This window comes from Acinetobacter sp. WC-141 (assembly GCF_000313935.1).
Taxonomy (GTDB): Bacteria; Pseudomonadota; Gammaproteobacteria; order Pseudomonadales; family Moraxellaceae; genus Acinetobacter.
Genome location: NZ_AMSS01000016.1, coordinates 57,672 through 110,938, shown reverse-complemented (window position 1 = coordinate 110,938; position 53,267 = coordinate 57,672). Strand labels below are relative to the sequence as shown.

Sequence of the window (53,267 nt, the reverse complement as noted above, 5' to 3'; positions counted from 1 at the left end):
TTATTTAATACGTACGGTGTGAATAACTCGGGTACGATTACATCAGCAATTTTTGTCTCAGCCATTAGGCTTTACTCCTTAAAGTTTAATACCGTGTTTTGCCGCTAGCTCTTTAGCTAGTTGCGGATTTTCATTTCGTAATTGCGCCAATTTGGTCATATTCACCGTGCCATCTGCTTTTAAGATGTCAGGTTGACCTTTTGAGTTGTTACTACCTGGTGCACCCATACCATTAGGTTTAGGCCAGAAGTACGGCTTTTGCTCGCGCAGGGATTCAACCCACTCTTTTGGTGATAACGGCGTCTTGCCATCTTTACCAATGATTACTTCGCCGTTTTCGTCAACAGCTACCGCTTTGCCGTCCTCGTCTAAAGCAAATTTAGACTGGGCAAGAAATGCGATATCTGCAGTCGCTTCTGGTAAAGCTTCAAGTTCAACAGCAGCCTGAACGATCTGGCCCTGCACGACCGATTGCTTAAACTTATTCGCATAAGCTTCAGCATTGTTAGCTCGCGTAGTTTCGGCATTGAGCAAACGGGCATGCTCTTCACGCATCTTATCGGTACGTTTCTGAATGACTTCTTCAATCTTGCCTTCTGCAATAAGTTTGGATTCTTCATCCTGATTTGATTTATCAAGCAGGACCTTGATTGCATCCAGATCTAAACCCTCAACCTTTGATTTCAATGAACCTAGTTCATCTTTCAACTCTTTTTTATCTTTGATAAGTTCAGCGTTCTTATCTTTAAGACCTTTAACAGCTTCATCAACGGCGGCTTGAATAGCTGCTTTAATTTCAGGATTTTCCAAATCAACTTTGATTTCGTCTGGCATTTAAAAATCTCCTAGAGATACCGCTTAGCGGGTTTAATTGTTGAACCCTCTGCTTAGCTTCAGGCATTAAAAAAGCGCCCATTAGGACGCTGTATTTCGATTAATAAAGTTAAGCGATGTTAAAACCTTCAACACCACGCTTCTGACGATTTCGGGTACGTTGCTCTAGCCACATTTGACCTTGCTCAATATTGGTAATAGCAAGTGAATTTTCGCGGCAAGGAAACTTTTCATTCAGAACACGTAAACGATGTAAAACTATCGCAAGTAATGCTTCATTCGTGATGCCATTTACTCCAACTTCCTTAACTGGACCAAGTTGAAATTGAATTGGAGTAAGTGAATCTCCAGTTACGATGTCATAGAAATGACCGGTTTCAAGAGACTGTTCACCATCACGGGTTTTAACAGTTTCGTTATGGGTAACTGTTACTCCATTATCATCTTTATGAATTTCACGGCCCATTACACAATTTTGAAAACCATCTAGTTGATATGAATGCTCAAAAACATCTTTTGGCGACCAAGAAATATAACCTTCATGATCTGGATGATTAGCCTTGCCACCATCTTTGTATTCGATTAAATAACCAGGATCACTTGGGTCTTCATTTTCAGGGATTTGCCACCCTTGGTATTCATTGTATTCACCACGCGTCATGGGCGTTGCTAAAACTGACCTAGTACCAATGTATGCAACCATAGATGCTGTTAATAGTTTCTTGCTCATTTTAATACTCACAAAAAAAGCACCCGAAGGTGCTAAGGTTAAAAATTAAGTTCTAATTGATGAGTGCGATTGCTTTTAATCTTTCAAAAGTAAAACCATAAATTGCCATGGCTCTTGAAATCTTAATTCGAAGAAAAGGCACCAGAATTAATTTTGTGCTCAGAATATATTGAGCATCTGACATATTGATTTGCTTTTCAGACATTTGTAGTACCTTTAGCTACGTTTCCTTTGCACCCCAAACCCTTTGTCTAGGTTCGTCACCAACCAAGCGGATTCCTTGAGGACCACCTACATCAAATGTTGCTGTAATAGTCGCTGGACCCTCAAAAACACCACAATTCATCTTTACAGAGGTTAATCCAGCTAATGGAATACCTATTTCCTCGTCACAAAGGGCGAGATGAGAAGATCTATCTGAAACTCTTTTAAGTACTAAATGTCTAACTTTTGACTCACTCATAAACCCAACTCCTTAAAGGTTTGCTCATCCAACTTTCGAAGTTGGTCTAATGTGTACAATCGCCCTTCAGGATCGAAGAACTTATCAAAATCAAATTTCCCTTCCTTATAGAGCTTGTAACGCTTCGGCCCTAGCCACTCTTTTTGGAAGAAGTCATCTGTCTTTTTGAAGAACTCTTTAAATGTAGTGTTGGCATCTAGCTGCCCTATTAATTGGCTTCGCTCATCTTTTGGAATGTCTTTAACTCGACGTTCGTCCATTACAAATGGCCGTTCGCCAACAAGCAGACCATCTTTTTCGACTGGTACCAAAATGCTCCGGCAGTTAGGATGTAACGGCGGTACCCGTTTTGCTGGATCGTTAATCTCCCAAACCGCACCATCAAGTGAAGCACACAGTTTAGATGTTCTTCCGTCTAATGTAGCTACCAGTCTTACGTATTCAAAACCAATCTGGTTAAAGCTATTTAGATATGCTTGATTGGCTACATGACTACGAACTGTTCTCACGGTACGGTCAATATCAGACTTTGAGCCACTTAATAGCCCATCTTCAAAATTAAGGCGCTTTGTACCACGAATCCGCTGGACTATTTCCTGATTAGTTTTGCCTGAGCTAATCCCATCACGGATAGCATATTCGACCTTTTGACGTGCACTTTCAGCAATCTTACTTAGAAGATCATCTACAAGAGCTCCACCAACTAAAGGGACTTTCTTAGCGGCAGTAAACAGCTTTTCACCGTTAGGTTTCTTAATCTTGCCGCCGTATAACTTAGCTGTGTAATTAGCCTCATATACAGCCATTGCAGTTGCTGAAACTGCAAATGCTTCAGGCAATGAAGAATTTAGACTTGTATGCCAACCGGATATTAAATCTCGTATCTCCTTGAGGTTGGCCGTTGTGTAAAGACCCGCTGCAAGGGCTGCTTTCTCAGAATCATTTAACTCATCCAACAAATCCCGAAGCTTTGCCAGCATTAAAGCTGACTCATCTTTAAAGATTGTTAGTAATTCATTAACTGATTGAGACGATGCCCGGAACAAATATGCTTGATGTTGAGTTAATACCTCGAGCAGTGATTTATCTTCTGAGGCCATTTATTACTCCTAAAGCGGCAAACTATCTCGCTCACTTTCAACACGCTTCAACTCTTCCTGAAAATCATGAGCTGGCAACTTACCAGTAGCGATATATTCCCAATAGGTCTGGAACGAATTCTTTCCAGCTATGGCGCCTTCATATAGTTGCTTAGCAAGATTGATATCGTATTGCTGAACAATAAATTCAGGATCGACCGTAAAAGAGTATTTAGATGGATCTAGCTTTAACCATTGGGCAGCATATTTGATAGCCTGCTCAATAGCCGCAGCAGCACAAGTGACAATGCTATGTAGGCTTGCTTGTTGGTCATCCTGACGCGCACGTCGTGCTTCACCTGATTCTTGTGAGTTGGTATCAATCACCTTTGCTCCAGCTTCTAGAGCGGCATTCTTTTGCGCATCCATTTCATGCTTAGTGAGTTCAATACCATTACCTGAAATTTCCAAATAACCACATTGCGAATCTTTGGGCAGGCTCCAGACAGCCATTACACCTGTAACGCTAAGATCGGGATCTTCATCATCAATACCGTTAATCCATGGTTGCGGGTGCGCTGTATGGTGAAGTGACTGAAAATAGTCCGCACTAAGCTGGTAATACTTGAGTGCTGCCTTGGCCATAGTAAGCAATGGTACCGTTCCAACTTGTGGAGAATTATCGGTCGTACCACAGAAAACAAACGGCGTGAAAGATAGCTGATTACCGCCGAGATCTGGCGTTTTATCTTCTTCAACAGAGCCATCAAATAATCGAACTGATAAAGCGCCGTCTGTCATAGATAAAACACGATGAACTGTCTTTGTGTTATGGCCAAATTCATCTTCACTATTATCAAATTGCTCCTCAAGCACTAATAGTTTTAGATCTTTGCGGCCACCAATACTGTTTTCTTTCCAGTTAATAATGGATAAAGCATCGTAAAGCGCGAAGTAAGGCACGCCATTAGCATCGACATCAACCAGCAATCCACAGCGACCATATTCCAATAACTCTAAGCAAATTCGGATAAAGAGCTGTTTAAGACCAAATCCGTCATTGGTTGCATTCGTGATAAGCCCTTGCAGCAAAGTGCTTTCAATCACAATATTTGGATCTAACTTTGAAACCAAACCAATCATCGTGCGAAGAGAATCTTGAACCCATAACGGATACTGAGCACGGCTTAAATAAGCTTTGTAAATCTCTCCAGCTGTATCTCCCTGCTTTTCAGCTTCAATCATGCCAGCCGATTTAGCCAAGTACTTTGTTTGTGCCTGTTTGATCTGCTCTTCACCGGCAACGGCGTCACGCATAATCAACCAGCTTTTTTGTGCAGCAATATACTGCGGATGTTTATCAGTAACTGCCATAAAAACACCAATAAAAAAGCACCATTAAAGGTGCGTTGTTTAAGACATTCCGCGAATCCTTCGAACTCCAACAGATTTCTTGTCGATCGGGAATAAATAAGCGATTGGATATGTACCTGCATCATTCATATGGTCAAAACCGGCACTCTTATCCGGCTGTCCATAATCATCATAGATTTGTCGCTCTAGGCATTTGGCAAAGTGAGGACATTTATCTACATTTACGAATAATCTACGCTCAGACAAAGTATTGCAGAGCATACCGTTCATTGAGTTAATACGATCTTTAACTGCTGGGTTTCTACTGTTCACATGGACTTTAAAACCAGCCTTTCTTAATAAAGCCAGATCCGTTTCACTAGCATTGCTCGACTTCCGGTTCTCACCTGAAGCATCGGGATAAATCGCAACCTCATGATCTGGATAACGCTCTTGGATAGCCTCGATCATTGCTGGAGTATCGAATAGATTTACGAACTCATCGACCGCATGCATATGCTCACCACGTCGAACATACACCACAGCAGCCATCTTGGTTACGTTAAAGTCCATCCCAATATGAAGTACATCATTTACCTTAACTGTTTCAGTTGATGCATTTAGCAACCGATTAAAACAATAGTAGATAACACCCTGATAGCTCTCAAAGCTTGCTTCATATTCCTGACTAAAGGTCTTAGGGTCCATTTTGCGCTTTGCAACAATGATTTCAGACTCAGGAATATTTCCCCCCTGAAGGGATGTATAAGAAAAGCTTTTACAATCTGGTTCATGACCGGGCTGACCATCCATGAATGTGTCATAACAATGATTAAAGCCTTTAGGCGTACCAATACGTAAAACATGACCCCCTACTCGCTGCTCTCCATTCACCACATATTTACAAGTAGAAAGCATCGGGCGAAGTACTTCTTCCCATGCAGCCCATTTACAATCTGCCCATTCATCAATAATTAAGAAAAATAAACCAGATCCACGAAGGTCATCATAGTTATCTAGACCTACAACTCGGATGATATGGCCACTTCTTAAAGTAATTGAGCATTCAGTTTCATTCGGCTTTCCAGCTCGCCAAGATGCCGGAATTGCTTGTTTTAATCGCTTCCAGAAAACCCGTTTTGCTTGCTTAAATGTAGGCGCTGCATACCAAATTTCATCTTCAACAGAAACATTCCATTTTGCGGCAAGTCTAGCTGCTCTTCGCATTTCCGCTTTGGCCAAGAAAGTCTTACCAAAACGTCGACCACAAACAGCATCACGGAATCGGGCTTCTTTTTGCCAACCCCATAAATAGATGTTTGCTTGTTTAGGTGTTAATTGAACTGAACCTTCTGGAGGATTAAAGAATTGGCTCATTTGGTATCTCCTCATCAGGATTCAGCACAAGCTTGTAATCCTCTTCAGGTGGACGATACTCAGGGGGATTCACTTCACGCTGTAACTTCTGAAGTTCGAGCTTTTTAATCTCAAGCTCTACTTCAGCTTTGGTTTGGTTTGCGTCAGGATTACCTTTATTAGCTTGTTCCCCCTTCTTGTCATAAAACCCTTTCATAATCTTTTGTATTTGGTCCACGATCTTAATAGTCATGGTCACATTGTTTTTTTTAGTCCAAAGCAAATCACTTAAAATCTTCAACTGAACAATGTCATTTGCTCCACTAATTTTATTCAGTGGCTGACTCAAATACTCTTCTCGAGTTTTTTCAAAAAATTCCTTGAGCTCTTTACTTAAATCTCTACCAGCAAACTTTGTAGGGTCGTATGACTCTACCTGCTGTCTCGAAACATCAATGTCAAATTCTTCCTTGACGAGACTTACTGTTTCTTGAGGGGTATTAAACGCAGCAAGCGATTGTACAATAAAGAGTTTCTGCTTTTTGTTTAAGGTCGCCATTTCTCTCTATCCGTCAAGGTACGTCAAGGAAACATGGCAAAAAAATGAGCCCGAAGGCTCAACTTATTAAACATGTCCCACAGCACTTTGAAATATTCACATCTGATACAAACGGCGCTTGATTCGCCACTTCAATTAGTCGCTTTACGCTTTCGTCCGCTCCCCATCTTTTAACTACGCCAACAAATTCTTCAACGTCATGGCCCGCTAAATAGTGTTTAGGCAAACCAGTCATTTCACTAATTAACGGATCACCATCTTCATCACGTTCAACTCCTATGTGGTAAAGCTCATGCTCTATCAATGCACAGAAATCACGATCAGTCGCCTGATCGCAATGACTTGCATCAATTGTGATGAGGTACACAGGCACATACCCAAACCAATCGCGCATTTGCTGCTCTTGACGAGCTTTTTTCCACCCGCCCTGATTAAACATAACTTTTTCACATTGGCCTAAAACCATGCGCTTTTTAGCCATACAAGCCGATGATGCCCAAGCAAAAGCCATGAACTCCTCATTGTCATGTATTAGTTCAGCAATATGGTCATGGTCAGGGTTATGCAAAGGACCACCAATAGTTAAAAAATTTGCAATTACCCAATTCATTAAATCAGGGGCTGGCGCCAATCGAATTGCTTCTTCTTCATCTGCCTGATCCATAAAATCAGTTGGAGGAAATGGTCTGATCTGATCCATTAAATATGTGCCTCTTTAAATTTTTAAGCCACTGACTAGCGTATTCAGTCCTTAACTGCAAAGGTCCTGACTCATCAATGCGGCATCTTGAAGCCGTCTCTATGCGAACTACTGTGTAGCCCATCTCTTCAGCCACATCATAACGATCAAGACTCCAAGCTTTGTTTTTAAGCTTACCTTTACGTCCACCCGACCAAGGGCCGCCAGCAATTTCAACTAAAATACGATGTTCAATTAAAAGAAAATCAAAACGCCAATGCTTTGTAGATTTAAACTGGAATTTCTTTTCGTATTTAATTTCCAGATTATCTAAAGCTTGAGTAAATTCTTCTTCAGCCTCTAAGTACTTTTGAGTAGCTTTAGGTAGTGGTCTAGATTTGGACTTAGTTTTAGGTTCTTTTTTTCGTGTAAGCCAAAAGTATTCTGTAGAATCCATTATTCTCACCCATAAAAAAACCGCCCTAAGGCGGTGGCAAAAAATAGAGACAACTAACTATTATTTCTTAAAAGTTGCCTTATAAAGCTTTGAATTAAAGTAATCCGTAATTTCTTTACCTTCGGTTTGAATTTTTTCCTCATTTAAAGGTAAAAAATCTAATTCAGATTTCAAGCTCTTATACTCTGGAATAAATTTCTTTATAGGCGGAGGTGGTTTAGGTCCACCTTCTGTAATTTTTTCGATAAATCCAGCTAACCATAAAATATACTCACCTTCTGAATTATGAGGAGGAATCAAACTCACATCTATTTTTACTTTACATTCATCTAATGGTCTACTGAACAATTCAACAAAATCAATAAAATTAAATTTTAATTTAAATTCTGTTCCCTCAATTTCTCTGCGTATACATGTCATAAGTAAGTTCATATTTTCAATACAGTCATGTGAAAACAATTCCTCATCTTTAATTTTGTTATAAATATTTTCCGCAAACATGAGACACTGTGGCATTTCAGCAGCTCCTCATTTTTATAAAGTATTTTTCTTAAGGTAGTCCTATTATAACAATGTTGCAACAAGAAATTTTCCATTTTTAGTTTAAGGAAATTTTAAAAATTATAAAAACGATTATATTCAATAAATTAGTACGAATAAAAGCTATGGAAGTTTGATTTTTCTATTGAGCTTTAAAATGGATTATTGTGTTTAAATCATCAATTTAAAAAGCTTGCCTAGTAGGCAAGCTCCCCCTTTTTGATATTTGCGCTGATCAACAAGGTTTAGTGTTACCTACAGCAACACACTGATAATACAGAAATATTTAAAAATAAAAAAGCCCACTTCCTATTTTTATTCAGAAATGGGCTTAGCGAAAAAAAACGCTTAGACCTGAAATAGGAAATATCTATTCGGAAATATCTCCAACTTCATATTGGCATAATATTTAAGCACTAGCAATAGGGATTGAATTAAAAATATCAAATATTCATATTTAAATAGATAAAGATTTCTTTTTTTAAATGGTTTTATTTTTAGCCTACATAATTTTTTTACTTATCAAGACTTATAAAGAATATGTGCCCATCAATAGGTAATACTTAATAAGGTCTTATGTGTAGTAACCATTAGGCTCTAGAGAGTAAGAAATCACACTGACTAAAAATAAAAAATAATTAATTTTCAATATCAATGATCATATACTGCAAAGTTAAGTATATTCCAACTTCTCCATTGTTGAGTGCCTCATATAAGTCTTCATCAACGAAATCTCCAGATTCATCATATAGCCATTTATGAATTTGAATAATTTGTATATTCCCTTTTTTGTCTATTCTTGCTATTGGGTCTATTACGGACCGAACTATCACCTTCTTCTTCGTCTCAACATCAAGCAATGTGATAATTGTCATTTTAAAATCCTTATAAATATCCTGTATAACAACTACGCTCAATCAATAAAGATTTTTATATTTAAATTACTCAAATAGCAATCTTTTCAATCTAAAAAATAAATAAAAAACACTCTAATAGTATGTGCCTATTAGAAAAGATACCTTAAATATTCTACTAGCAATAAAAAAACCGCTTTAAGGGCTGTTCATCTAAAATTCACAGGTACTTAATGAAGATTTTTTTTCTGTCTTTGCATCTTTCTGGGCTCACAAATTTTTCCAATAAAGTTAGTTAACCACAAAATACTTTCTTCACGATCTTCAAAATGAGGTATAAGACTTAAATCTACTTTTATCTTGCGATCAGCTAAAGGCAAACTTAAACAATGTTCAAAGTCTAGTGAGCTGTACTTCAATTTGAGTCTTTTTTCTGCAGCTTGATTCTTTATCTCAGCCATAATGCGATTTAGATTAACGATCAAATTATTTGAAATTTTATTATTTTCATATACCCGTTCGTAAACTGTCTCAGCTACATCAATGTAATTTATTAGCTCTACATTCTTATTCACGACATTTGTACTCCGTTTTTTATAATTATCCGTCTAAAATAATGTTTATTTGATTTACTAAATCCTTCGCCTAGGTAAAGATTGTTTAAATTCTGTCACCCTGATTTTAAGTAAATATTTGAATTTATTATGCAATTACTGAGTTTTATAATATTTATATACATCTTTGTTCTTAACGCCCCTTTTTTTCTATCACTTGCCCATTGAGTTCACCATCAACACAAATAAACATTGTACTAATCCATAAAATTATGGAGATCAGCTTAACACAAAAAGAAAAAGCCCCCACTAATCAATAGTGAGGCTTTGCCGTATTTCCCGGCTAGCACATTTAAAAATCGATAGCTAAAAAAAAGCCAACTTGTTAGAGTCAGCTTAATTCAATCGTTTGAGAATCATGCTTGCATAGTTATTGTCCGTTGCAATCTTCTATCATTTTTATTTTTATAAATATAATTTAAACCAGCCATGTGACATTTTGATTAAATTTCACTCAACACTTTTTTTGTTAAATAAGTCACATTTAATCTTATTAATGCACTAACCATTACAACCTATAAACACAATGTGTATCAATTACTTCTGCTTGATTTTGTAAATTACAGTATCCTTAGTTTACCTAACTGCCAAAATCAATAACACAATGGAACACCAAACACTTTTAGACGAATTAAATTCGCAGATTGAATATTACTCAAAAAGAACTGACTGCCCACCAACTAGAATTCGTATTGGGTATAAAACCTATTACGAATTAATGCAGAATCCTAAATTTGCCGATGAAGTATCAAACTCCGCTTTAGATCCAAACAAACGCAAATACAAAAAATTAAAAATAAAAGTTACTAAGGATGACAATCAACTTGAACTTGAATGATTTCTCATAAAAAAAGCCTACTCTTTCAAGTAGGCTTTCCCCTTATGACTTTTGCGCTGATCATTAAGGTTTATTGTTGTTTAAAGCAACTCTCAGATCTTACAGAAATACTTAACAATAAAATAGCCCCGCCAATAATCGATATTTAGCAGAGCTTCTTAAAGCTTATACAGTTTATCGTGGAAGATATCTTTTTGAACCTGTGCTATTAAGGCAGTAATGTCCACCTCTAGGCCCAACACAATAAGTTCCAGATGTGCAGTAACAAGAGTTATTAGTCGTTTTACTATAACTTCTTGGAGTCCGTGTAGTAGTAGAACTTCTAGTTCTAGTATTATTATAGCCTTTTGATTCTCTTTGAGGAGTTGAGTAAACAGGCTGTCTGTTATCAAAACTCCCTTTTGAATATCTATAGGTGACTGGTGGAGTATAACAACCAGCAAAACTGCACAAATATTTAGTATCAATCCATTGTTGTCTATCCATATTTGGATTTAATAACGCCCATTCATCTTGGTACCAGAATACATAAACTTCACTTCCCCCTTTCAACTTAAAGATTTCTTTGCCATTTGGCATATCCTTGACTGGAGCGGTATCAACACTAATCCAATTTTTAACTGGATTAAACCTTTCAACTTTTTGCTGCAAAAAGTCTATGGACGGTATAGATACACATCCACTAATACCCAAAGTAATAACTAACCCTATTAAATAATTTTTCATTTTATTAACTTCTTAGAAAGAATAATTTTAATGCGAAGTAAACAATAAGCTACCTAATAAAAGCAACATATACTTTCATCTAATTTAAATACATAAAGAAAAATTAAAAAACCCGCTTCTAAAAAGAAACGGGTCAAAAAACAAAAAACTTTCAGCGCAGTATTTGTGACATATCATACAAGTTAGAAGATGTATTTACAATATACTTTAAGCTTAATTTTTTGATACTCTCAAAATATCCAAAACTCGCTTTGACATTTCATGCAAGTTGGACCCTATTGGTAGCCAAAAATGATAATTAATGTTGTCACGGTTAAAAACTTGCTTGTAGTACTCAGTTTTGAATGATGGATCAATGTCAGAAGCCTTAAGTAATCTGCCTTCTTTTTCGATCACTTGCCCATCTAATTCACCACCAACACAGATATTCATTTTTACCAGCCTGGACTATATAGCAAAAAATAAAAAAAATCCGTACCTTGGGGAAAGTACGGACTAAGCTTTTAAACTGAAAAACACTATAATGGAAATAGACATCTTATAGTAAGTTTAATATACGATAAATTTCATGTTTTCTCAAATCCTAATTAAAAGCCCACGATCAAGTGAGCTTTGATGTGTTGGTCTTCGGAAATCCGTAATACGACCAGTATAGGAATACTATATATCCATCAGGGAAATATTCCTAGAATTATTTTACATTTCTTTGTAAGTGCTTTTCTTGTACTTTTCTACTGCCTTTGAGGCACCATCAATTGCTGACTCAATAGCAAGACACATTAACTTTTCATACTGCTTCCATGTGCCATCATAAGCTTTCAAAGTCATCTCTGATTCTTTAATGCCTGCTGCTAATTGCAATCTACCTTTAGCTGTAAAGTTATCTTCCATACCCGGCTTGAGTGCAAACATAGTTACCATCCAAGCAACCTTTCTTGCTAGATCCTCTAACTTGATGTTTTTAGGTTTAGAGCGCTTATCATCATGCGCCCCAACAATCATAATGCTTGCAAGATGCTTCAATATATAATCAAAGTCACCCTTGCTTTTTTCGCCAAAGATTATTACTGACGCAACTGCTTTTTCGAGTTGGGTATCCATTGAAGCAATAGCACCCAAGCGGTCTTGATAGTTCAATGGTTTCTCTCCTGTTCCGCGGACCACTGGCTCAATACTTGGTGAACTCGCAGTTAAACCATGAGTCAACCATTCAAAACGTTCAAACTTCTCAACTGCTACTGCATTCATACCGTCACCCTTAATCGTCTAATTCTGCTTTGTTTATAAGTATTGAGTACATGTCTTTTGAATAGTTTGATATTGGGAACTTCTTGCCGATCAGTTCCGCAAATTCATCATCAAGCTTGCGTACCAGATCCATATATTGAATCTGCTTTTCATCCGTCTCACCTGTAGGCCATTCAGGTGTCTTAGCTTGGTATTCCTCTGCCCATGCTTTGACTTGCTCAGCCTTATCTTCAAACTGTGTGCGAAAGAAAGCATGAAATCCTTCTTCGTGTTGTTCGTATGTCCCAACTTCGTAAAAGACCATCACGCCACCTTCTTCCCGTTCATACCCCAGATCAACATGCCTGCGTCACGCTGCTCTTGATTCGTTCGACCTTGCCAACCAGTAATCTTGTTAAACTGCTCTGCATTGAGCTTTGATTTCGTTGGCTTCACCAGTAAAACCGCTAGACCCAATGCTTGTGCTATTTCTGCTAATAAGATGCCAGTCGCATGATTCATCCCAACACGTCTAGCAATTTGCTCGTTCACTTGTCTTGAGTGATGCCCACCTATTCGGAAATTCGCTTTCTTGTTCTCCCAACCTGCTTCAATCACTACCTTCTTGATGCTGTCCTGTTCATTTCTGAATAGTTCAACAGTTTCAGGAAAAGTCAGATTTTTGAGTTGAAGATCACTACCAAGAATGGCAACTCCCGACTTTTCTAAGTCAGGATCGATGCCGATGATGATTTGAGCCTCTTTGAATGTGGTCATTGGTCACCTCTCACCCAAAGCTCAAAATCTTCAATGGTCATCTCATTCTTTTGAATTTTTGAATAAACTATTTCAATGTCATCTGGCATTTTCTTCTTGGCGAAATATCGCTTTAATTCTTCTGTGACGTTATAAACATCGTTCTCTCTCTTAAACACCAAGTACAGTTGCTTTCTACCTTCAACACTCGCGTAATTCTCAAAATAGCGCTGTAGTTCAAATTCTTTATTGCCTAGCTTAACTACGCCATAGAAGTAAAAGTCTTCATCTAGAGTTAGTGTTTTCGATACATGCTTATGAAGCCACTGAGCAATATCAAACTTTATGTAGCCATTAGTTGATGTGTATTCAACCTCCGTAAATTCATAGTGACAGTCCCTTGTAAGATCACTACTACAAAAGACCCAGTCTTTCTCTTCTGATGTTAAGTACTCAAATTCTTTAGTTTTTGGATTGAAGAAATTAACTGTCCAACTCTTATCATTTGGCTCAATAACAAGATGCTTTTCGGAATTCCCGTACACCTCTGTACCATCTGGCAATTGATACAGCACATATGGATGGGTTGACATAAGTAAAGTCTGATTTACCTGCATCCATTTATGTGGTTTTTCATTCTTAATCTTATTGATAAAATACTCTGGAATATTACTCACTGTCCTCCCCCCTTGAGCGCTTGCTCTAACTTCTTAACCGTGTCAAAACCAATGGCACCTGATAAATACATATTTTCAATTTCGATAATTACTGCATCCACCCGCTTTTGCAGCTTAAACATGTTTATGCCTTGCTGGGTGTACAGGGTTTGCAATTCGTCACGCTCTTGCTTGATATTCTTTAAGTGAACCTCATGACCAATCACTTCACCGTGATGAGATGCTTTAAGCTCTTTAATTTCTTGATGTAAATCGAGAATAGCCTGAGCCTTTACACGGTTTAAGCGTTCAAGTTCTGCTATGCGTCCATGATTGCCTTTTATCGTGGCTTTAAGCCCCTCCACTTTCGCTTGCTGCTTCAGAAAAGACATATATGCGGTGTTAAGCATGCAGCAATAAATAACGCCCTCATCAACATCATTGTTGTTAAACCACTTAGCATTAGGGATGAAAGCATTTTGTTTGACATCAAAATCACACGCATCCAAGCACTTTTGGGCAGCCTCGGAATTAGAAAAAGGAAGGCTTAAAAAATGCTGTTCAAACTCGTCTCCACACTTATCCAAACCTTTCTCACGAATAAACTGTTCTGGTTTCATACATTCGCCCCTTCAATTAACTGCAGAATATTTCTTGGAATAGGCATACCTTCACGGCGGCACATCTCTGCGTATTCCTGCGGATTATCGAAAGGATCTGGACCTAATTCCTTTGCAAGCTCAGGCTCTTTTTCTTTTGCCTGAAGTTTTTGTACTGGTGCAGGTTTACGACCATTGATTTTTAAACGTTCCATCAATGATTGGAGATGCTTTTGCGCTTCGTCATTGCTTACTGGGGTGTGTTCAGGTTCTTTATGCTCTAGTTGTAGCGGTGGAGTGTAAAACTCTTGCTGACGGCCTTTTAACTGAGCTTTAGCCACCATCACGTTGTATGTCCCGAAGAAATTATCTTGAGCTGCTCGCATTTGGCCGGCTTCGATCAAATACATAACCTCGTCTAAGGCGTACTTAGTGATTTGGGTAATAACCACGGAACGGTCAGTTGTAAACTTACATGCGCGAGACCAAGCTTCTTCTGGAGACATCCAACTTTCACCGATACACCAGGTGCGAAACTCGGCAAATGACGGCATAAAGCGTCCACCTGCTGTAAGTAATCGAGCAAGTGCGTTGTTAAATTGGTTTTGTTGAACGCCAACCAGTGTTTTAAGTGCGATTTGCTCAACCACTGACAGAGGAATTGCACTTTCGCCTGTTGCTGGAAATTGCTTATTGAACTGAGCAGCGTAAACAGTGCGAAGAGAAGCGATTAATTGACGCACTTCGTTCAAGGTAATCTCATGCATGACCTATCTCCTCAATCATTGGAAACTTTTTTGCCGGGGTTACATCCACGATTTGAGATTCGATTTGTTCTTCAAAAAGATTGGCGAAGTAACCCGACTCTTGTGGTTTTTGAACAGCTGAATTGATTTGCTCTTGCTTCTTGCGGTTAGCAGCAACTTGTTTCTCGTTGTTTTGAACCCAAGAGAACCACTTAACCAGCCAGATGCTTGGTGTATTCAACGAACTTGATTCGTTTGCAAAGTACCAGTCACCGAAATTTTGAATCATGGTTCTCAAGTCGATTTCAGGTACAGAAACAAATCTTTGTTGAGCAAGTGAGATGAAATCGTATTGAAACTCGCTGTATTCAGAAATGAATTCACGCATTGAGTAACGCTTGTGATCATCGATCTGATACTGAGCAAATTGGATTGGTGTAAATTGCGAATTTTCTTCACGCGCATTACTACTACTATCTATATATTGGTTATCGGTTAACGGTTTATGGTTAAGGTTTTTTTGGCTTTCACTTTCAGAACCCAAAATTAACCCACTGGGTTTTTGTGGGTTTTCAGAATTAACCGAGTCGCCTTCACTTTGGTTTTCTTTTGGTTTTTCCTTACGTGGACGTCCACCTTTCTTACCATTTTCACGATTTTTATCCCCTACTTTTTGATAAGCGGCGATTTCTGAATCACAACGTTTGTTGTGAAACCCGTCTTCCTCTTCCACAAAAAACTCTTGCAACACAATTAATACTGCTTCCCTTTCTTCTTGGGTATTTGCACGTAACCGACGAAAAACCGACTGGGTTTCTTTGGGTAATGGTTTTTCATTCAAATAATAGAAATCAAGAGCACGACGGTAAAAGCACTCTTCAACTGGGCTAAGGTGCGCTGTAGCAACCATAAAGTCGCTGATATGGTGGAGATATTTATACATCAGTGACTGCTCCTAATTTGACAAGACCGCGCATTTCTAACTGACGAATAATTCTTGGAGGAATAAATTCGTTGTTGATTTTGTAGCGAGTACGAGACTTTTCTTTCACCTGAATTAGTTTGTGCCCATCCTCCATGAGACGGCGAACTGCTATAGCCTGCCCCCCCATATGAGTTAATTCTTCAAGTTGATAAAATCTTTCCTGAGCCTCAATTGCGGCATTCATAACTGAAAGTGGCATGGCTGCTAATTCTTTAGCCGAATAGATCTTTACTGGTTGCTCCAGTGGAATTACCACCTCTAGCGGTGTGGTGGAAACGGAAATATCTTGTTTTCTTCTTACTGCATATCTCACTTTTCACCATCCTTTGGCTTAACATAGCCTCCAAAAGAATCAACCAAACACGCCTTGGTTAAGCTGGTTACAATCTGCTGTGCCAACCACTGCGTTATGCGAAATTGACGAGCCATAGCCTCTGAAAATTCAACTTTGGTTACCGCTGCATTATTTTCGTCATAACCTTTGTTACGTAAATTTTGCTTTTTCACCTCAAATAGGTGCCCAAGCACTCGCAATGCAGGCTCATAAAAAGATTGGATTTCACTTTGCTGACGAGAATCTTTGATTTGGTGTGTAAAGCTGTTCATGACACCTCCGCTAATGCTTGCTCAGCGCTTGTTAGTCGGCGTTTGGCATTAAGTTCTGCAACTGTTGCTGTGCGGATTTCTTTTGAAGAAACCAGAATCAAATGATTCTCTGATTTGATGGTCCATAAACTAGTCAAAGTTTTGTTTTTAACTTCAAACAAATCATTTGATTTGAAAGTACGGCACTCTTTAGTAAGTACTACAACGTCACCCACTAAAAATTCTGGTGAGTTGAGTTCGATTGGTTGTTCTGATAAATTGTTTGTGTTCATTTGATTCACCTCAATTGAATGCCTAACCACTCCTGTTCCCGCAGGTAGTGGTTTTTTATTTGAATAAAATCCGCATGTACTCTGGTGAAGTGAATGCATGTGCTAAATAAACTCGTGTTGCTTCTGCAATTTCAGGTGAGCAATACACATCACTTTCTTGCACAACCTTCAAACCAATGGCTGTCAACAAAAAGCTAATAAACTCAATCTCAGTCCATCCATTTGATTTCTTTTCTGTTTTCATCCGTGAAAGAATGCTCGCATCGACATTTATCATCTCTGCTACTTGTCTTTGGTTGCTAGCGTTAAGTGCTTGCAATATGAGCGACTCGTTATTGCTAGCGCTTGCAGGCAATTCATTTGATACTTTGCTCATAGGTAAGGTCCTAAGCGGTTAATGATCCAAGGTTTCTACATTTTGTCGTCTGGGGACGAAGTTCAATCCAAATATCTTGATAGTTATCAGGGAAAAGCTCTTTTCGTGTTGTTAAACCAAGATCTTCAGCAATAACTGCTAACCTGATTTTTCTATCAAGGGGAATAGCTTTCCATCCACTAACTGATGACGGAGCAATCCCCAGAAGTCTTGCTACCGCTGTGACACCACCTAGCTTGTCTATAAGTTGTGCGTCATTCATAACGTGCTCCTAATTTTTCTTTAATTATTAGGCATTCCTTATATTAAATCAATAGGAATACCTAATTTTATTTATGTTAGGATTTCCTAACATTGTGAGGATAGTTGTATGAACACTCTTGCTGAACGACTTAGATATGCCATGGAAGTATTGCCACCTAAAAAGATCAAAGGTGTCGAACTTGCTCGTGCAGTCGGAGTAAAACCTCCTTCTGTGAGTGATTGGCTATCTGGTAAATCCAAAACAATGGAAGGAGAAAATTTATTACGTGCTTCAAAATTTTTGAATGTTAATCCTTCATGGCTAGCATCTGGAACAGGAGAGATTCAAACAAGCACTAAGGATAAATTTAAGCAACTTGATATCGAGAAATTTAAAAAGAAATACAATATTAGTGATAGTGATGAAGCACTTTTATTTTCAACAATTATCGAAAAACCGTTTATCCCATCATCTAAGCGTTGGGTTCCTGTAAAAGCTTACTCCAAGATGGGCATGGATGGCTATTTCACAGATATGGGTTATGAAGGCAATGCTGGAGATGGGTATGTTCCAACTCACTCAGCAGGACCAAGAGCCTATGGTATTAAAGGCACTGGCGACTCAATGTTTCCAGCTATCCGTAATGGATGGTATGTGGTTTGTGATCCAGATGCGGAACTCGTGCCGAATGAGTTTGTTCAGGTGTGCTTGAAGGATGGAAGATGCACAATTAAAGAATTTGTTGGCATAAATGGCGGGGTTTTAAGCTTGCTTTCTGTGAATGGTGGTGAGCGATTTTTCTTTGAAATGGATGAGGTAGAAAGCATTACAGCTATTACTGACATCGTACCACCAAGTCAGCACAGACAAGAACATCCTTATTCGCATTAATCACAGGAAGACTTATGGACAATTCAAAACTACCAATCAACCAGATTATTGCTCGTATCAATGATGCAGCTAAACATGGTGAAGCTTTGGTGCTGACTGCTGAAGAAGTAAAGATTCTTTCTAAAGACATTGGCGATAAGGTCTTTATTCCTGTGCTTACTAATGAGCAGGTCGTGCAGTTGGTAAAAGAAGGAAAGCTTGGACAGAAAATTAATAACACCAAAGATTAATAAAACTGTGAACCCGACACAGTCTTTACAACGGTTCGGGAGGGGGAAATATGCAAGCTACTGCAACTCTAGACGCAAATGAAGTAATAGTGGAAACGGAATTTACAGTTTATTATTCTACTAAAAATATTGTGCCTATTCCTAAAATTATTGATGCCTTAAAGTCAATTGAGAGCATACTACATAAGACTCCTAAATTTGTAGAAGCGGCTTATCCTGGTATCAAGGTTTATGACTCACAAGTATTTATCAATCACTTAGAAAGTGGTAGTTTAGATATCAAAGTTGTTCTTCGTCAGGTATTAGGTGATGCAAAATACGAACGTGGTGAAAAGTTAGTAGATGATGCTAAGCAGCTTATTAAAGACGTGGTTTCGGATAGCAAAACTATGAATAATATTGTTATTTTTAGCATGGGTGCCATTGTGGCAACAGGTTTTAATTATGCAATTGCTACCAAAAACACTTCGCAGCCTACACCAGCACCAGTAACAATTGTTAATAACGGTATCATGAATGGCTCTGGAACAATGATTTTATCACCTGAAGAAACGCAAAAAATTCTGGAAAAGCTGCCCCAAAAACAAGTTGCAAAGGATGCTGTTAATTTTGCCAAACCAACAAAAGATGATCCCAACTCTAGTATTGAGCTTCAAGATGATAGCCACATAAAACAAGTTTCATTTGATTCAAAATATGTTAATCAAGTACCAGAGCACTACGAGCCACCAGAACAAGAGCAAAAAGAAGAACTATTAAAAAATCAAGATGTATACATCTATGCTAGTGACAGAGATAAAACCAACTCAGGATGGGCAGGAATAGTACCAGACCTCTTTGAAGCTCGTGTTAACTTTGATTTAGCAGACTCAATTAATCCTGATAAATTGCATGGAAAAAGAAAAATTAAAGCTAATATTATTGTGCATAGTAAATTTAATAAAACAAAGCGTAGTTATATTCCTTCAAAAGTTACAATTTTAGAAATTGTATGATCTAAATTATATAACCCCAACCCACCACCACGGTGGGTTTTCTTTTGTCTATTAAAACACAAAAATTAGGTATTTCTAATTTTATTAGGAACACCTATTGACTTAATAATTAGGTTTACCTAATATTTATCTCGTAGACAACAAAAAAGCACACCGCCCTCCCCAGGTCCGATGTGCTTTTGCAAACTGCGAGATCAATTATGAACGTAAAAACCTTTTTAAACAAGCACAAGGTAACTGGAGTTACAGCAATTGCTGTACTTGTAGCCTTGGGTTCTTGTGAATACCGTACCGCTAATTCTAGCGTCCCTTCTAATTACTCATATGAAAGCAAACAAGTAGTTGCTTCTGAATATGAACTTTTAGGTATTAAGCAAACTGGTGAAAAAACTGGTGTAGCTGTTATCCGCATAGACGGCTTCAAACTAAACGTGAGCTTCGATTTTGACGGCGTAGCTGATAGCTATGGCGTAGCTGGATCTGACTTTACAACTGCTGAAATTACAAATTTGGCTATTGATTCAGTAACGGATCTAAGCGGGAAGTCTTTCAATGACTTTACCAATCATGATGACCATAAAAATATAAATATTTTATTGGCTGGCTATATCGACCGTAACCATTGGATCGAGGAGGCTTAATCATGCAAAAAGTTAGGCATCATCCAGACGGCTACAAGTCGTATTTAGGCCGTGATAATACAGGACTCTACTCTGTTCGCATTGGCTGGCAAGTGTACGCATCTAATGCTAATGGCTCAGTTCTTTACAAAATTAAAGACGGAGTTAAGACGCCTTTGGACGTTGAAAAGTTCAAAACCGACTATCCAAAAGTTTGGAATGAACTCACACAAGAAATCGACTTTCAACGCAGAAAGCAGCTCGCAATAAAACTGCGTGAAACAAATATCCCTACTTATGACCGCAAAGCTTATAAGAAGAAGCGCGGCTTTACAGGTTCAAAATAAGGATAAGAAAAATGGCTCTACCTATTATTACTGCTGACCAAACTTTATTAGTTCAAGCAATTATTGTGTATCTATACGCTGATCCGGGTTTGGGTAAATCGTCAATGGGCTTTACTGCGGAAAAAGCAATTTCATTTGACTTTGACCGTGGTGCTCACCGTACTGGTGAATTACGTCGTGGCGCGGTTGTACAAGTTCAACAATGGAGTGATGTAGCAAACCTTACTCCTCAGGACTTAGCACCTTATAAAACAGTAATCATTGATACCGTTGGAGCAATGCTTGAATGCATTAAGACACATCTATTGCTCACAGCTAATAACCGTCAAAAAGATGGCTCTTTAAAGTTAAAAGCTCAAGGCTTGGCTAACCAAACGTTTAAACAATACATCAACACATTAATCAGTCTTGGCAAAGACGTTGTATTCATTGCTCATGCTTCTGAAGATCAAAACGGTGATCAAATTATTTATCGTCCAGATCTAGGAGGTAAAAACCGTAATGAGCTTTATCGTATTGCAGACATTATGGGCTATCTAACAACCGTTACGACAAGTGAAGGTAAAAATGCCCGTGTAATCAGTTTCAAACCTTCTCCTACTCACCACGCGAAAAACTCAGGTGCATTAGGTGGTGAAACTGGTGAGGTATGGGTTCCGGATCTTAAATCTCATCCAACTTTCTTAGCTGATCTTATCGCTCAAGCTAAGGACCACATCAACACTTTAACACCGGCACAACTTGCTGCAGCTAAAGCTCAAGAAGAGTTAGAAAATTGGAAACAAAGCTGTGAAGAAGCTGAACATGCTGGTGATCTAAATCAATTAACTGAGTCGCTTGATAAAGAACACATGTATTACCAGAACATGCGACAAGCAATGTTAATGAGAGCTAAAGCATTGAATTGCACGTTTGATAAACAACGTGGCACTTGGATTAGTCCACCAGAATTTAACGGTATCTCAGATCAACAAAGAGATGAACTTCAAAACTTTATTGCTGAACGTGGCCTCGATGTGAAAACAGTATGTGAACACTTCGGTATTGATGCACTTACTCAAATTGAAGCGGCAAAACTTACGGCAGTAAAACAAGACATTGAAACTTTAGCAAAAACGGGAATGACAGCATGAATAATATAATTACAGCTTCAGAAGCTTTTGATGCTCTTCTAAATGGCTTCAAGGTTCTATGTAGACCAGTGGGTGACATGCTGGAATTTTCGGAATTAGACCAATTCCCTGCAACCATCTTTGCTAAATCTGGCTATGAATTCTGCATCAAACTTGAAACTAATGAATTGGCAGGCATTACCTTCACTAGACCATTGACAATTGATGAGTATAAAGAGGGTCAGGATGTTTTTGTAATTAATACATATTTACCTTCCATTTATATTGTTGGATTTAAAACCTCTGCACTCATTGAGGCTATTAATAGTGGTTTTGTGCAGCGTGATGCAGAAAATGCCAAGCTTCAATTAAAAGCTATTTCAAAAGCATTCGGTTATGAAATAAATAATGATCTTAGTGTTATTCGTCTTGGTGATGAGCCTAAAAAACAAAGAGGCAAAAAAACAAAAGCTGAAAAGACTAGTGAAGTTATTCCTGCAGAAACTCAGCCTGCAATTGTTATTACTGAACAAACTAATGTCACCACTTCTAAGGACAAGTTAGTTCCAGATACTAATGACCCGATATTAGATCCTGAATATCAAAAAAACCTTGATACCCTTCTGCAACGAGTTAGGGAATCAAAAACTCCTGACGAAGTGAATGCAGTTTATCGCTATACCCGTACGTGGTCAGATAAACAAATGGAACCTCTTTTATTGGCTACTCACAAACGACTTGAAGAGTTGGAAAAAGAAAAGTCTCCTTCAGGTGAACCACCTTCTCTAATGGTTCAGATCCAAAATGCCCCAGATCTTACTACCTTGGATGCACTTGAAATTGATGTGGCTGCACGAGATCCACAGATTCAACCGAAGCTTATGGGGTATGTGAGAAAACGCCGCTTCGAGTTAGAGAATCCAGCAGGTTCTCAACCAGATGCTGAACCTGATTACTTACTGGAGGAGCCTTTCTAATGTCGAAACAGACTACTCCAGAGTTTCTTTTCGAACCAAAGCTGCTACCCCAGCAGCTTTTCGAGAAATTCATTGTTTTCAATGTTAACGCTGGTTATCGCGGAAGAGGCACACCGCACGGCGTGAACCTGATTAAAGGCAATAAAGCTACCCTCACCTTGACTGATAAGGGTGTGATGAACAAAGCAGCTCAAGAGCGCTACAAGTTAATGCTGTTGAAGTATTTCAAAGAAGGTCGCTCAGCAATGGATGAGCTTAATCATGAAGTTAAACGTATTTATAAAATGGTGGCGTGAATGATTAATTTGAATAAGGAAAGAGAGGCTTTTCTAAATACCTTCCAATATTACAAAGGAAGAAGAGACATTATTTTTAGTCATGAGCATGAACTGTTTATGACTAGATCAAACAATCCTTCTGAAGTTGCTCAAAAAGAAATAAGCAACATGAATAGCCGTTGGGATGCTTGGCTTAGATGTGCAAAGCATCGTGATGCAGAGCTAGAAAAAGCCAAAGCTCAGGCGGTGCCTTCATGGATTAGTGTTAAGGATGAAGAGCCACCAATAGATACCATGGTTTTAATTTGTTGGTCTGACTCACCTGAGGTTCAACCAGAAATTGACTACATGACTTGTGATGAAGAAATTAATCACTATTGGGCAAATTTTGAGAGAGATCCACCAACTCATTGGATGTACTTTCATAAAGTGCCAAGTGAATCGGGAGCTGAGGGATGATTGACTTTATTGAGGATGCTGAACGTCAGTATGAAAACTATTGTGATCTTGCTGAGGAATATGGATTTTTAGATCGTGAAGCAGCTCGAAGTGGATTTAGATGCACATCTAAAAAAAGTGAATTTAACGCAGGTTGGATAGCTTGGAATGGTGCAATAGCGAGTTGTCGCGATGAGTTTTATAGACTTAAGGCGAGAATTGCAGAATTAGAAGTTAAAGCGGAAAGTAAGGAGAGATAAAGTGGATAAATATCTGACATCCAATAGTGTGTGTGAGATGTTTCATATTACTAAGCGCACTTTAAATCGCTGGGAAGAAAGAACCCCTTGGGGCATTCCTTTTCCTGCGCCTGCTTTTGGTTCAGAAGGCGGAACAATGAAACGATATCTCACTTCTGATGTGATTGAGTGGGAAAATGAATGCCAAAAGAAAGAACAGTTAAAGAAAGCAATATAAGTAATATAGAAGCTAACAATCAGCAAACTTGATGAAATTAGTCCAGATCAATGATTGTTAGCATATTTACGTTACTATATACTGTCCGCCGAATCACGGCTTGCTAGATAAACTCAGCAATTTCATTTATGTACATAATGGTGTACATATAATGAAACCAAGGAAGCAAGAATATACTTTTCCCGTTTAATTATAAGGGTTTAGGCGATATGGCATTAATCGTTCAAAAATATGGCGGTACTTCTATGGGTACCCCCGAGCGCATTTTAAATGTTGCTCGTCGTGTGAAGCGTTGGCATGATCACGGTCACAAGGTTGTTGTGGTCGTATCTGCAATGAGTGGTGAAACAAACCGCTTACTAGCTCTCGCTAAAGCCATTACCGAAACACCTGACCCACGCGAGTTAGACCAAATGGTTTCAACCGGTGAACAGGTGACGATTTCCATGTTAGCTATGGCACTTAACTCGATTGGTGTGGAAGCTAAATCCTATACCGGACGTCAAGTCGGTATTAAAACTGACAGTGCATTTACCAAGGCGCGTATTGAGTCTATTGATACAGATGTCATGACCAATGACCTAAATGCAGGCCGTGTTATTGTTGTTGCGGGTTTCCAAGGCTTTGATGCTAACGGAAATATCACAACTCTAGGTCGTGGCGGTTCAGATACTTCTGGTGTTGCTCTTGCTGCTGCTCTAAAAGCAGATGAATGCCAAATTTACACTGATGTAGATGGCGTTTACACCACTGACCCTCGTGTTGCTCCTAAAGCCAAAAAAATCGACCGTATTTCTTTTGAAGAAATGCTAGAAATGGCTTCATTAGGTTCAAAAGTTTTACAAATTCGCTCAGTAGAATTTGCCGGAAAATATCAAGTTCCTTTGCGTGTATTATCAAGTTTTGATAATGATAACGACGGCGTGTTTGACGACGAATTTAAAGAAAATGTAGGTACACTCATTACTACTGAGGCGGAAGATACTATGGAACAGCCAATTATTGCAGGTATTGCTTTTAACCGTGACGAAGCAAAATTAACGATTTTAGGTGTACCTGATGAACCAGGTATTGCTTCTAAAATTTTATCACCAGTAAGTGATGCCAATATCGAAGTCGATATGATAGTGCAAAATGTTGAAGAAGATGGCACAACAGATTTCACTTTCACTGTAAACCGTGTTGATTTAGCTAAAGCTGAAAAAATCTTAAACGAAACTGCCAAAAATATTGGTGCACGTGAAGTTTCAACACGTGATGATATCGTTAAAGTGTCTATCGTGGGTGTAGGTATGCGTTCACATGCAGGCGTAGCGAGCAAGATGTTCACTGCCCTTGCTGATGAAGGTATTAATATCCTCATGATTTCAACATCTGAAATTAAAGTTTCTGTCATTATTGACGAGAAATATCTTGAACTTGCTGTTCGTTGTCTACACACCGCTTTTGGTTTAGATCGTGAACATGGTGAAAGCAGCGCGCGCGCTTAATTTTACCAATCGGTCAATAATTCATTAAAAAATGTATACTTGTCCGACAATAATCAAATAAAACACAGAGCCGCTATAGTTTTTTTTATAGCGGCTCTGTTATATTAAAGGGAAAGTTTTTTAGCAGAGATTATCAAAATATGACTTTGTTCTCATATTTCTGTTAGAATCTGACTGAAAACTGAGGTTGAGCTTTTATTTGGGTATTACTATTGCAGTTTTAAGCGTTTAGCAAGGAGATAAACATGCTGATTCTGACCCGCCGTGTCGGGGAAACGTTAATGATTGGGGATCAAGTCAGTGTTACTGTGCTTGGCGTCAAAGGAAACCAAGTTCGTATTGGTGTAAATGCACCAAAAGAGGTTTCTGTTCATCGTGAAGAAATTTACCAACGTATTCAACACGAACGTGCAATGCATGAACATCTTCAACACCTTGATCAAGATTATCAAGTTACATTTGAAGATGAAAATTATGCACAGAAAAACTTCAATCGTTAGTATGAAGTTGTTCTCTCCCTAATTAAAGCGACTTTCTAGTCGCTTTAAATTTTTTAGGTCGATGTATTTATAAGCCTAAAGCACGTTTAACAGGCGCATAACTACGGCGATGTTGATCAATCACTCCATGTGCAGCAATAGCTTCAAAGTGCGCTTTAGTTGGATATCCTTTATGCTTGGCAAAACCAAATAGTGGATATTGCTGATCTAATTCCACCATTTGTCGGTCCCGCGTAACCTTTGCTAAAATACTAGCAGCACTAATTTCAGCATGACTTGCATCTCCCCCAATAATCGCTTCACAAGGAATAATGATTCCTTTTGGAATTTGATTACCATCTACAATTACTTTTTGCGGCTGAGTTTTTAAGCCTTCAACTGCACGCTGCATTGCTAAAAAAGTCGCTTGTAAAATATTTAATTGATCAATTTCGCCATGCGTTGCTTCTGCAATGGACCAAGCTAAGGCTTTTTCTTGTATTTCAATAAACAACTTTTCACGTTTCTTTTCAGTTAATTTTTTAGAATCATTCAACCCTAAAATTGGGTTATTAGGATCTAAAATAACAGCCGCTGCCACAACTGAACCTACTAAAGGCCCCCGTCCTGCCTCATCTACACCAGCAATAAACATCAAATCTCTACCTTTAAACAAAAGAGGCTGATCAATATAATCAGCCTTCTTTAATACAAAAATTATTAATTACTTTTGTAAAGCTTCTGCCACACACTCATTTACAGTTTTTGAAACCACTTGGTTTACAATTGTAGCACGTGCATTTACATCAAATGCAGCCGCTGCCAATTCTACTGCTGTCACGCTATTTGGTGCCTTCTCGCTTACACAACCACAAACATTAGTTTGAATGCTGTCACGTTGCTCAGCAGTCATAAGCTTTGTTGCTGTCTTCCAAGCGCCAACATTATTAATCTCTGTAATACATTTTGCATTTACAGCAACTTTTAATGCAGCAACACCCAACTGTTGAGTTGTAGATTGTGCAGAAGTAGCCCCAGTACCCGTACCTGTAGTCGTTGCACATGCTGTTAAAGCTAAAACAACTGGCGCTAGAGCGAGCATCAATTTTTTCATCATTTTTTCCTTTGATTGAACGTTGGCAGCGCGTATTGTGCCTAAACTCGACTTTAGAAGAAACAAATAATTTGATGCATTTATGCAATCTATTTTCCCCAGCAAAACTCGGCTCATCAAATGCATTTTTTCTTAAACGTTCTGTTTTTAGCACGCTCTGTTACATTTAAAATATTTCTCAAAATTAGTGCTTTCCCATAAAATTAAAAATCAAAACGACAAAAAAATAGGGTCTTTTATGCCTGCTGTTTCATCTCAGTATTACACCCGTACCGCACAAATCCTGCATTGGGTGATGGCAATCATTTTCATCACAGCATGGGCTATTGGCTTTTATAGCGGAAATTTTTTAAGTTATGACGTTGATGGCAGCTTTAAAGGCGATGTCATTACGTTACATAAGAATATTGCAACAACCATTATCTTTTTGGTGATTGTCCGGATTTTATGGCGCTATACACATCCAGCTCCAAAATTACCTGACAGCATGTCTCCAATGATGAAAACTCTAGCTCACATTGGTCATCTATTACTTTATGTGATTTTAGTGGCTTTACCTGTCACTGGTTGTTTATTTAGCTGGAGCGCTGGTCACCCTGCCCCTGTTTTATATTTATTTGAAATTCCGCGTTTAGTACAAGATAACCCAGAGCTTTTAGCTGTTGTTAAACCTTTACATATTTATATTTCTTGGTTTGCAGGTTTTCTCATTGTTGGACATGTACTTGCAGCGTTAAAACACCACTTTGTTGATAAAGACAATATTTTAAATAGTATGACCAAACAACCTAAGTAATTGCACATAAAAAAACCGCCTGAGATAGGCGGTTTTTTTATTTAGATTTTTTGAATTTCTGCAATCCACTTCTGTTTTTCTTCATCAGAAATGAAAGAAGCTTCAAATGAGTTCACAGCTAGCTGTTTCAGCTCATCATTGCTTAGATCTAGTGCCTGCTGAATTGCAAAGAAGTTGTCATTCATATATCCACCGAAATATGAAGGATCATCTGAGTTAACTGTTACGTTTACGCCTTTTTGCAGTAAACGACGGATATTGTGATCTTTCATATCCTTAACAACACATAGCTTTAAGTTACTTAAAGGACAAACAGTTAAAGGCATTTTTTCATTAATTAAACGCGCCATTAATTGTTCATCTTCTTCAGAACGCACACCATGGTCAATACGGTTCACTTTAAGCAAATCTAAAGCTTCCCAGACATATTCAGGTGGACCTTCTTCACCAGCATGAGCAACGATCAAGAAGCCCTCTTCACGTGCTTTAGCAAAAACACGTTCAAATTTAGCTGGTGGATGGCCCACTTCACTTGAATCGAGCCCTACAGCAATAATGTCTTGCTTAAATGGTAAAGCCTGCTCAAGTGTTTCAAATGCAGCTTCTTCACTTAAATGGCGTAAGAAACACATAATCAATTGAGAACTAATACCAAACTTAGCTTTGGCATCTGCACACGCACGCTTTAAACCACCAATCACTGTTGAGAATGCAACACCACGATCAGTGTGGGTTTGCGGGTCGAAGAACATTTCTGTGTGAACAACATGATCTTCGGCGCATTTCTCAAAATAGGCCCATGCTAAATCATAAAAGTCTTGTTCATGTACAAGAACATTTGCACCAGCATAGTAAATATCTAAAAATGATTGAAGATTATGAAAGTTATAAGCTTGCTTTACTTCTTCAACAGATTTGTAAGGAATCTGAATCTGATTGCGCTGGGCAATTGCAAACATTAATTCAGGTTCAAAAGTCCCTTCAATATGTACATGCAATTCGGCTTTTGGTAAGGCGCGAATCAGCTCGACTTGATTCATATTAACTCCACGTCTAAAGAAAAAAGGGTGTGGTCAAAATCACACCCTTCTATAATTTTCTTCTTATTAAAAACTGTGTCTAAGACAGCTCAAGAAGAAAATTATAAAAAATCATATTAACCGCCAAACGCGATAAATTTAAATACCCAAAGTGCAGCAATAATCCATACCATGTACGGTACTGTTTTTGCCTTACCTGTGAATAATTTAACTAATGCATAGCTAATAAAGCCCATTGCAATACCATCAGCAATTGAATAGGCAAATGGCATAAATACAATCGTTAAAAAGGCTGGAACCGCTTCTGTAATATCATCCCAATCGATGTGAGTGATCCCTTGAATCATCAACACACCGATGAACAATAAAGCTGGTGCTGTTGCAAAACCTGGTACAGATTGAGCAAGAGGTGCTAAAAATAAACAGCAGATAAATAAAACTGCAACCACAACGGCAGTTAAACCAGTACGTCCACCTGCTGCTACACCTGAAGCTGATTCAATATATGGCGTAGTTGAAGATGTACCTAATGCAGCACCCGCAACAATTGCAGTAGAGTCTGCAAATAATGCCTTTTTCAAACGTGGTAATTTACCATCTTTTAAAAGACCGGCGCGATGTGAAACCCCAACTAAAGTACCCGTACTATCAAACAAGTCGACAATAAAGAATACGAAAATGACGCCTATCATGCTTGCAGTAAATAGACCTTCAAAGTCCATTTGCATAAAGGTTGGGGCAATTGATGGAATTTCTCCAACAACACCCTTAAACTCGTTCAAGCCTAAAACAGTAGCAATTGCGGTAACAACCAAAATACTAATAATGATTGCGCCTCGAACTTTTAAATGGTGTAAAACCACAATCATTAAAAATCCAAATAACGCTAACAATACTGTAGGTTGCTTGATATCACCTAAGCCCACTAGGGTTGCTTGATTGGCAACAATAATGCCAGCATTTTTTAAAGCAACAAGTGCGAGGAATAAGCCGATACCCCCACCAATGGCAAATTTAAGCGACATTGGGATTGCATTGACAATCGCTTCACGAATTTTAAAGAAGCTAATTGCAAGAAAAACAAGGCCTGAAACAAAAACAGCCGCTAAAGCTGTTTGCCATGGCACGCCCATCCCCATACAAACCGAGTAGGTAAAGTAAGCGTTTAAACCCATACCAGGGGCCAGTGCGATTGGATAATTTGCAATGATCCCCATCACTAAACATCCGATTGCTGCTGCCAAACAGGTCGCAACGAATACGGCACCATGATCCATGCCGGTTTCAGATAAAATGAGTGGATTGACAATAATGATGTAACACATCGTTAGAAATGTAGTTACACCAGCAAGAACTTCAGTTCGGAAAGTGGTTTTATTGTCGCTTAACTTAAATAAACGCTCTAACCAGCCTGCCGAAGAATTGGGCGCCGCCATAAGTAGCCTCTATGCAAAATCTGAACTGTGGAATATTTACTTCTATGTAGATAACTGAACAATATTGTTTTTCTGTTCAGGTCTATAAACAAGAATCACAAATAAAAGAAGCAACAAATATGCCACTCACCTGGTTTCTAGTTCATACACAGGAAATAACCACGGCCCCTCTTGAAACACAAAAAAGCTGCATAACCCCTATGCAGCTTTTTTACTATACGTTCAATAAGTTTAACAGATTCAACAGAAACATGATTAAAATTTATGAAAAGATATGACCAATGACAAAGTGAAAGTTAGAAATTTCTCATCCAATATTGTTAGAAAATAATTTTTTTCTCGCCGATATATTCTTGCATATTATAAGAAGCTAAATTGCTGTGATGAGCATGATTTGGATTGCGTTCGATACTTTGTAGATTTCTTTCTGCTTCTTGAATGATCTGCATGAGTTCTTGATGTCTTTTATTTTGAGTATCTAAATAAGCCCAGTATCCTAATACAAAGACAATACCCACACACAACACTATTAATACTTTATTGATCATTATTATTATCTCTATGTTTTTAATGTTAATGATCTTAACAAAAAAATTTAGCTTTGTGAATATTTTCACATTTATTTACAATAACACACTCTCACTCAAATATTTGAAAAAAAAGGTGATTTAAGATATTCAATTACATTTTTTGATAAATACAAAACTTTTCCATTGAAAAGTCACTTTATTTTAAAATAGTTTCTATTTAGTTATTTTTAATATTAGCTTTTTATCCATTTTCATTATTAAGTTCATTTAAATACACATTGTAGACAAATGAGTATATTGCTTGAAATATATCTAAATTTTTTAACGAATAAATAGAATAAAAAGCTCTATTTTTCTTTGAACTGTTCTATTTAAAATTATTTAGCTACCTAGCCATTTCCCGTATTTCATCTCTATTTTAAAAAATAAAACTTCAATTTTAACTAAAAGAACCTTTTTCTTATTTAACACATAGTTTTTCATTTTATCGTTCTATAAATCGTACTAAGCTTTCCATTTTCAGAGCTTTATTACAATAAACGCTACGATAAAATGTACTCAGAGAAAAAATTAAATCAGGAGAATACATCATGTTTGATATGCGTTTATCTCACGAGCGTGGTGCAGCACATCATGGTTGGTTACAATCAAAACATAGCTTTTCATTTGCTAATTATTGGGACCCAAAACAAGTCGGTTTTTCGGATCTACTTGTAATTAATGATGATAACGTTGCTCCATCTAAAGGCTTTGGTACTCACCCTCACCGCAATATGGAAATTATTTCCTACGTACTTGAAGGGGCGTTAGAGCATAAAGACTCGATGGGTACAGGTTCTGTGATTGTGCCTGGTGACATTCAGTTGATGAGTGCAGGTCGCGGTGTTGCCCATAGTGAATTTAACCATTCAGCTCAAGAAGGCGTTCATTTCTTGCAAATTTGGGTCGTTCCAAATGAAGTAAATACAGATCCAGGCTATCAACAAGTTCATATTGATGAAGCAGACAAACGCGGTAAATTGCATTTGATCATCTCACCCAAAGGTGGCGAGAAAACTTTGTCTATCAAACAAGACATTAATATTTACTCAGGTCTTTTTGATGGTGAAGAAACTGCTGAATTTGTGATTCCTGAGGGTCGATATGTTTACCTACACGTCGCTAAAGGTCGCGTTGATGTAAATGGTAAAACATTTAACACTGGCGATGCTGCACGTATTCGTGAAGGCGGAAGCTTATCGTTTACCAATGGTGATAACGCCGAAATTTTGATTTTCGATATGCGTCCTGAAGAAGTTCCAACCATGCCATAATGCAACTAAGCCCTCGCATAAAATTTATGCGGGGGCTTTTTTATTGTTGATTGGACTTATAAAATTCTAACTCAGCTCAATGTTCTTCTGAACGTGCCATCTCTGTATTGATATAACTCATGATCATGGTCGTTAACCCCTGCACCATTTCATCAAAACTAATATAAGGATTTGGCAAAATAAGATGCCGTGCGACATTAAAAATTCCACTATTGATACAAATATAGGTAATTACAGGTAAATTATTGATTTTGAGATATTTTGGATTGTGCATCATATATTTCATGATGACTTCCATTAAAGCCTGTTCAATTTTGGGAATGTATTTATCGTACTGTAACTCGCCTGCATACCGTAAAACAGTCAAATAGCGGTCATTATTTTTCTTTAATAAATCACTAAAAGTATAAAAAATCATTTCAATGACAGGTTCTAACTCCAGCTGTAAAATAGTCGGCGTAAGCTCTGTAATCATGTCCAGAATTTCCCGAACAAAGTAGTGATTCATCGCATCATAAATTTCTTCTTTATTTTTAAAATATTCATATAAAGATCCGACACTCACTCCTGCAATTTCTGCAATATGACGTGTCGTGGTTCCACTAGGCCCATGCAGCGCCACCCCAATAAAACCAGCTTCAATAATAGTATCCACAGTAACTTTGGCTCGAGTTTGACGAGGTTTCCGTGTAGTCATACGATCTAATCAATAATCCGAACATAAATTCAGATTAGCATGTAATCTGATGCTATAGAAATAAAAAAACAAAATCCGAATAGTTGTCAAACTTAGTTAAAAAATTCAGAAAAGCATAGTTAAAAACGTCGCTCCAAGTGGTTTTTTATTTATTGTATTTAAAACATATATTTCAAATTTATTTATTATTTATCAAATATATAATGTTAAATTAATTAAAATTTCTACTAAACAACATTTCTATAAAATACCTTTCTATATTTAAAAATTTACCCGAATTGAATCCGAACATAAAGTCAGATTAATATGAAAAAATTAAAGAAGAGTCATTAATCGACTCTAGTCAGGAACGACTCTTCTTTCCGTTATTCAGCCAAATAATCAAACAAATAACGGAGCAACAACACCGTAGTCAATGCAGAGAATTATCTGTTTTTGAAAATGGAATTTACAGTGCTTTGTTGATCATTGAGTTTATTAATTTTCATCAAAATGCACCACTACTTTGCCTCAGGGTGTCGCCATGATCTCGACCGCAGTTAAAAAATCATTCAACAAACTTAAATTTCAGCGTGAAATTGAGTTACCGGATTTTTCTAGCAAAAGCTCAATTCCAATCCGACATTTAAATATTGGTTTTGATGGAAAGGAAATTGATGTCAGATTCTATATGGACAATCAGTTTGCTACTTTGTTTTTTGCCACGCTTTCGGTCTTTTTAACCTATGGTGAAGATCTGGTCATTGAAACCGCTCGCCATCACCGTGAGTTTATTAAAGATCCGATATTAAAGCAGCGTGTTACATCACTGATTGGCCAAGAAGCAATTCATTCAAAATTGCACAATGAATATAACGATGCGCTGCAAGATGCAGAATATCCTGTTGCGCTATATCGCTTTCTTGGTTCGAACTTCTTTAAATATGTATTTTTAAAGTTTCCACAGCCACTCAAATTATCAATGATGGCAGGTATTGAGCATTTTACTGCGGTACTTGCTGAATACATGATGAAGCATGAAAAGAATTTCTATTATTCAGATGATGAGAAGAGCCGTGCGTTGTGGATGTGGCATATGCTTGAAGAATCTGAGCATAAAGATATTGCCTACGATGTTTATCAAATCTTAAATGGCAGCTATCCACTGCGCGCATCTGGTTTCTTCCTCGCTTTATTTACCATTTTAGGCTTAATCCCTGCGACTACTTTATTTGTGCCTGTGTTAAGAAAGCCACAAGAGATGTTGACTTTAAAATTCTGGAAAGATGCTCGCCGTGGCGTTGGTCTAATTTTTGGACCGAAAGATGGTGTTTTTGGCAGCACAATTGGTCAAATTCTTGACTATTTACGTCCAGACTTTCACCCAAATGATCATGATACAACTGAATATCTTGAGTATTACAAAAAGAAATTACTGAACGAAGGCGGCGCGATTGCACCTTTCTTTGTTAAAGAATTTACTCCACCAGTACGCGTGTCTTAATCGTCCTCTATGACCAGCTATCAAGAAGATAGCTGGTATCTCTTCAAGCTATTTATGGATGAATCATGATTTTATTTGGCAAAAAGAAAGTTAAACCAAGCCAAAAAGCTTATGCCGTAGTGACGGGTGCAGGCAGCGGGATTGGTCGAAGTTTTGCAATTGAACTGGCAAAACGTGGTGGCAGCGTAGTGTGTGCAGATATTAATCTGGAAGCTGCTGAAGAAACCGTAAAACTTCTTGAACAAGAAGGTGCAAAAGCCTTTGCCATGCGCTGTGATGTTGGCAATCCAGAACAGGTGGCAAATCTAGCTGAAAAAGCTGAAATTTTAATGCAACACCCTGTAACCCTACTCATTAATAATGCAGGTGTAGGTTTAGGCGGTAAGTTTGATGAATTGAGCCTAGAAGACTGGAACTGGGTCATGAATATTAACCTTTGGGGTGTTATTCATGGATGCCATGCATTTGTGCCAAAGTTTAAAAAGTTAGGTTACGGCGCAATTATTAATGTTGCTTCTGCCGCATCGTATACAGCTGCACCAGAAATGACCGCTTATAATGTGACTAAAGCGGGTGTGCGTGCGCTTTCAGAAACGCTTTCTGCCGAACTGCACAAATTCAATATTAAAGTGAATGTACTCTGCCCGACACTGGTTCCAACCAATATCATTAAAAATGGTCGAATTCCAGGACGCTATTCAAAGCTTGCAGACCATGCACTCATGAACTATGCCCTCACCACAAGTGATGATGTCGCAAGATTAACACTTAATCGCCTTGATCAAGATGAGCTTTATACGATTCCTCAAATTGATGCGAAGTTATTCTGGCTTATGAAACGTGCATCACCAAGCTTGTATACCAAGTTCCTTGGCACCTCGTACAAATTATTTAAATAAGAAATTTATAGGTAGTACACATATGACTGCTCAAATGAAAACAAATGCTTCAGCAAAAAAAGCTGTCAAATCACCAAGCCATATTTTCGATACTTTTATTGTGGGTGCTGGTATTTCAGGTATTGCTGCTGCCATTCGCCTAGATCAAGTTGGTTATACCAATTATAAAATTATTGAGAAAGCTGGTCGTGTTGGTGGAACATGGCGTGAAAATACCTACCCAGGTTGTGGCTGTGATGTACCATCTGCTCTTTATTCTTACTCATTTGCACCAAGTGCAAAATGGAGCCATTTATTTGCGCGCCAACCAGAAATCTTAAGTTATCTGGAAGATGTGAGTAACGAGTTTAATGTTACGTCTAAAATCGAGTTTAATAGCGAACTGCTCAACGCAGCATGGGATGACTCACGTCATCTGTGGGTACTTGATACAAGTACTGGTCAATATTTGTCTAAAACCGTTATTTTTGCGACAGGTCCAATTACTGAAGCTCAAATTCCACGTCTTGAAGGCTTAGAAACATTTAAAGGCGAGATGTTCCATTCAGCTAAATGGAACCATGATTATGATTTGACAGGTAAACGCATTGCCGTGATTGGTACTGGTGCATCTGCTATTCAGTTTGTGCCACAAATTCAACCAAAAGTGAAAGAGCTTTTTGTATTTCAACGTACAGCGCCTTGGGTATTACCAAAACCGGATACAGACTTGGGCGAATTTAGTAAATCAGTGATTGCTAAATATCCGTCTATTCAGGCGAGCTGGCGTAAAAGTGTAGCGTTAACGCTGAATGCGATTAACTTTGGTTTACGTAATCCACTCGCACTCAAACCAGTCAATGTATTGGGTAAGCAATTACTTAAATTGCAAATTAATGACCCAGTGCTACGTAAAAATGTCACGCCAAACTTTGATATTGGCTGTAAACGTATTTTGTTTGCTAACAATTACTACCCTGCGCTACAAGCACCAAACACGACCCTAATCCCTCATGGGTTGGTTAAAGTTGAAGGCAATACGGTGGTTGCTGCGAATGGTGAACGCCACGAAGTTGATGTGATTATTTGGGGTACAGGCTTTGAAGTATCCCACCCACCCATTGGTAAACGTGTTCACAATGAAAAAGGTCAATGTTTACAAGATCTCTGGAAAAATAGTTCACCAGAGGCTTACTTAGGCACCAACATTGAAAATGTACCAAATGCATTTTTAGTTTTGGGGCCTAACGTACTGGTCTATGACTCTTTCATTGGTTTGGCAGAAGCGCAGCTCGACTATATCGTAGATGGCTTATTGAAAATTAAAAACAAAGGAATTAGCAAATTAAATGTTAAGCCTGATGTGATTAAGAAGCACAATGACTTGGTACAAAAACACTTACAAACAACGGTATTTAATAGCGGCGGCTGTAAGAGTTACTACCTTGATGCCAACGGGCGTAACTTTGCTGCATGGCCATGGTCACTGAAAAAACTTAAACAACGTTTGAAAAAAGTAGATTTGAAAGATTATGAAGTGACGTACCAAACAACAAAGACTCACTAATTTGTAATTTCGATCAAATCCGTTGTAAGAAAGAGGCAGTGTATTTTAGGTTTTCATGAAATACACTGCCTTCTTCGTTGAATATCTTCAAGAAGTAAAAAAACAGGATAAAGATGAAAGAAGGTCAATCAAGTCGTACCGCCGAAGCTGCTGCTGCATTACGGGCCAATCATTTTCAAAATATAAAGAACCCTGTATTTTCAGATCCTTATGCTTTTGAACTAACCAGTAAGGGCTGGAAAAAACTGCTCTCTAACCCACTGATTGTTAAAGTCATGAATTCTGCAGTTTTAAACCGCACTTTAGGTTTACTTACTGGGCAAGTGGTCGGACGCTCTCGTTATGCCGAAGATTTACTTGATCTAGCAGTTCAGAAAAACACTCAACAGTATGTATTAGTGGGTGCTGGCCTAGACTCTTTCGCACTACGCGAATCACAGCATTACCCTACTTTGAAAATTTTTGAAGTGGACCATCCTGATACTCAAGCGGCCAAACAAGCCAAGCTAAAAAAGTTAGGAAATATTCCTACTACCGTTGAGTTTGTCGCAATTAATTTTGAAAAAGAGTCTATTTCAGAAGCTCTGACCAGAAGTGTCTATGATTCATCTGCTCCTGCATTTTTCTCATGGTTAGGTACAACGCACTATTTAAACCCGCAAACGACCTTGGAAACTTTAAAAAGTATTGCCGAATTTGCTGCAAACGGTAGTGAAGTGGTACTCGACTATTCAACCGATTTTCAGGAATTAAATGGTATTGAGAGACTTGGAAGTATGGGCGTTGCTCAGTTTACCCATTTGTTGAAAGAGCCTTTACTAGGTCAATTTAAACCAATAGATTTACATCACGCCGTGGAGCAGATGGGATTTGAAGTAGTCGAAGACTTATCAGGTGAAGCCATTACTGAACGTTATTTTAATGCACGAATTGATGAGATTCGCCACACCTCGGCAACGCGTTTACTGCATTTGCGTTTAAATAAAAAATAATGTTGAAAGCCAACTTAGACTTTAAGTTGGCTTTTTATAATTAAGGTTAGTATTGTTACCAACTTGAACGCGGCTCTGGCCCATCGACATGCTGATTTAAAAATTGGCGCAAATGATCTAAAAAGTGCGCGACTTTAGGTGATAGATTCAGTCTCTCTAAATACACCGCATAGACATCTGCTGGTGGTGTTTCATAATCCTCAAGCACTTGAACCAATCTGCCACTTCTTAAATATTTTGCTACGTCCCATTCTGCTCGCATCAAAATTCCATAGCCTTCTAAAGCCCAATTTAATGCGACTGCCCCATCATTGGTGCTCAGTTGCCCATGAACTTTAACAGTTTCAACTTGTTTGCCATGACTTAACCGCCAATTACCATAAGCAGAATCATTTTGCCGAATCACAATGCACTGATGCTGCGTTAAATCATGGGGAGTGAGCGGTTGCCCTGCCATTTTTAAATAGCTAGGTGATGCACATAATAAACGGCGGTTGGCTGCCAATTTTTTGGCAATTAGACGTGAATCGGGTATTTCACCAAAGCGGATTGATACATCAATGGCTTCATCTGGCAGATTAATGGGGCGATCAGTTAAATGCAGTTGGACATCGACATCAGGATAGATTTTAGCAAATGTAGAAATCGCTGGCGCAATATAAGAACGACCAAAGCCTAAAGGAGCATTCACACGCAAGACCCCTTTGGGCGCTGCCCGACTACTTGAAACCAAACGCTCCATTTCATCGATCTCTTTTAAAATACGAACCGCATTTTCAAAATAAACCTCCCCCTCACTGGTTAAGCTAATTCGGCGTGTTGTTCTATTTAAAAGCCTTACTCCTAAACGCTCTTCAAGTTGAGTTAAACGTCTGGAAACCGCAGGTGGGGTCAAGTTTAACTCTCGTGCCGTCGCTACAAGACTTCCTTGTTTAACCAATAAACAAAAGAAAGCTAATTCCGTATCTGCGTTCATGATTATTAAGTTTTTTGCAATAGTGATTTAACTTTATATCGATTCATCAGTTTTTTAAAGGGTTTAACATCCATTTCATTGTTTCCCGACATAAGTCGCCTCTTGTTTAAGAGCATAAAAACGTCCGCAGAAGGAATGCTGTGGATGAACGGGGAAAAGCCATCTAGCCGAATGAATAGCGGTAAAGAAAGCGAAAACTACCAATCAGGATTGGTAGTCATGAATATGGAGTCATGACATGGAAATGGATATTGAAAAGCGAACGTTACGTCGAATCACGTGGAGAATCGTACCGTTTATTATGTTGTTATACCTTGTAGCCTATATCGACCGCGTCAATATTGGCTTTGCAGCACTCACCATGAAAGAAGATCTAGGCTTTACCGCCTCAGTTCTCGGGTTTGGTGCTGGAATTTTCTTTTTGGGCTATTTTTTATTTGAAGTCCCATCCAACATTATTTTGCATAAAGTCGGTGCCCGTATCTGGATCGCTCGAGTCATGGTGACTTGGGGTCTGATTGCAGCTGGAATGGCATTTGTAGAAAGCTCAACCAGCTTTTACGTTATGCGATTTTTACTCGGTGTTGCCGAAGCGGGTTTCTTTCCGGGTATTATTTTGTACTTAACTTACTGGTTTCCTGCACGCCATCGCGCTGGTGTGATTGCTTTATTTATGGCAGCCGCCCCAATTGCCACAGCAGTTGGTTCACCAATCTCTGCCGCGTTACTTGAAATGCATGGAATTTGGGGACTCGCTGGCTGGCAATGGATGTTCATTATTGAAGCAATACCAGCACTCATCTTAGGCGTTGTCGTTTTTAAATATATGACTGACCACCCTGAACAAGCCACTTGGTTAAAACAGGATGAACGCGAATGGCTTGTAAAAACCATGAAGGAAGAAGATGTCGGAAAAAATGCTCATCAGCATCACAGCATTCTTCGCGGCCTTGCCAACCCAAGAGTACTTGCCCTTGCATTGATTTATTTCGGAACGTCGGCTGGGCTTTATACCCTCGGCATCTGGGCACCACAAATTATTAAACAGCTTGGCGTAACGTCTATGACTGTCGGGCTTTTAAATGCCATTCCACCAATCATTTCTGTCATTGCCATGGTTTTATGGTCTCGACACTCTGACCGCACCAATGAACGTACATGGCATGTTGCTCTCGCGTGTTTAACCGCAGCGGTTGGTCTCGCAATTGCAGCAGGCACACACAATGTCATTGGATTAATTGCAGCACTTACCATTGTGAATGTCGGTATTAGCTGTGCAAAGCCACCGCTATGGAGCATGCCAACCATGTTCTTGTCAGGATCAGCCGCAGCAGCAGGCATTGCCACGATTAACTCAATCGGAAATTTAGGCGGGTTTGCAGGCCCTGCCATGATCGGCTGGATTAAAGATCAAACTGGAGACTTCACAGGTGGACTCTATTTTGTGGCAGGCCTACTCATTATCTCGACCTTACTGACACTAGTGCTGAGCTTCTCCCAAAAAGTGAAAGTAAACACTGCCAAAGCCACCCACTAACCCTATTTACATCAATTAGATCTGAACAAGTTTCTTCAAGGAGCACAACATGGACAAAGATATTGCAGTCCAGTCCCTTACGGACACCATGGCCAAATTTACGGCTTATATTGGAAAACGCCTACCTAAAGATGTGAAAAGCAAGTTAATTGAACTGCGTACTTTAGAAACCAATCCTCTTGCTAAATCAGTTTATGACTCGATGGAAGAAAATCAGCAAGCTGCCGATAAACTCAACCGCCCAAGCTGCCAAGATACGGGTGTCATTCAATATTTCGTTGAAGCAGGTGCTAACTTCCCTTTGCTTGGTGAACTTCAAGATATTTTGAGCGAAGCAACTGCTGAAGCAACTCGCATAGGTCCTTTACGTCACAACGCTGTTGAAACCTTCGATGAAAAAAATACGGGCACCAATACAGGTACTCAAATTCCATGGTTAGACTGGCGTATTGTGCCTGAACTCGACACTTGTACCATTGATGTCTATATGGCTGGTGGTGGTTGTACCCTACCGGGTGCAGCAAAAGTTTTAATGCCAGGTCAAGGCTATGAAGGTGTTGCTGAATTTGTGATGGATGTTATTACCGAACGCGGTGTAAATGCCTGTCCACCGTTACTGGTTGGTGTTGGCGTATCAACTTCGGTTGAAACCGCAGCTCGTCTTTCTAAACTCGCCATTATGCGTCCGGTTGACTCAACAAGTGATAACCCACGCGCAGCCTTGATGGAGCAACTGTTAGAACAAGGTCTTAATGAAATTGGTATTGGCCCGCAGGGACTCACAGGGAATAACAGTGTGATGGGTGTCAATATTGAATCTTCTGCACGCCATCCATCAACCATTGGAGTTGCCGTAAATACAGGTTGCTGGGCACATCGCCGTGGTAAAATTAAGATTAATCCAGATATGTCGTATGAAATCTTGTCTCATGAAGGAGTTGTACTATGAAAAAAATTCTAACAACTCCTATTAAAGATGAAGATCTTTTAGACCTTAAAGTCGGTGATGTCGTTTATTTGACTGGCCGTTTAGTGACTTGTCGTGACGTTGCCCATCGCAGACTGATCGAACAAGGTCGTGAACTGCCAGTTAATCTTGAAGGCGGAGCGATTTTTCATGCTGGCCCTATTGTGCGCAAAAAAGGTGAAAATGACTTCGAGATGGTTTCGATTGGCCCAACAACTAGTATGCGGATGGAGAAATTCGAACGGGAATTTATCAAGCAAACTGGCGTAAAGCTTATTGTAGGTAAAGGTGGCATGGGACCAGAAACAGCTGCTGGATGTCAGGAAAATATTGCCGTTCATGCGATTTTCCCAGGTGGGTGCGCAGTACTCGCAGCAACCTTAGTTGAAGAGATTGAAGGCGCTGAATGGCAGGATTTAGGTATGCCAGAAACGCTTTGGATAAATCGAGTGAGAGAATTTGGTCCGCTCATTATTTCTATCGATACTAAAGGCAACAACCTGATTCAACAAAACAAAGTTGAATTTCAAGCCAAGAAAGCCCCGATTTTAGAAAAAATTAGCAAACAGCTGAGCTTTATTAAATAAACCACTCTTTAGATGAAGGGAAAGTAAAAGCCCCCTTCATCTTTTTTATTTTTGTACTAAACGCATGGCATGAGGTGTTTTCCCATGCCATCTTTTATAGGCATGAATAAAACTGGCAGGTTCTGCATAGCCTAGCCACTCGGCAATCTGCTCAACCGAAGCTTTTGGTAATGCCAAATATTGCTCAGCTAAAACTTGCCTGACTTCTTCGCGTATTTGAATAAAGGTCATTCCTTCTGATGCCAAATGACGGCGTAGGGTCCGCGCATTTAAATGCAACCGATCGGCAACCATTTCCATCGATGGCATTTCACCTCGCACAGTCATCAATTGCTGTTGTACTAGATTAATAAATTTCTTTTGGACTTGACGTTTATCTAAAATTTGTCGACATTGTTCTTCGGCTGTATGTAGCACCAGCTCATTTGCCATTTGCAGCTTTTGATTAATTTTCTGTGCATCAAGCAGAACAAAACTTTTGCTAGAACCAAATTCAGGCATCACCCCAAATAAGTTTTGGTAAGCTTCTAAATTACCTGCGGGTTCAAAAGAAAAAGCTAAATATTGGCAAAAATTATCTTGGACTAGATCGCGTTGTACCGTAATTAAAGCGGCTGCATCACGTTCAATAATAAATTGCCTAACCAAAGATGGGATGCCTTCATCGTCAATTTCAATAAGAGTACCTTCATTGGTATCTGAAACTAAAAACCGGGTAAACGCAAAAGTAAGTGAGAAATAGGTTAAGGCTAAATCAAGTGCCTCGCGAATGCTGGCACTGCTCATCAGGGCCATGCCTAATGGCCCAAATGTTGTGAAATGATAGCGTGTGCCTACTTCTAAGCCTAATGTGGGCCTGTTTCCCAATTGCTCAACTAGGTTCTGAATCAGCTGTAATTCCTGATGGCCTGTCACCACCATATTAGGATCAAGTAATTGTTGTTGGCTAAGCCCAGTCCCTTTTAAAATCGTCTGATAAGAAATGCCTGATTCCACCGCAAAATCAGCCATTAACCGAACACTATGTACACTGCGTTCAAAAGCCCATGCATACTTCACTGTATTGCTCAGAATGTCCTCGAATCACAATATTTTGTCCTCATCCATCCTCTAAATCAAGCAAATAAACGTCTATTCTGCATACAGGAAATTGCGATTGTTTCGCTCACTGTTTTTAAGGATTTTAGAGCAGCCTATGTTTAATTCGTCGACTAATTCAAATAAAAATGTACGTATCGCTATTATAGGTACTGGTTTCGGTGGCTTAGGTTTAGCCATTCGTCTCAAACAAGCAGGTTTTGAACAATTTACCCTATTTGAAAAAGCTGCCGATGTTGGTGGTGTCTGGCGTGATAACACTTATCCGGGTGCTGCCTGTGATGTGCCTTCTCATCTTTATTCTTTTTCTTTTGAACAAGAGTTAGGTTGGAAGAACCGTTACGGAACATCTCAAGAGATTTATCAATATTTACGCCACTGCGCGGATAAATATGACATTCGTCCGCATGTTCAATTTAACACTGAAATAGCCAGTGCAGAATTTGATGCCCAACAAGGTGTATGGCACATCCAAAGTACGACTGGTGAACAGTTTGAAGCTGAATTCTTAGTGGGCGCGGTAGGCCAACTCAACCGCCCTGCCTATCCAAAACTTAAAGGTATTGAAAACTTTAAAGGTAAGGCATTCCACTCAGCTCGTTGGGATCATGACTATGATTTAACCAGCAAACGTGTTGCAGTGATCGGTACAGGCGCAAGCGCAATTCAGTTCGTACCCGAAATTACTAAACAAGTGGCACATCTAGACGTTTATCAACGCTCAGCACCTTACGTGATTCCAAAGCCAGATCGGGTTTACCAACCTTTAGAGAAAAAGGCTTTCCGTAAACTTCCGATTTTGCAAAGTCTGGACCGTGCCTTGCAATATGGGCACCATGAAATTCGTTTGCTGGCCTTTACCACTTCTTTAAATGAAATGCCTTTGGTGGAATATTTATTTCAGCGTCATATCCGTAAAGTCATTAAAGATGGGAAGTTGCGCCACCGCTTAATGCCAGATTACCCAATTGGTTGTAAACGCATTTTAATTTCTAATCATTGGTATGAAGCGCTCACTCAGCCTCACGTAGACGTCATTAATACCGGCATTCAAGAAATTACCGAAAACGGTATTTTAGATACGGAAGGAAATCTGCGTGAAGTCGATACCATTATTTATGGTACAGGCTTTGCCGCAACGGAATTTATGGCGCCAATGCAAATTACAGGTCTTGATGGCCGCACCTTAAAAGACACATGGAAAGGTGGTGCAGAAGCTTATCTCGGTTTAACTGTGAGCGGCTTTCCAAACTTCTTTATGCTTTATGGTCCAAACACCAATCTTGGGCACAACTCAATTGTGTATATGATTGAAAGCCAAGTGAATTATATTTTAGATGCCATCCAGACAACCCTACAAAACAAGCTTCTATTCACCAATGTTCGTGCAGAAGTTCAGCATGAGTTTAATCAAAGCATTCAAGAAAAAATGAAAAAAACCGTCTGGGCACAAGGTTGTACCAGTTGGTATCAGACTGCGGATGGCAAAAATACCAATAACTGGCCAGGTTTTACCCTTGAATATCGTCAACGTACTCGTCGTTTTGATATTGAAAACTACACGCAGGTTTCAGTTATTTCTTAAACAAGCTTCATCATAGGAAATGAGAAAAATAAACGGAGAATTTTATGAAGTCTTTTAAAAACAAAGTTGCTGCTATTACAGGTGCTGGTTCTGGTATTGGACAAGCACTTGCCATTGCACTCGCCAAACAAGGCTGCCATCTTGCTCTTTCTGATGTGAGCGAAACTGGCTTAGCTAAAACTGTCGAGCTGTTGGCGCCCTATTCTGTCAAAGTCACCACTCAAAAAGTCGATGTGGCTAAGCGTGATGAGATTTCAGATTGGGCAAAAACAGTTGTAGATGAACATGGCCAAGTTAACCTAATTTTTAATAATGCGGGTGTAGCCATTGGTAGTACGGCTGAAGGTGTGAGCTATGAAGATCTTGAATGGCTGATTGGGATTAATTTTTGGGGTGTGGTTTATGGTACCAAAGAATTTTTGCCTTATTTAAAGCAAAGTGGTGATGGGCACATTATTAATATTTCTAGTATGTTTGGTTTAACAGCTCAGCCAACTCAAAGTGCTTATAACGCCAGTAAATTTGCCGTTCGTGGCTTTACTGAATCATTGCGCCAAGAACTCGATTTACAAAATGCAGGAGTGAGTGCGACTTGTGTGCATCCCGGTGGTATTCGTACCAATATTGCCAAAGCTGCGCGCATGAATAATAGCGTCCAGTCTTTAGGAATGGATCCGCTAAAGAGCCAAGATGCTTTCGATAAATTACTTCGCACCCCTGCTGACGAGGCCGCTCAACAAATTTTAGAAGCTGTTCGTAAGGACCGTCGCCGTTTACTGATTGGAGCCGATGCGAAAGCCGTTGATGTGATTCAACGTATTCTTCCACAGGGTTATCAAAAGATTTTTGCAACTGCGACTACCTTACAAACTCGCCTACTCAACAAATCAGCAAAATAAAAATAGTGGTCAGCATACTCTTTATTTTAAGAGATGCTGACTGACATTAGGCTTAGTCTGAGTCCTTATTATGAAGCAGCTTCTTGCATGGACCATCCGTACCACGCTACGTCCAGCTTTATCCCCAAAAACGCCACTAAAGCTACAGCGTTTTTGTAGCGATGCAGCCAGTGCAATTGTGCTTGGACCACGTGGCTATAAAACAAAAAAGCAAACGATAGCTCAAGTACTGACAGTCCATATTCAGCCCAAAACGACTCAATCAGGACTCGGCATCTTGTATTTACATGGCGGTGGTTATGTGGTGGGTAGCTCAAAAAGTCACACTAAGCTTGCTGCTCAAATCGGACATGCAGCTCAAGCACAAGTCTGGTTACCTGAATATCGCCTAGCCCCAGAGCACGCAAGCCCTGCTGCTATTGAAGATGTAATTGCAGTTTATAAAGCTTTACTTGCTCAAGGACAAGACCCGAACAAACTCGTGATCGCCGGGGATTCTGCAGGTGGTGGACTGAGTTTAAGCACAGCAATTGCTATTCAAGATGCAGGGTTACCGTTACCAGCGGCATTAGTTTTACTTTCACCTTGGGTTGACTTGAGTCTTTCTGGAAGCACGATGAAAACACATACTGCTCAAGATGCGATGTTGTCCGAAGATTGGTTAGCTTGGTGTGCAAAAAACTATTGCGGACAAAAATCCACTATCGATCCGAGCTGCTCTCCACTCTATGCAGACTTAACTGGATTACCACCGGTTCTGATTCATGTCGGCACCGAAGAAGTTTTATTAGACGATGCAAAACGCCTTGCCGAACAAACTGAAAAGTACGGTATTCCGACGAACTTAAAGGTTTATGACCAAGTCGGACACGTTTTTCAATTTCATGCAGGTATACTAAAAGAATCCGATGACTCGATTGAGCGCATTGGACAATTCATTGATAAACATACGCAGTCAATATAAAAAATATCACTAGACAGGAGCCCTCGGCATGGCAACAAACAATTATGACTATGATTACCTCATTATTGGTTCAGGCTTTGGTGGTAGTGTTTCTGCCTGCCGTCTAACTGAAAAGGGCTATTCTGTAGCCGTAATGGAAATGGGGCGTCGCTGGAAAGCCGAAGATTTTGCGAAAAATAACTGGAACTCCCGCCGCTGGATTTGGCGTCCGGGCATGAAGCTTTTTGGCTATTTCAACATGCGTTTTTTTCGCCATGTCACCATTATTTGTGGGAATGCCGTAGGCGGTGGCTCTATTACTTATGCAAACACTTTACTCGTTCCACCTGAACATATCTGGGATGAAGGTACATGGGCAGACGCGGCTGACTGGAAAAATGAGATGCCACAGCACTATGCTGAAGCAGAACGTATGCTTGGGGTGACGGATAATAAAATCTTTGGTCCTGCCGACCATATGCTAAAAAAAATGGGCGATGCAGTTGGTGTTGGACACACATTTAAACCGACACGTGTTGCGACGTTCTTTCCGCCCGAAGGTGAACAAGGTGGCAAGACCTATCCTGACCCATATTTTAATGGCGAAGGTCCAGACCGAGGAACATGTACCGCTTGTGGCGGTTGTATGACTGGTTGCAAACACAATGCAAAAAATACCTTAGATAAAAACTATTTGTACTTTGCCGAAAAAAATGGTGCCAAGGTTTACGAAGAAACTAAAGTTGTTGATGTTAAGCCCCTCAATGGTAAAGTCGATGGTAGCGATGGCTATGAAGTTACGACTGAATGCTCAAGCTCATGGTTTAACAAACAACGTCGTACTTGGCGTGTTCGAAACGTCATTTTCTCGGCATCTTCTTTGGGCACCCAAGAGATGTTGTTCCGCTTAAAACAGTCTGGTTCTCTACCAAATATTTCCGATGACTTGGGTAATCGGGTTCGTACCAATGCAGAGTCTATTTTGGGCGTTCGTTTCTTTGATAAAGATGTCGATATGAGTAAGGGTGTTGCCATCGGTTCAAGTATCTATATTGATCATGACACTCATATTGAGGCAACTCGCTATCAAAGTGGTTCAGATGCCATGGGACTGATGTGTACCTACATGGCAAAAGGCAAACCAGGTTGGACCCGTATTTTTTATTGGTTATGGGTACTCATTAGCCACCCACTCATATTTCTACGCATGAGTAATCCTGTTGGTTTTGCACGACAAACCTTGATTTTTCTGGTGATGCAAACGGCTGATGCCTCAATTAACATGCGCCTGAAACGCAACTGGTTTTGGCCTTTTGGCAAAGTATTATCTAGCGAAGGCAAAAAGCTACCTGTTTATATTCCACAAGCCAATGTCTTTACCGAAAAAGTTGCCAAAATGTTTAATGGACATCCCATAACAACCATTACCGAAATTTTGTTTAATGTACCTTTTACAGCGCACTGTATGGGTGGCTGTGCCATTGCGTCGAGCCCAGAACAAGGTGTAGTCGATGGAAAAAATCACGTTTTTAACTATAAAAACTTATATGTTGTAGATGGTTCAATGCTAGGTGCCAATTTAGGCGTTAACCCAAGTTTAACCATTACAGCTTTAGCAGAACGTGCAATGTCTTATATTCCGGCTAAACACACTTTGGATGAGCAGCAAGATCATAGAGCAGCGGCAGAAACCGTAGAGATCACAAAAGCATCTGCTTAAACTAGCGAGTTGTTTATAAAAAAAGCCTATTTTTAAAATAGGCTTTTTTTATTTCGCTTTTTAAATTACATCGCTACGGCTTTCGCGCGTGCTGCATGTAATTTTTTATAGCTCTCGATCAGACGTAAATGACGATCAAGTCCTTCTAGTTTCATGCTTGTTGGTGTTAAACCATAGAAACGAACACTACCCTCTACAGAACCTAGTACCGCATCCATTCGCGTGTCACCAAACATACGGCGGAAATTAGTCAAGTAGTCTTCAAGCTCGAGTTCTTCATCTAACATCACTTCAAGCACCACGTTCATGCACTGGTAGAACAAGCCACGCTCAACGGTGTTGGTGTTATATTGCAAGTAAGTTTCGACGAGTTCTTTTGCTTCTTCAAACTGTTGTAAAGCAACATAAATCAGCAATTTCAGCTCTAAGATGGTGAGCTGTCCCCAAACTGTATTGTCATCAAACTCGATGCCAATGAGTGTGGTGATTTCAGTGTAGTCGTCTAGCTCGCATTCTTCTAAACGCTCAACCAATGCTTCAAGCTGTTCATCATCCAAACGATGCAGATTTAAAATATCTTCACGGAATGAAAGTGCTTTATTGGTATTATCCCAAATCAAATCTTCAACCAGATAAATTTCTGAGTAATCCGGTACTAAAATACGGCAAGCGGTCGCACCTAAGTGCTCATAGACTGCCATATACACTTCTTTGCCCATCTCTTCGAGAATGCCGAACAATGTTGCAGCTTCTTCTGCGTTCGACTCTTCGCCTTCGCCAGAGAAATCCCATTCAACAAAGTCATAGTCAGATTTAGAGCTAAAGAAACGCCAAGATACCAGACCGCTTGAGTCAATAAAGTGCTCAACAAAGTTGTTCGGCTCAGTAACCGCATTACTTTGGAAAGTCGGTTGAGGTAAATCATTTAAGCCTTCAAAACTACGGCCTTGAAGTAATTCAGTCAGACTACGTTCTAACGCAACTTCAAAACTTGGATGCGCACCGAAAGACGCAAACACACCACCCGTGCGCGGGTTCATTAAAGTTACACACATTACAGGGAACTGACCACCTAATGATGCATCTTTAACTAATACAGGGAAACCTTGCTCTTCTAAGCCTTTAATACCAGCAACAATACTTGGGTATTTTGCTAATACGTCTTCTGGAACATCTGGAAGTGCAATTTCACCTTCTAAAATTTCACGTTTTACAGCACGTTCAAAAATTTCTGACAAACATTGAACTTGGGCTTCTGCCAAAGTGTTGCCTGCACTCATACCATTACTTAAGTACAAGTTTTCAATTAAATTTGATGGGAAATATACAACTTCACCGTCAGACTGGCGTACAAAAGGTAACGAGCAAATGCCGCGCTCTACGTTACCTGAGTTGGTGTCATATAAATGTGTGCCAAGTAACTCATCATCTGGGTTGTAAATCTCAAGACAATATTCATCTAAGATTTCTTTAGGTAATTCACCATTTGGACCCGGTTTAAACCATTTTTCATCTGGATAATGCACAAATTCAGCATTGGCAATTTCTTCACCCCAGAATTGGTCGTTATAGAAGAAGTTACAGTTTAAACGCTCAATAAACTCGCCTAATGCAGATGCTAAAGCGCTTTCTTTAGTTGCACCTTTACCATTGGTAAAACACATTGGAGACTGTGCATCACGAATGTGTAATGACCATACATTTGGCACGATGTTACGCCAAGATGCAATTTCAATCTTCATGCCCAAATTTGCCAAAATAGCTGACATATTGGCAATCGTTTCTTCTAACGGTAGGTCTTTACCTTGAATAAAAGTATGGCTTTCTGAAGTTAAGCTTGGCAATAACAATGCTTGTGCATCTGCATCGATGCTTTCAACTTCTTCAATAATAAATTCGGGACCAGTTTGAATCACTTTTTTAACGGTACAACGGTCAATCGAACGTAAAATCCCTTGGCGATCTTTCTCTGAAATATCGGCTGGTAATTCAATTTGAATTTTAAAGGTTTGTTTGTAGCGGTTTTCAGGATCAACAATATTATTTTGCGATAAACGAATATTATCGGTTGGGATATCTCTAGCTGCACAATACACTTTTACAAAGTACGCTGCACACAATGCTGACGATGCTAAAAAATAGTCAAATGGGCCCGGTGCCGAACCGTCACCCTTGTAGCGAATTGGTTGATCGGCAATTACCGTAAAGTCATCGAACTTAGCTTCCTGTCGAAGATTGTCGAGATAATTAACCTTGATTTCCATGCTGGCACCTAAATATTTTTATGTGTCAGCACAGACACATAAAATCTAAATATTGAAAAATAAGCCGAATCACAGCGAAGAAATTGACTTAAAAAAATGAGAGATTAAAGCCATGTGTTTAATGAGAGACCCAAGTGGCTTTAATAAGATTGGCGGTATTATAGAGGGATTTTGTGCAGTTGATAACTAAAGTTAAAACATTGCTGCTCACAATGTTTTAACTTATCTTTAATTTACTTAAATATTGAGCATTAAAATTTAAAGGTGTAATCGACATTTAACCGCGTTTCATTGGTCGAATGAAATGTCATATTACTTGGCATGTCGTTGCGATAGTGAGAAAAACGAGCTCGCATTCCCAAACCTTTTAGCTTACCTTCAGGAATTTTATAGCCTAAATCAAATTCCATCGACTCTTCTTTAAAACGCTGATCGCCATATTGCAGTAAATCAATGTCTTCGCCTTTTGCGTAGCGAGTCATAAAACGCAGTCCGTTTAATGAAACATCACCTACCCGCGCATTTTTAAAGTCATATTCATAACGAATCGAATAGACTTTTTCGTCTTTATTTGAGTAGTCCGAACTCATAAAATCAAGCACGACTGGACTTTCAGTTCCCGACAAAAATGGCAGACCAGTCGAGCCAAACGACTGCATGTAGCCCAAAGAAACCGTATGGTTTTGATAGTTCAAACCAAATAGGCCGCTCAAATGACGGTTATCGACTTCTCCTATTTTTTTGCTTCCCGTTTCTTCACTATTAAAAAAACGCACGTCACTTAAAAAATTAAGTTGATCATTTAAAGGTTGTTTTCCGTTAAAGCCTAAAAATTGTTGCTGGTAAATGTCTTTGAGTTCGGCATGGTAAGCACGCAAACGGTAGTCTTTTAACTGATAGCTTCCACCTAAGGTATAAAAAGAATCTGTAGTTGCCGCTTTGTCAAAACGATGGTTGATATTGTCCGTTCCAACATCGGTATAACGAATCGAATCACGTTGACGTACTTCGTCGACATAAAATCCTTCGAGTTGAAGATTTGGAATTTCATTTGAAACAAAACGGATACCACGGTAAGTCTGTGGGAACAAACGCGCTGGCGATGAAAAAATGGTTGGTAATTGCGGAACTAAATCCCCCACAAAAAGCTCATTTTTTCTAAATTTAGCCTTGCCTGTAATGCCGATTTTCCCATAATAATCATCACGTGAGTTATCGGTATTCACTGGAAGTAAGCCACTACGTGCATACTCATCAGCCCGATTTCCCATCAGGTTAAAACCTGCCATTGCCAGTACATCGACACCAAACCCAACCGTACCTTCGGTATAACCAGACTGTCCTTTAAAAATTAAACCCTGCGCCCAATCTCTGGCTGCTGTATAGGGATATGGGTCTTTTTTGTAGTCTCGGTCGAAGTAAAAATTACGTAGTGTCAGCTCAGCTTTACTGTCTTCGATAAACTCGGCATGCACAACTTGACTAAATAATGGGCACAAGCATACCCCCACCCACAATGGTGTCTTTTTCATTTTTTATCTCAACTATTTAATTTTTAATGGATTAAGGTGCTGTTTTAAGTGAGAAGTTTTGCTCTTTCTTACTTCGGTAAAAAGCGCTACCCAAACTCAAAATCAGGAAAATAGCCAAAATAAAGACCACACCGTAATAGGCATATAGCGTTGCGGGTGCTATCCCTTTATCCAGAAAAATGCCTGCGACCGTTGGTGATAAAATTGCCCCAATACGACCAAAACCAATTGCATAGCCCACGCCGCGACTACGGATTTCGGCATCATAAATTGTTGGAGAAATAGAATATAAGCCTGCTACACAGCCATTAATGAGAGTGCCGAGTAATAAACCCACCATGAGTGCGATGCTGACTTGAGATGAGACTGCAACAAATAGGAAAACACATGCAGACGTTAGCCCTAAAAATAAACTTAAGGCATAGAAGATTTTCATGCGTGATGCCAATAAACCAATAATGGCTGCCCCGAAAATACCGCCAATACTAATTAAAATACCGGTACCTACGCCTTGGTGTGGCGACATCCCCATTGAAATAAGAATTTTTGGTGTCCAGCTCATGACGAAGTAAAAGCCAAACATCACTAAAAAGAAGGCAAACCACAAACAAAGTGTTTGAAATCCAAGTTGTCCAGCAAATAATTTGCCCAGTTCACTGCCATTTTGCGTACTGATTTTTTCATAACGTGGCATAACTGGTAATTTGTTTAGCCCCATACGATTTACAGTTGCATTAATTCGTTCTAGTGCCTGTTTTGGTCGTTTCGCGAGTAAGTAATCTAAAGACTCCGGTAGCAACCACGCACTGATCAGCAGCATTGCAATGGTAGTAACTCCACCTGCTAAAAAGATTGAGCGCCAACCTAAATGCTCAATCAATGCCAGTGATAGTACTCCGCCAAGTGTCGCGCCAATTCCATAACCTGTAGACATTAAGCTCACTGCGAGACTACGCCAACGAGCGTTGGCATATTCACTTGCCAGTACATTACTACTCGCAAGAATGCCGCCCACCCCAATTCCGGTAATAAACCGAAGTGCAGCCAACATGCCGTGACTTTGCACTAAAGCACAACCCAACATGCTCAGACCTGCAATGACAAGACAAACTAAGATGAGTAAACGGCGACCGATTTTATCGGCTAAAGGCGCGAGAAAAATGGAACCAGCAGCCATTCCAAAAAGGCCTGAACTAAGCAACAAACCAATTTGTGCCCCTGAAAGTGACCATTCTGCTGACACGGATGGAGCGGTAAATGCCATTACCATCACGTCAAAGCCATCAATAATATTGAGACAGATACAAATCAAAATGACGAACCATTGGTAGCGGCTCATGTTGTTTTGATTGATCTCACTTAGAACGTCTCTTTCCATTTGTGTATCTCCCTTGGATAAGACATACACACGACATTGCTATATGAGCGAT

The 53,267-nt window shown here is 39.3% G+C and carries 65 protein-coding genes; 27 read left to right on the top strand and 38 right to left on the bottom strand.

What is annotated here, in order from left to right; all coding sequences use genetic code 11:
• Positions 1-78: 78 nt before the first annotated feature.
• The 13 genes from ACINWC141_RS03275 to ACINWC141_RS03220 form a co-directional block, all read right to left on the bottom strand.
• Positions 79-834 carry a hypothetical protein gene (locus tag ACINWC141_RS03275; RefSeq protein ID WP_009387726.1) on the bottom strand — a complete coding sequence of 252 codons (756 nt, stop codon included), beginning with the start codon at positions 832-834 and terminating at the stop codon, positions 79-81.
• Between the two features lie 109 nt (positions 835-943).
• Positions 944-1,495: an Acb2/Tad1 domain-containing protein gene (locus ACINWC141_RS03270; protein WP_009387756.1), complete on the bottom strand. Its 552-nt coding sequence runs from the start codon at positions 1,493-1,495 to the stop codon at positions 944-946.
• A gap of 121 nt (positions 1,496-1,616) precedes the next feature.
• The gene (locus ACINWC141_RS20260; protein WP_002047127.1) at positions 1,617-1,769 is read right to left on the bottom strand and encodes a hypothetical protein; all 153 of its coding nucleotides are present in this window, start codon (positions 1,767-1,769) and stop codon (positions 1,617-1,619) included.
• Positions 1,770-1,784: 15 nt separating this feature from the next.
• Positions 1,785-2,027 carry a hypothetical protein gene (locus tag ACINWC141_RS03265; protein WP_034677476.1) on the bottom strand — a complete coding sequence of 81 codons (243 nt, stop codon included), beginning with the start codon at positions 2,025-2,027 and terminating at the stop codon, positions 1,785-1,787.
• Positions 2,024-3,127 carry a minor capsid protein gene (locus tag ACINWC141_RS03260; RefSeq protein WP_009387755.1) on the bottom strand — a complete coding sequence of 368 codons (1,104 nt, stop codon included), beginning with the start codon at positions 3,125-3,127 and terminating at the stop codon, positions 2,024-2,026. Before ACINWC141_RS03260 ends, ACINWC141_RS03265 begins: the two co-directional genes overlap by 4 nt.
• 9 nt (positions 3,128-3,136) lie before the next feature.
• The gene (locus ACINWC141_RS03255; protein WP_009387739.1) at positions 3,137-4,480 is read right to left on the bottom strand and encodes a DUF4055 domain-containing protein; all 1,344 of its coding nucleotides are present in this window, start codon (positions 4,478-4,480) and stop codon (positions 3,137-3,139) included.
• A gap of 39 nt (positions 4,481-4,519) precedes the next feature.
• Positions 4,520-5,836: a phage terminase large subunit family protein gene (locus ACINWC141_RS03250; RefSeq protein ID WP_009387784.1), complete on the bottom strand. Its 1,317-nt coding sequence runs from the start codon at positions 5,834-5,836 to the stop codon at positions 4,520-4,522.
• Positions 5,820-6,374, bottom strand: coding sequence for a DUF2280 domain-containing protein (locus ACINWC141_RS03245; protein WP_009387751.1), 555 nt, complete (start codon positions 6,372-6,374; stop codon positions 5,820-5,822). The genes ACINWC141_RS03250 and ACINWC141_RS03245 overlap by 17 nt, the downstream gene beginning before the upstream one ends.
• A gap of 58 nt (positions 6,375-6,432) precedes the next feature.
• Positions 6,433-7,074, bottom strand: coding sequence for a putative metallopeptidase (locus ACINWC141_RS03240; protein WP_009387769.1), 642 nt, complete (start codon positions 7,072-7,074; stop codon positions 6,433-6,435).
• Positions 7,043-7,510: a hypothetical protein gene (locus ACINWC141_RS03235; RefSeq protein ID WP_009387786.1), complete on the bottom strand. Its 468-nt coding sequence runs from the start codon at positions 7,508-7,510 to the stop codon at positions 7,043-7,045. The genes ACINWC141_RS03240 and ACINWC141_RS03235 overlap by 32 nt, the downstream gene beginning before the upstream one ends.
• A 60-nt stretch (positions 7,511-7,570) precedes the next feature.
• Entirely contained in the window at positions 7,571-8,026 is a 456-nt protein-coding gene (locus tag ACINWC141_RS03230; RefSeq protein WP_009387764.1) for a hypothetical protein, read from the bottom strand.
• 662 nt (positions 8,027-8,688) lie between these two features.
• A complete protein-coding gene (locus ACINWC141_RS03225; RefSeq protein WP_000152660.1) occupies positions 8,689-8,925 on the bottom strand; it encodes a hypothetical protein in 237 nt (78 codons plus the stop codon).
• A 209-nt stretch (positions 8,926-9,134) separates the two neighbouring features.
• Complete coding sequence (locus ACINWC141_RS03220; protein ID WP_034677473.1) at positions 9,135-9,479, bottom strand: hypothetical protein; 345 nt, start codon at positions 9,477-9,479, stop codon at positions 9,135-9,137.
• A gap of 643 nt (positions 9,480-10,122) precedes the next feature.
• Between ACINWC141_RS03220 and ACINWC141_RS20350 the strand changes: the two genes are divergently transcribed.
• Entirely contained in the window at positions 10,123-10,356 is a 234-nt protein-coding gene (locus ACINWC141_RS20350; RefSeq protein WP_000401163.1) for a hypothetical protein, read from the top strand.
• Between the two features lie 174 nt (positions 10,357-10,530).
• Here ACINWC141_RS20350 and ACINWC141_RS19260 read toward each other — a convergent pair whose 3' ends face one another.
• The 14 genes from ACINWC141_RS19260 to ACINWC141_RS03145 all read right to left on the bottom strand — a co-directional run bounded on the left by ACINWC141_RS19260 (position 10,531) and on the right by ACINWC141_RS03145 (position 17,567).
• Complete coding sequence (locus ACINWC141_RS19260) at positions 10,531-11,082, bottom strand: hypothetical protein (protein ID WP_009387802.1); 552 nt, start codon at positions 11,080-11,082, stop codon at positions 10,531-10,533.
• A gap of 213 nt (positions 11,083-11,295) precedes the next feature.
• Complete coding sequence (locus ACINWC141_RS03205; protein WP_009387778.1) at positions 11,296-11,514, bottom strand: hypothetical protein; 219 nt, start codon at positions 11,512-11,514, stop codon at positions 11,296-11,298.
• Between the two features lie 264 nt (positions 11,515-11,778).
• Positions 11,779-12,330 (bottom strand): hypothetical protein, encoded by a 552-nt coding sequence (locus ACINWC141_RS03200; RefSeq protein ID WP_009387779.1) that lies wholly within the window; start codon positions 12,328-12,330, stop codon positions 11,779-11,781.
• 10 nt (positions 12,331-12,340) lie between these two features.
• Positions 12,341-12,634, bottom strand: coding sequence for a hypothetical protein (locus tag ACINWC141_RS03195; RefSeq protein WP_009387789.1), 294 nt, complete (start codon positions 12,632-12,634; stop codon positions 12,341-12,343).
• Entirely contained in the window at positions 12,634-13,086 is a 453-nt protein-coding gene (locus ACINWC141_RS03190; protein ID WP_009387790.1) for a RuvC family protein, read from the bottom strand. Before ACINWC141_RS03190 ends, ACINWC141_RS03195 begins: the two co-directional genes overlap by 1 nt.
• The gene (locus ACINWC141_RS03185; RefSeq protein WP_009387812.1) at positions 13,083-13,742 is read right to left on the bottom strand and encodes a hypothetical protein; all 660 of its coding nucleotides are present in this window, start codon (positions 13,740-13,742) and stop codon (positions 13,083-13,085) included. The genes ACINWC141_RS03190 and ACINWC141_RS03185 overlap by 4 nt, the downstream gene beginning before the upstream one ends.
• A complete protein-coding gene (locus ACINWC141_RS03180; protein WP_009387757.1) occupies positions 13,739-14,341 on the bottom strand; it encodes a hypothetical protein in 603 nt (200 codons plus the stop codon). The genes ACINWC141_RS03185 and ACINWC141_RS03180 overlap by 4 nt, the downstream gene beginning before the upstream one ends.
• On the bottom strand, positions 14,338-15,087 hold the full coding sequence (locus ACINWC141_RS03175; RefSeq protein ID WP_009387843.1) for a hypothetical protein: 750 nt from the start codon (positions 15,085-15,087) through the stop codon (positions 14,338-14,340). The genes ACINWC141_RS03180 and ACINWC141_RS03175 overlap by 4 nt, the downstream gene beginning before the upstream one ends.
• A complete protein-coding gene (locus ACINWC141_RS03170) occupies positions 15,080-16,009 on the bottom strand; it encodes a YdaU family protein (RefSeq protein WP_009387736.1) in 930 nt (309 codons plus the stop codon). The genes ACINWC141_RS03175 and ACINWC141_RS03170 overlap by 8 nt, the downstream gene beginning before the upstream one ends.
• A complete protein-coding gene (locus tag ACINWC141_RS03165; protein ID WP_034677468.1) occupies positions 16,002-16,364 on the bottom strand; it encodes a hypothetical protein in 363 nt (120 codons plus the stop codon). The genes ACINWC141_RS03170 and ACINWC141_RS03165 overlap by 8 nt, the downstream gene beginning before the upstream one ends.
• Positions 16,361-16,657, bottom strand: coding sequence for a hypothetical protein (locus ACINWC141_RS03160; protein WP_001084132.1), 297 nt, complete (start codon positions 16,655-16,657; stop codon positions 16,361-16,363). Before ACINWC141_RS03160 ends, ACINWC141_RS03165 begins: the two co-directional genes overlap by 4 nt.
• Positions 16,654-16,929: a hypothetical protein gene (locus ACINWC141_RS03155; RefSeq protein ID WP_009387771.1), complete on the bottom strand. Its 276-nt coding sequence runs from the start codon at positions 16,927-16,929 to the stop codon at positions 16,654-16,656. Before ACINWC141_RS03155 ends, ACINWC141_RS03160 begins: the two co-directional genes overlap by 4 nt.
• A 55-nt stretch (positions 16,930-16,984) precedes the next feature.
• Positions 16,985-17,305 carry a hypothetical protein gene (locus ACINWC141_RS03150; protein WP_000049332.1) on the bottom strand — a complete coding sequence of 107 codons (321 nt, stop codon included), beginning with the start codon at positions 17,303-17,305 and terminating at the stop codon, positions 16,985-16,987.
• Between the two features lie 10 nt (positions 17,306-17,315).
• Positions 17,316-17,567, bottom strand: a complete 252-nt coding sequence (locus ACINWC141_RS03145; protein ID WP_000996058.1) for a Cro/CI family transcriptional regulator — start codon at positions 17,565-17,567, stop codon at positions 17,316-17,318.
• A 108-nt stretch (positions 17,568-17,675) separates the two neighbouring features.
• Between ACINWC141_RS03145 and ACINWC141_RS03140 the strand changes: the two genes are divergently transcribed.
• The 13 genes from ACINWC141_RS03140 to csrA all read left to right on the top strand — a co-directional run bounded on the left by ACINWC141_RS03140 (position 17,676) and on the right by csrA (position 25,904).
• Entirely contained in the window at positions 17,676-18,440 is a 765-nt protein-coding gene (locus ACINWC141_RS03140; protein ID WP_009387746.1) for a LexA family transcriptional regulator, read from the top strand.
• A gap of 14 nt (positions 18,441-18,454) precedes the next feature.
• The gene (locus tag ACINWC141_RS03135; RefSeq protein WP_000370477.1) at positions 18,455-18,670 is read left to right on the top strand and encodes a hypothetical protein; all 216 of its coding nucleotides are present in this window, start codon (positions 18,455-18,457) and stop codon (positions 18,668-18,670) included.
• Between the two features lie 50 nt (positions 18,671-18,720).
• Positions 18,721-19,665: a hypothetical protein gene (locus ACINWC141_RS03130; RefSeq protein WP_009387828.1), complete on the top strand. Its 945-nt coding sequence runs from the start codon at positions 18,721-18,723 to the stop codon at positions 19,663-19,665.
• 200 nt (positions 19,666-19,865) lie between these two features.
• A complete protein-coding gene (locus ACINWC141_RS03125; protein WP_009387804.1) occupies positions 19,866-20,306 on the top strand; it encodes a hypothetical protein in 441 nt (146 codons plus the stop codon).
• Positions 20,307-20,308: 2 nt separating this feature from the next.
• On the top strand, positions 20,309-20,632 hold the full coding sequence (locus ACINWC141_RS03120; protein WP_009387807.1) for a hypothetical protein: 324 nt from the start codon (positions 20,309-20,311) through the stop codon (positions 20,630-20,632).
• Between the two features lie 11 nt (positions 20,633-20,643).
• Entirely contained in the window at positions 20,644-21,765 is a 1,122-nt protein-coding gene (locus ACINWC141_RS03115) for an ATP-binding protein (RefSeq protein ID WP_009387816.1), read from the top strand.
• A complete protein-coding gene (locus ACINWC141_RS03110) occupies positions 21,762-22,721 on the top strand; it encodes a hypothetical protein (protein ID WP_009387819.1) in 960 nt (319 codons plus the stop codon). Before ACINWC141_RS03115 ends, ACINWC141_RS03110 begins: the two co-directional genes overlap by 4 nt.
• Positions 22,721-23,017 carry a hypothetical protein gene (locus ACINWC141_RS03105; RefSeq protein ID WP_034677459.1) on the top strand — a complete coding sequence of 99 codons (297 nt, stop codon included), beginning with the start codon at positions 22,721-22,723 and terminating at the stop codon, positions 23,015-23,017. The genes ACINWC141_RS03110 and ACINWC141_RS03105 overlap by 1 nt, the downstream gene beginning before the upstream one ends.
• Positions 23,018-23,458, top strand: coding sequence for a DUF551 domain-containing protein (locus tag ACINWC141_RS03100; RefSeq protein ID WP_009387724.1), 441 nt, complete (start codon positions 23,018-23,020; stop codon positions 23,456-23,458).
• On the top strand, positions 23,455-23,697 hold the full coding sequence (locus ACINWC141_RS03095) for a hypothetical protein (protein ID WP_009387730.1): 243 nt from the start codon (positions 23,455-23,457) through the stop codon (positions 23,695-23,697). The genes ACINWC141_RS03100 and ACINWC141_RS03095 overlap by 4 nt, the downstream gene beginning before the upstream one ends.
• A gap of 1 nt (position 23,698) precedes the next feature.
• Positions 23,699-23,914, top strand: coding sequence for a hypothetical protein (locus ACINWC141_RS03090; protein WP_009387837.1), 216 nt, complete (start codon positions 23,699-23,701; stop codon positions 23,912-23,914).
• A gap of 209 nt (positions 23,915-24,123) precedes the next feature.
• On the top strand, positions 24,124-25,404 hold the full coding sequence (locus ACINWC141_RS03085; RefSeq protein WP_009387738.1) for an aspartate kinase: 1,281 nt from the start codon (positions 24,124-24,126) through the stop codon (positions 25,402-25,404).
• 245 nt (positions 25,405-25,649) lie between these two features.
• On the top strand, positions 25,650-25,904 hold the full coding sequence (gene csrA / locus ACINWC141_RS03080; RefSeq protein ID WP_009387775.1) for a carbon storage regulator CsrA: 255 nt from the start codon (positions 25,650-25,652) through the stop codon (positions 25,902-25,904).
• Between the two features lie 67 nt (positions 25,905-25,971).
• On the opposite strand, the gene rnhB is transcribed toward csrA, so the two are convergent.
• Both rnhB and ACINWC141_RS03070 read right to left on the bottom strand, forming a co-directional pair.
• The gene (rnhB, locus tag ACINWC141_RS03075; RefSeq protein WP_009387830.1) at positions 25,972-26,538 is read right to left on the bottom strand and encodes a ribonuclease HII; all 567 of its coding nucleotides are present in this window, start codon (positions 26,536-26,538) and stop codon (positions 25,972-25,974) included.
• Between the two features lie 69 nt (positions 26,539-26,607).
• A complete protein-coding gene (locus ACINWC141_RS03070; RefSeq protein WP_009387799.1) occupies positions 26,608-26,997 on the bottom strand; it encodes a hypothetical protein in 390 nt (129 codons plus the stop codon).
• 238 nt (positions 26,998-27,235) lie between these two features.
• Between ACINWC141_RS03070 and ACINWC141_RS03065 the strand changes: the two genes are divergently transcribed.
• On the top strand, positions 27,236-27,793 hold the full coding sequence (locus tag ACINWC141_RS03065; RefSeq protein WP_009387791.1) for a cytochrome b: 558 nt from the start codon (positions 27,236-27,238) through the stop codon (positions 27,791-27,793).
• Between the two features lie 41 nt (positions 27,794-27,834).
• Here the strand turns inward: ACINWC141_RS03065 and ACINWC141_RS03060 are convergent, their stop codons facing one another.
• The 3 genes from ACINWC141_RS03060 to ACINWC141_RS03050 all read right to left on the bottom strand — a co-directional run bounded on the left by ACINWC141_RS03060 (position 27,835) and on the right by ACINWC141_RS03050 (position 30,817).
• Entirely contained in the window at positions 27,835-28,833 is a 999-nt protein-coding gene (locus tag ACINWC141_RS03060; protein ID WP_009387762.1) for an adenosine deaminase, read from the bottom strand.
• A gap of 116 nt (positions 28,834-28,949) precedes the next feature.
• Entirely contained in the window at positions 28,950-30,269 is a 1,320-nt protein-coding gene (locus ACINWC141_RS03055; protein ID WP_009387763.1) for an NCS2 family permease, read from the bottom strand.
• 320 nt (positions 30,270-30,589) lie between these two features.
• A complete protein-coding gene (locus tag ACINWC141_RS03050) occupies positions 30,590-30,817 on the bottom strand; it encodes a hypothetical protein (protein ID WP_009387797.1) in 228 nt (75 codons plus the stop codon).
• 572 nt (positions 30,818-31,389) lie between these two features.
• Here ACINWC141_RS03050 and ACINWC141_RS03045 point away from each other — a divergent pair.
• Positions 31,390-32,112, top strand: a complete 723-nt coding sequence (locus ACINWC141_RS03045) for a pirin family protein (protein WP_009387780.1) — start codon at positions 31,390-31,392, stop codon at positions 32,110-32,112.
• Between the two features lie 76 nt (positions 32,113-32,188).
• On the opposite strand, the gene ACINWC141_RS03040 is transcribed toward ACINWC141_RS03045, so the two are convergent.
• Entirely contained in the window at positions 32,189-32,809 is a 621-nt protein-coding gene (locus tag ACINWC141_RS03040; RefSeq protein ID WP_009387753.1) for a TetR/AcrR family transcriptional regulator, read from the bottom strand.
• 523 nt (positions 32,810-33,332) lie between these two features.
• Between ACINWC141_RS03040 and ACINWC141_RS03035 the strand changes: the two genes are divergently transcribed.
• From ACINWC141_RS03035 to ACINWC141_RS03020, 4 genes are all read left to right on the top strand, one after another.
• Positions 33,333-34,292, top strand: coding sequence for a metal-dependent hydrolase (locus ACINWC141_RS03035; protein WP_009387765.1), 960 nt, complete (start codon positions 33,333-33,335; stop codon positions 34,290-34,292).
• Positions 34,293-34,357: 65 nt separating this feature from the next.
• The gene (locus ACINWC141_RS03030) at positions 34,358-35,191 is read left to right on the top strand and encodes an SDR family NAD(P)-dependent oxidoreductase (protein ID WP_009387781.1); all 834 of its coding nucleotides are present in this window, start codon (positions 34,358-34,360) and stop codon (positions 35,189-35,191) included.
• A 22-nt stretch (positions 35,192-35,213) separates the two neighbouring features.
• Entirely contained in the window at positions 35,214-36,737 is a 1,524-nt protein-coding gene (locus ACINWC141_RS03025; RefSeq protein WP_009387766.1) for a flavin-containing monooxygenase, read from the top strand.
• A gap of 113 nt (positions 36,738-36,850) precedes the next feature.
• Positions 36,851-37,729 (top strand): class I SAM-dependent methyltransferase, encoded by an 879-nt coding sequence (locus ACINWC141_RS03020; protein WP_009387721.1) that lies wholly within the window; start codon positions 36,851-36,853, stop codon positions 37,727-37,729.
• Between the two features lie 55 nt (positions 37,730-37,784).
• Here ACINWC141_RS03020 and ACINWC141_RS03015 read toward each other — a convergent pair whose 3' ends face one another.
• Positions 37,785-38,705 (bottom strand): LysR family transcriptional regulator, encoded by a 921-nt coding sequence (locus tag ACINWC141_RS03015; protein WP_013198512.1) that lies wholly within the window; start codon positions 38,703-38,705, stop codon positions 37,785-37,787.
• Between the two features lie 238 nt (positions 38,706-38,943).
• Between ACINWC141_RS03015 and ACINWC141_RS03010 the strand changes: the two genes are divergently transcribed.
• The 3 genes from ACINWC141_RS03010 to ttdB are packed head-to-tail and all read left to right on the top strand — an operon-like array spanning position 38,944 to position 41,796.
• Positions 38,944-40,242: an MFS transporter gene (locus ACINWC141_RS03010; RefSeq protein WP_009387788.1), complete on the top strand. Its 1,299-nt coding sequence runs from the start codon at positions 38,944-38,946 to the stop codon at positions 40,240-40,242.
• Between the two features lie 49 nt (positions 40,243-40,291).
• Complete coding sequence (gene ttdA / locus ACINWC141_RS03005; protein WP_002163154.1) at positions 40,292-41,191, top strand: L(+)-tartrate dehydratase subunit alpha; 900 nt, start codon at positions 40,292-40,294, stop codon at positions 41,189-41,191.
• Positions 41,188-41,796, top strand: coding sequence for a L(+)-tartrate dehydratase subunit beta (gene ttdB / locus ACINWC141_RS03000; RefSeq protein ID WP_000722967.1), 609 nt, complete (start codon positions 41,188-41,190; stop codon positions 41,794-41,796). The genes ttdA and ttdB overlap by 4 nt, the downstream gene beginning before the upstream one ends.
• 45 nt (positions 41,797-41,841) lie before the next feature.
• Here ttdB and ACINWC141_RS02995 read toward each other — a convergent pair whose 3' ends face one another.
• Positions 41,842-42,855, bottom strand: a complete 1,014-nt coding sequence (locus tag ACINWC141_RS02995) for an AraC family transcriptional regulator (RefSeq protein WP_009387823.1) — start codon at positions 42,853-42,855, stop codon at positions 41,842-41,844.
• A 136-nt stretch (positions 42,856-42,991) separates the two neighbouring features.
• On the opposite strand from ACINWC141_RS02995, the gene ACINWC141_RS02990 reads away from it, so the two are divergent.
• The 4 genes from ACINWC141_RS02990 (at position 42,992) to choxAB (ending at position 48,041) form a co-directional block, all read left to right on the top strand.
• Positions 42,992-44,479, top strand: a complete 1,488-nt coding sequence (locus tag ACINWC141_RS02990; protein WP_009387777.1) for a flavin-containing monooxygenase — start codon at positions 42,992-42,994, stop codon at positions 44,477-44,479.
• A 44-nt stretch (positions 44,480-44,523) separates the two neighbouring features.
• Positions 44,524-45,378 (top strand): SDR family NAD(P)-dependent oxidoreductase, encoded by an 855-nt coding sequence (locus ACINWC141_RS02985; protein WP_009387768.1) that lies wholly within the window; start codon positions 44,524-44,526, stop codon positions 45,376-45,378.
• 70 nt (positions 45,379-45,448) lie between these two features.
• Entirely contained in the window at positions 45,449-46,342 is an 894-nt protein-coding gene (locus ACINWC141_RS02980) for an alpha/beta hydrolase (RefSeq protein ID WP_009387749.1), read from the top strand.
• A 28-nt stretch (positions 46,343-46,370) separates the two neighbouring features.
• Positions 46,371-48,041, top strand: coding sequence for a cholesterol oxidase (gene choxAB / locus ACINWC141_RS02975; protein WP_009387773.1), 1,671 nt, complete (start codon positions 46,371-46,373; stop codon positions 48,039-48,041).
• Positions 48,042-48,106: 65 nt separating this feature from the next.
• Here the strand turns inward: choxAB and ACINWC141_RS02970 are convergent, their stop codons facing one another.
• The 3 genes from ACINWC141_RS02970 to ACINWC141_RS02960 all read right to left on the bottom strand — a co-directional run bounded on the left by ACINWC141_RS02970 (position 48,107) and on the right by ACINWC141_RS02960 (position 53,215).
• Positions 48,107-50,305, bottom strand: a complete 2,199-nt coding sequence (locus ACINWC141_RS02970; protein WP_009387734.1) for an OsmC domain/YcaO domain-containing protein — start codon at positions 50,303-50,305, stop codon at positions 48,107-48,109.
• A 251-nt stretch (positions 50,306-50,556) separates the two neighbouring features.
• A complete protein-coding gene (locus tag ACINWC141_RS02965) occupies positions 50,557-51,837 on the bottom strand; it encodes an OprD family outer membrane porin (RefSeq protein WP_009387731.1) in 1,281 nt (426 codons plus the stop codon).
• Positions 51,838-51,868: 31 nt separating this feature from the next.
• A complete protein-coding gene (locus ACINWC141_RS02960; RefSeq protein ID WP_009387821.1) occupies positions 51,869-53,215 on the bottom strand; it encodes an MFS transporter in 1,347 nt (448 codons plus the stop codon).
• Positions 53,216-53,267: the final 52 nt, after the last annotated feature.

Bases quoted from the DNA above. Each gene is read 5' to 3' on its own strand.
- ACINWC141_RS03100 (WP_009387724.1), top strand. From the start codon at position 23,018: ATGATTAATTTGAATAAGGAAAGAGAGGCTTTTCTAAATACCTTCCAA.
- ACINWC141_RS03175 (WP_009387843.1), bottom strand. From the start codon at position 15,087: ATGCATGAGATTACCTTGAACGAAGTGCGTCAATTAATCGCTTCTCTT.
- ACINWC141_RS02980 (WP_009387749.1), top strand. From the start codon at position 45,449: ATGAAGCAGCTTCTTGCATGGACCATCCGTACCACGCTACGTCCAGCT.
- ACINWC141_RS03225 (WP_000152660.1), bottom strand. From the start codon at position 8,925: ATGACAATTATCACATTGCTTGATGTTGAGACGAAGAAGAAGGTGATA.
- ACINWC141_RS03180 (WP_009387757.1), bottom strand. From the start codon at position 14,341: ATGAAACCAGAACAGTTTATTCGTGAGAAAGGTTTGGATAAGTGTGGA.
- ACINWC141_RS03070 (WP_009387799.1), bottom strand. From the start codon at position 26,997: ATGAAAAAATTGATGCTCGCTCTAGCGCCAGTTGTTTTAGCTTTAACA.
- ACINWC141_RS02965 (WP_009387731.1), bottom strand. From the start codon at position 51,837: ATGAAAAAGACACCATTGTGGGTGGGGGTATGCTTGTGCCCATTATTT.
- ACINWC141_RS03250 (WP_009387784.1), bottom strand. From the start codon at position 5,836: ATGAGCCAATTCTTTAATCCTCCAGAAGGTTCAGTTCAATTAACACCT.
- ACINWC141_RS03105 (WP_034677459.1), top strand. From the start codon at position 22,721: ATGTCGAAACAGACTACTCCAGAGTTTCTTTTCGAACCAAAGCTGCTA.
- rnhB (WP_009387830.1), bottom strand. From the start codon at position 26,538: ATGTTTATTGCTGGTGTAGATGAGGCAGGACGGGGGCCTTTAGTAGGT.
- ACINWC141_RS03095 (WP_009387730.1), top strand. From the start codon at position 23,455: ATGATTGACTTTATTGAGGATGCTGAACGTCAGTATGAAAACTATTGT.
- ACINWC141_RS03245 (WP_009387751.1), bottom strand. From the start codon at position 6,374: ATGGCGACCTTAAACAAAAAGCAGAAACTCTTTATTGTACAATCGCTT.
- ACINWC141_RS03015 (WP_013198512.1), bottom strand. From the start codon at position 38,705: ATGAACGCAGATACGGAATTAGCTTTCTTTTGTTTATTGGTTAAACAA.
- ACINWC141_RS03120 (WP_009387807.1), top strand. From the start codon at position 20,309: ATGCAAAAAGTTAGGCATCATCCAGACGGCTACAAGTCGTATTTAGGC.
- csrA (WP_009387775.1), top strand. From the start codon at position 25,650: ATGCTGATTCTGACCCGCCGTGTCGGGGAAACGTTAATGATTGGGGAT.
- ACINWC141_RS03010 (WP_009387788.1), top strand. From the start codon at position 38,944: ATGGAAATGGATATTGAAAAGCGAACGTTACGTCGAATCACGTGGAGA.
- ACINWC141_RS03025 (WP_009387766.1), top strand. From the start codon at position 35,214: ATGACTGCTCAAATGAAAACAAATGCTTCAGCAAAAAAAGCTGTCAAA.
- ACINWC141_RS03065 (WP_009387791.1), top strand. From the start codon at position 27,236: ATGCCTGCTGTTTCATCTCAGTATTACACCCGTACCGCACAAATCCTG.
- ACINWC141_RS02960 (WP_009387821.1), bottom strand. From the start codon at position 53,215: ATGGAAAGAGACGTTCTAAGTGAGATCAATCAAAACAACATGAGCCGC.
- ACINWC141_RS03170 (WP_009387736.1), bottom strand. From the start codon at position 16,009: ATGTATAAATATCTCCACCATATCAGCGACTTTATGGTTGCTACAGCG.
- ACINWC141_RS03145 (WP_000996058.1), bottom strand. From the start codon at position 17,567: ATGAATGACGCACAACTTATAGACAAGCTAGGTGGTGTCACAGCGGTA.
- ACINWC141_RS03085 (WP_009387738.1), top strand. From the start codon at position 24,124: ATGGCATTAATCGTTCAAAAATATGGCGGTACTTCTATGGGTACCCCC.
- ACINWC141_RS03270 (WP_009387756.1), bottom strand. From the start codon at position 1,495: ATGACGCGTGGTGAATACAATGAATACCAAGGGTGGCAAATCCCTGAA.
- ACINWC141_RS03275 (WP_009387726.1), bottom strand. From the start codon at position 834: ATGCCAGACGAAATCAAAGTTGATTTGGAAAATCCTGAAATTAAAGCA.
- choxAB (WP_009387773.1), top strand. From the start codon at position 46,371: ATGGCAACAAACAATTATGACTATGATTACCTCATTATTGGTTCAGGC.
- ACINWC141_RS03115 (WP_009387816.1), top strand. From the start codon at position 20,644: ATGGCTCTACCTATTATTACTGCTGACCAAACTTTATTAGTTCAAGCA.
- ACINWC141_RS03195 (WP_009387789.1), bottom strand. From the start codon at position 12,634: ATGGTCTTTTACGAAGTTGGGACATACGAACAACACGAAGAAGGATTT.
- ACINWC141_RS03030 (WP_009387781.1), top strand. From the start codon at position 34,358: ATGATTTTATTTGGCAAAAAGAAAGTTAAACCAAGCCAAAAAGCTTAT.
- ACINWC141_RS03265 (WP_034677476.1), bottom strand. From the start codon at position 2,027: ATGAGTGAGTCAAAAGTTAGACATTTAGTACTTAAAAGAGTTTCAGAT.
- ACINWC141_RS03045 (WP_009387780.1), top strand. From the start codon at position 31,390: ATGTTTGATATGCGTTTATCTCACGAGCGTGGTGCAGCACATCATGGT.
- ACINWC141_RS03060 (WP_009387762.1), bottom strand. From the start codon at position 28,833: ATGAATCAAGTCGAGCTGATTCGCGCCTTACCAAAAGCCGAATTGCAT.
- ACINWC141_RS03150 (WP_000049332.1), bottom strand. From the start codon at position 17,305: ATGAGCAAAGTATCAAATGAATTGCCTGCAAGCGCTAGCAATAACGAG.
- ACINWC141_RS20350 (WP_000401163.1), top strand. From the start codon at position 10,123: ATGGAACACCAAACACTTTTAGACGAATTAAATTCGCAGATTGAATAT.
- ACINWC141_RS03255 (WP_009387739.1), bottom strand. From the start codon at position 4,480: ATGGCAGTTACTGATAAACATCCGCAGTATATTGCTGCACAAAAAAGC.
- ACINWC141_RS19260 (WP_009387802.1), bottom strand. From the start codon at position 11,082: ATGAAAAATTATTTAATAGGGTTAGTTATTACTTTGGGTATTAGTGGA.
- ACINWC141_RS03140 (WP_009387746.1), top strand. From the start codon at position 17,676: ATGAACACTCTTGCTGAACGACTTAGATATGCCATGGAAGTATTGCCA.
- ACINWC141_RS03055 (WP_009387763.1), bottom strand. From the start codon at position 30,269: ATGGCGGCGCCCAATTCTTCGGCAGGCTGGTTAGAGCGTTTATTTAAG.
- ACINWC141_RS02985 (WP_009387768.1), top strand. From the start codon at position 44,524: ATGAAGTCTTTTAAAAACAAAGTTGCTGCTATTACAGGTGCTGGTTCT.
- ACINWC141_RS03240 (WP_009387769.1), bottom strand. From the start codon at position 7,074: ATGGATCAGATCAGACCATTTCCTCCAACTGATTTTATGGATCAGGCA.
- ACINWC141_RS02990 (WP_009387777.1), top strand. From the start codon at position 42,992: ATGTTTAATTCGTCGACTAATTCAAATAAAAATGTACGTATCGCTATT.
- ACINWC141_RS03050 (WP_009387797.1), bottom strand. From the start codon at position 30,817: ATGATCAATAAAGTATTAATAGTGTTGTGTGTGGGTATTGTCTTTGTA.
- ACINWC141_RS20260 (WP_002047127.1), bottom strand. From the start codon at position 1,769: ATGTCTGAAAAGCAAATCAATATGTCAGATGCTCAATATATTCTGAGC.
- ACINWC141_RS03130 (WP_009387828.1), top strand. From the start codon at position 18,721: ATGCAAGCTACTGCAACTCTAGACGCAAATGAAGTAATAGTGGAAACG.
- ACINWC141_RS03155 (WP_009387771.1), bottom strand. From the start codon at position 16,929: ATGAACACAAACAATTTATCAGAACAACCAATCGAACTCAACTCACCA.
- ttdB (WP_000722967.1), top strand. From the start codon at position 41,188: ATGAAAAAAATTCTAACAACTCCTATTAAAGATGAAGATCTTTTAGAC.
- ACINWC141_RS03190 (WP_009387790.1), bottom strand. From the start codon at position 13,086: ATGACCACATTCAAAGAGGCTCAAATCATCATCGGCATCGATCCTGAC.
- ACINWC141_RS03135 (WP_000370477.1), top strand. From the start codon at position 18,455: ATGGACAATTCAAAACTACCAATCAACCAGATTATTGCTCGTATCAAT.
- ACINWC141_RS03205 (WP_009387778.1), bottom strand. From the start codon at position 11,514: ATGAATATCTGTGTTGGTGGTGAATTAGATGGGCAAGTGATCGAAAAA.
- ACINWC141_RS03040 (WP_009387753.1), bottom strand. From the start codon at position 32,809: ATGACTACACGGAAACCTCGTCAAACTCGAGCCAAAGTTACTGTGGAT.
- ACINWC141_RS03260 (WP_009387755.1), bottom strand. From the start codon at position 3,127: ATGGCCTCAGAAGATAAATCACTGCTCGAGGTATTAACTCAACATCAA.
- ACINWC141_RS03020 (WP_009387721.1), top strand. From the start codon at position 36,851: ATGAAAGAAGGTCAATCAAGTCGTACCGCCGAAGCTGCTGCTGCATTA.
- ACINWC141_RS03200 (WP_009387779.1), bottom strand. From the start codon at position 12,330: ATGAATGCAGTAGCAGTTGAGAAGTTTGAACGTTTTGAATGGTTGACT.
- ttdA (WP_002163154.1), top strand. From the start codon at position 40,292: ATGGACAAAGATATTGCAGTCCAGTCCCTTACGGACACCATGGCCAAA.
- ACINWC141_RS02970 (WP_009387734.1), bottom strand. From the start codon at position 50,305: ATGGAAATCAAGGTTAATTATCTCGACAATCTTCGACAGGAAGCTAAG.
- ACINWC141_RS03125 (WP_009387804.1), top strand. From the start codon at position 19,866: ATGAACGTAAAAACCTTTTTAAACAAGCACAAGGTAACTGGAGTTACA.
- ACINWC141_RS03235 (WP_009387786.1), bottom strand. From the start codon at position 7,510: ATGGATTCTACAGAATACTTTTGGCTTACACGAAAAAAAGAACCTAAA.
- ACINWC141_RS03035 (WP_009387765.1), top strand. From the start codon at position 33,333: ATGATCTCGACCGCAGTTAAAAAATCATTCAACAAACTTAAATTTCAG.
- ACINWC141_RS03230 (WP_009387764.1), bottom strand. From the start codon at position 8,026: ATGCCACAGTGTCTCATGTTTGCGGAAAATATTTATAACAAAATTAAA.
- ACINWC141_RS03110 (WP_009387819.1), top strand. From the start codon at position 21,762: ATGAATAATATAATTACAGCTTCAGAAGCTTTTGATGCTCTTCTAAAT.
- ACINWC141_RS03160 (WP_001084132.1), bottom strand. From the start codon at position 16,657: ATGAACAGCTTTACACACCAAATCAAAGATTCTCGTCAGCAAAGTGAA.